Source organism: Desnuesiella massiliensis (assembly GCF_001403615.1).
GTDB classification, from domain to species: domain Bacteria; phylum Bacillota; class Clostridia; order Clostridiales; family Clostridiaceae; genus Desnuesiella; species Desnuesiella massiliensis.
In genome coordinates this window covers 807,403-865,073 of record NZ_LN879455.1, presented here as the reverse complement: position 1 = coordinate 865,073, position 57,671 = coordinate 807,403, and the positions used below count along the sequence as shown (strand labels likewise).

Here is a 57,671-nt window from a genome sequence, read left to right as displayed (position 1 = left end):
ACCATAAATGGAGGATAACTCCTTATAAAAAATATTTTCTACCCCTGGAGATAATATGTCCTTAAAAAAATTCACAAAATCCTGAGCTTTAATTTCCCCTCCATTGCTCCAGAACATATTTTTTCTCAATTTAAAAATATAAGTTAATCCATCCTTACTGACTTCATAGCTTTCAGCTAAAGCTGGAACTATTGTGTTATTACTATTTAACTGCACTAATCCTTCAAAAAATGCGCATAATAAATCTTCATCTCTTTTATTTTCATAATTTAGCATTAATAAGTCTCTAGGCATACTGCTTATACCATAAGTCAAGTCTGAGCTTTTTTCTTTTAAAACCCCATGTTTTTTTTCAATACAGCCTGAAAAACTAATAACAAATATGATTAGCATAAATATAATTATTTTTTTCATATAGATTTACCTCTATCTTACCAATATAATTTTTCAATATATACCTTAAATTATATCCAAGATTATACAATGCTAATCATACTTATTCCTCATCAATTTGGTAAATATTTGTAAAATTGAAGTTCTTTAAACTTTAAGGGTTTTCCCTTATACTTTAACCAAATTTGCTTTTTGAGAAAGTGAAAATTATCTTCTAATATTACCTTTCTTCCCTCAAATTTCTTAGAATGGCTTTTTAAAATTATTTCCTCAAATACGCCTGTAGTAATGTAGATTCCCTTTCTTACTTTACAAGCACGTAGCGTATCAATAAAATTATTGTATTCTCCTATAAATACTATGGGAGTTTTATGAAATTTAAATAGTACCTCTTCCCTTTCACTATATAATCTTACTTCAATTAAATCTTTAGTTTTTATTATAACCTCATACTGTATACCATATTTCCAACAATTTTTAGTAAGCAATTCATATACTATGTTAATATCAATCTTTTTAAATTTTAAAACGGCTTTATCTATTTGTTCTTTTTTTAACATCATGTATAACTTATCTAACAAAAACATATGCGCTCCATATAATATTGATAATAATATATTATATGTACATCAACTTTTATTATTGTAGACATAATTTTTTTTATATTATTTATTCATATTGTGTAATGTTTTCATTTTTTGTTATAATTAATGTATACTGCTTAAAAAATCGGTACTTAAATTATGAAATAGTATAACTATAATTAATATGACAATGTTATTCAATGGAGGTTAATTTCATATGTTACTGTTTGTTCAAATTGTTGGTATAGTTTTTATGGTGTCCTTAGTGGGTATGAGTGTAGCTTTTTTTATCCTGCTAAATAGAATTTTTAATCAATTAAGGTATAAAAATTATATATTAGAGAAATTAACTCAATATATTTATATGATTGCAGCTAAAAAGGATAATTCTGAAAAAAAAGAAAACCCATAATATAATCTGGGTTTTCTTTTTATTACATTTTTAAAACACTACAAATAGCCTAAAGAATAATGCTATGGCTGCTAGAAATAAGCAAATTAATGAATAGGTAATCTTTTTATCATCCTTATCATACAGCCAAAATTTTAGCGCCCAAGAAATCATAGTCAGAAAAATGCCTATTTGAATAGGATAATAGCCAGAAAAATATTTTATATATATAAATTGATATGTAGTCAATAAAGTAAAAATCACTGATACTATTGTAAACACTACAAATATCCATTCAAATATATTCACTATTTTTTTCATTTTTATCCTCCTTGGCTAGAATATCTACCTTAGGCATCTCCAAAAAATAACTAGTCAGTCTACTCGTCTATTTTGCGTAATACTGCGTCCACTATTAATGGAACCTGTGTCCTTGTCTTACGCAAAATATACGACCCATCTTTGACCAGTTATTTTTTTACGATGCCTTACTGTAAAATAGCTTCAAATTCTTCTTCATTTAATATAGGGATATTTAACTCTTTTGCCTTATCATATTTTGACCCAGCCTCTTCACCTACTACAACATAGTCCGTTTTCTTGCTCACGCTACCAGATACTTTTGCTCCTAAGCTTTCCAATTTCTCTTTTATTTCATTTCTGCTATATCCCTTTAAACTTCCAGTAACCACCACGGTCTTGCCTTCAAAGGGATTCTCCTTTATCTCTATCTCTTTATAAGAGGGATTTACGCCTAAACATAATAGTTCATTTATACTACTGATTATTTTTTCTTGGTGAAAAAACTCAATTATACTTTTAGCTACGATATCGCCTATATCCTGCACACTAATTAATTCCTCGAAAGTTGCAGCCTTAATTCTATCTAAATTTTTAAATCTTTTAACTAGATCCTTAGCAGTTTTTATACCAACATTAGGTATTCCTAACGCATAGATAAAAGAAGCTAGCTCACAGTTTTTACTTTTCTCCAAAGAATTCAATAAATTTTGAGCTTTTTTATCTCCAAATTTCTCTAGAGTTAACAGCTGTTCTTTTCTTATTCTATATAAATCAGAAATAGATTTAATCTCTAATTTTTCAAAAAGCTGCTCTGCAGTTTTTTCACTGAAGCCTTCTATATTCATAGCCTCTCTGCTAGCAAAATGAACTATACTCTTAACCATCTGAGGCTTACAAGACAAGGTGTTTTCACAAAAATAATGAACACCTTCTTGGATTAGTTCACTACCACAATAAGGACATTTTTCTGGAGGAAATATTTCCTCACTTACCTTAAGACTCTCTTCTGCTACTCCCATTATTTCAGGTATAACATCGTTAGACCTTCTTACAAATACCTCTGCCCCTAGCCTTACATTTTTTCTTTTTATATCGTCCATATTATTTAAAGTAGCTCTTTTTACAGTGACTCCTGCTAATTCTACTGGCTCTAATATAGCTGTAGGGGTTACTCTTCCACTTCTTCCTACATTCCATTCTACATCTAAAAGCTTAGTGGTAGCCTCCTGTGCTTCAAATTTATAAGCAATAGCCCATTTAGGAAATTTTACGGTATAGCCAAGGATCTCTCGAGTCCTTATGTCATTTATTGCTATTACTATGCCGTCAATATCATAGTCTAAATCAAACCTTATAGATTCTACATATTGGATTTCCTTTTCAATTTCTTCTATGGTACTACATAACTTTATGTATGGGTCTACATAAAAACCTTTTTCCTTTATAAATTGGAGCATCTCCATATAAGTTTGAAAATTTTCACCTTCGTTATAGCCTATATCATAGAAAAATGCTGAAAGATTCCTTTTTGCAGTTTCTTTGACATTGAGATTTCTTAAAGCCCCAGCTGCACCATTTCTTAAATTCTTTAAGGGCACCTCTGAGTTTTTGTTATATTCTTCAAAGGCTTTTTTTGTCATAATAGCTTCACCATGAATCTCTATCACATTATGATGGTCTATCTTTAAAGGTAATGTTTTAATTGTCTTGGCCTGAGCAGTAATGTCTTCTCCAATGATACCTGTGCCTCTAGTAGCTGCTTTAATAAGTACTCCATTTTCATCGTAAGTACAATTTAATGTTAGCCCATCAAACTTTTTTGTAATTACATAGCATGGATTGGGTAACTTTTTATCTGCATTATTATTGTATTCCTCTATAAGTTTTTTATTTCTTTTGTCCCATTCTATTAATTCCTTTAAATTTTGTCCTTTATCCAAACTCCACAAAGGCGCCTTATGGGTATATTTATTAAATTCAGGTAGTATAACATCTCCAACTCTTTGTGTGGGGGAATAAGGTAATACATGCCCTGCTTCTTTCTCCAAATCTAACAATTCATCATACTTTCTATCATATTCCTTATCACTTACAGATGGATTATTTAATACATAATATTCATAAGCATACTTATTTAGCTCTTCTGCTAATTCATGCATTCTTTCTCTTTTATCCATAGGTACACCTCATTTATTATAATAATTCTAAAGGCGCAAGACTTAATAATAATTGTTTTATTCCCATACTATCAAAAGCTATGGTAAGTTTTATATCATCATTTTCTTTAACAGTTTTAACTATGGTTCCTATCCCAAACTTTGGATGCTTTACTTTTCTCCCCATAACAACTTCTTGCTCCGTTAATTTTTTACTTTCTCCACCTAGTATCTTATCTATTTTATTCATCGAGGCTTCCATGGCTGCCTCGCTATAGGCGGTTCTGAGGCTATGAGGATTATTAGAATAACCATAATTTATTGATGAGGCCTGTGAAGCTGTATTACTTGCTTTTTTCATACCTACATGTTCTTTTAATTCCCTTGGAACTTCATTTAAAAAGTCAGAGGTAGCAAAGCTCATAGTTCTTCCAAATACCCTTCTCACCTCTGCTGAGGTCATATATAAGATTTCTTTGGCTCTAGTTATGCCTACATAGCATAATCTTCTGGATTCTTCCATCTCCTTAGGATCATTAAAAGAAGCATTACCAGGAAAAACGCCGTTTTCCATACCTACCATAAATACTACGGGAAATTCTAAGCCTTTGGCACTATGTACTGTCATTAGAACTACAGTATCTGCATCCTCATTAAAATTATCAATATCAGAAACTAAAGTAGTTTTTTCTAAAAATGCTGAAAGAGTCTTTTCCTCAGAAGCTTTTTCAAATTCTACTGCTGCAGACACAAGCTCCTTTAAATTTTCTACTCTGCTTTCATCCTCTGGATTCTTAGAGTTACTTAACTCCTTTAAATAGCCGGTCTTATCTAGGATGTACTCTATGAGCATGGAAATAGGCAGCTGTTCCTTCATAATAATAAAATCATCAATAAGCTCTATGAATTTAACAATAGAGTTTATATTTCTAGCTGTTAATCCTGGTATGCTCTCTACATCCACCATAACATTATACAAGGTATCTTCTATAGAGCTAGCAAATTCCTGAAGCTTTCCTACAGTAGTATCCCCTATATTTCTCTTGGGAACATTTACTATCCTTCTAAGACTTATTTCATCATCTGGGTTATTGATAAATTTTAAATAAGCCATTATATCTTTTATTTCTTTTCTGTCATAGAACTTTAGTCCTCCTATTATTCTATAGGGAATATCTCTTTTCATAAAGCTATCTTCAAATACACGGGATTGAGCATTAGTTCTATACAAAATTGCAAATTCTTTGTAATTCTTATTTTGCTCCATTATTATCTTCTTTATTTCTGAAGCAACAAAGTCACCCTCATCCACATCAGAATAAGCTCTGTAGATTCTAATCTTTTCCCCACTTTCACTGATGGTTCTAAGTACTTTATCTTTTCTCTCGCTATTGTTTTGAATCACATTATTGGCTGCATTTAAAATATTAGCCTTAGATCTGTAATTTTGTTCAAGCTTTACCACCTTAGCCTTAGGATAATCTTTTTCAAAATCCAAAATATTTCTTATATCTGCACCTCTCCACTGATATATGCATTGATCATCATCCCCAACCACGCATATATTCTTATAGCCGGCAGCTAATAATTTTATTAATTCATATTGAGCTTTATTGGTATCCTGATATTCATCCACCATTATGTACTTAAATTTTCTTTGATAAAACTCTAGAACTTCATTATTGGTTTTAAAGAGTTCAATAGTTTTAAAAATTAAATCGTCAAAATCTAGTGCATTATTATTTTTAAGCTTCTTTTGGTATAAAGTGTACACCTCTGCAATTTTATTTTCTCTAAAATTACTTTCATGCTGAAGCTTATATTGAGAAGGCGTAATTAAATTATCCTTGGCTTTACCTATTTTACTTAATATTTCACCTTCAGTAATCTCTTTATCATTAATATTTAATTCTTGCATACATTGCTTTAAAAGTGACTTCTGGTCATAGGTATCATATATCGTAAAATCTTTTTTATATCCTATCTTATCTATTTCTCGCCTTAGTATTCTAACACAACTGGAATGGAAGGTAGATATCCACATATTATAGGCTTCATCACCAATTAACGCCCTTACCCTTTCTCTCATTTCTTCAGCTGCTTTATTGGTAAAGGTTATAGCTAATATTTGAGAAGGATATATGCTTATATCTTGTATCATATGAGCGATTCTATAAGTTAGTACCCTGGTTTTTCCCGAACCAGCTCCAGCTAAAATGAGCACTTGACCGTCAATAGTGGTAGCTGCTTCATACTGTTCTCTGTTTAATAGATTTTTTAAATCCAATTATCCTCACTCCTCAAAATAAAAAAACCTTATATTAAAATATAAAGCTTATTACAGTTTACATCATTTTATTATACCATAAAATACGAATATAATCACAAAATATACCAAACATTTATTCGTATTAATATTACATATAAAGACAAAAGGCACTATAATTAAATTATAGGCCCTATTATTTATCTTTCCAAGAGATTCTTTCAAATACTAAATTATAGCCATCACTTCCGTAATTTAAAGCTCTATTCACTCTACTTATAGTTGCAGTGCTTGCTCCTGTAGTGCTCGCTATATCCAAATAAGTTCTCTTCTGTTTTAGCATCTTGGCTACCTGCATCCTTTGTTCCAAAGCTTTTATTTCATTTATTGTACAAATATCCTCAAAAAATCTATAACATTCTTCCTTATCTTTTAAGCTTAATATTGCCTCAAATAAAAAATCCATGTCCTCACTCTGAAGCTTTGATTTAAAATTTGACATAAAATCACTCCCAATAAATACATTCATATAAATTTTAACATTTATATGAAAATTATTCTACATATATTTATATATACTCTAAGATTTTTATTTTTTAGGGATGTCTTAAAGAGGTTTTTAGATAAAATAAAAACACAACCCTTGGGGATAGGTTGTGTTTACAATAAATAAAAAGGGGGCTATTTGTTCTTTTTATTTATCCTTGCACATATATTATATTAAAATTTGTTCCTCAATGCAACACTTTTTGAAAATTTAATTGTAAATAATCATTTAATATGACTGCTTTTTATTCATATTCTATTAACTTAATCTATATTTTAATTATTTTTAAATTTCTTTCAACATATCTATTTCATCTTTCGACAATTCTCTTATTTCTCCCTCTTCTAGTTCTGCGTCCAAATCCAACGGCCCAAATTTTATTCGCTTTAAAAACGTTACTGTCTTTCCTACGCTATTAAACATTCTTTTAACCTGATGAAATTTTCCTTCTTGTATGGTTAATTCAATTTTGGAGCCAGATTCGTTAGATTCTAAAATATTCAAATGAGCAGACATGCATTTATACCCATCATCTAGCACTACTCCCTCTTCAAAAACTTCTATATCTCTCGCATTCACAGGGCTATCTATTTCAGCATAATAAACTTTATATACATGCCATTTAGGAGAGATCAGCCTATGGTTTAACTCTCCATCGTTAGTGAGTAAAAGCAATCCTACTGTATCTTTATCTAGTCTACCTACAGGAAAAGGATTAAATACAGCATATTCAGGCCCTATTAAGTCCACCACCGTAGTATCATAATTATCATAGGTAGCAGATATTACCCCCTGAGGCTTATTCATCATTAAATATATGTACTTTCTATAAAAAACCTCTTCTCCGTTAATTTCAATATTAACTTTCTCAGGATCTATCTGAATAGCACTATCCTTTATAATATTACCATCAATTTTAACTATGCCTTGCTTTACAATGGCTTTTATCTCTTTTCTACTTCCATATCCTAAATTAGATAATACTTTGTCTAGTCTTTCCAAAATTATCACTCCATTACGTTTTTAATATTTAGAATAAAAATACAGTCCTATTTAGAACTGTATCTCTGATAATATTCCATAACTTTTTTCACATGATTTCTCGTCTCAAAAGGAAGCCTATCTATATCCTCTTTAGTAGTTACACCCCTTTTTTGTAAGGTGCCTGGTCCAGCATTGTAAGCTGCTAAAGCCAGCTCCTTTGAGTTTTTGTACCTCATTAAATATCCCTTTAATTCTCTAGTTCCGGCATCTATGTTTTGATTAATATCATAAGGATTACTAATTCCTGCTTCTTCAACATTCTCAGGCATCAATTGCATGATTCCCATAGCTCCTGCCCAAGACTTAGCATTAGGATTGAAATCAGATTCTTGTTTTATAAGAGCTTTAATTAAATTTTTATCTACACCATATTTATTAGATGCTCTTTCGATAGCTTGCTCTATAGTGGTATTATTTATGCTTATATCTTCCTGTATATAGCTTTTTATATTGTTAGTTAAAGGTTCACCTTTTCCATAGCCTAGTTTATTTAAATCCGCTTCTAGTCCCATAAGGTTTATATTACTATTTTCCTCTGTCATAGCCTTAAAAATACTTTCCATAACCAAATCAAAAGCTGGCGAATTTCCCATAGTTTTCTTTAATATTTGACTCATCAATTGCACCTGAAGCAATTGCTCCGGCTTTTCTATTTTCATTAGCTCACCACCTAAAAATTTAAAGTACATATACATTTTAAGATTTTATAAAGACTCTTGTCAATGTATATCTTTTTCTTCAATATCAAATTCAAATATTGCATAATCTTCATATTCACATTTTTTATAGCTGCTTTTAGTTAATGCTAATAACTTATAATATCCTTTCATAAAAGGAATAAAAGAATAATAATTTTTCTTGCTATAGACCTGTACTCTTCTCCATTCTCCTTGCTCCATCAAATATATTTCATAGCATACATCTTTTCCCCCTTCACTATTTATCGTAAAAGTTACAGGTTTATTTATAGTAATACTCGCTTTATCGCATTTTATTTTTGTATTAGTTACTGGAAAAGATTCATGGACATATACCTTTAACTCTTTTTTATCATCGTACTCTTCCTTGGAATCCTTACTTTTTGCTAGAAGCTGCAATGAATATTTACCGCTACATTTTGGATTGAACATATACTTCTTATTAGCTATAAACTCTGTTTCCTCCGCTAAATGTCCATTAATATGGAGTATATATTTTATCAATGTGTTTTGGGTATTATTAGAAACAATTTCTAAACCAATGTCATCGCCTACCATATAATATTCTTTTGAATTCAAAAGCACATAATCTATGGTGGCGGGAACATACTCTCTTACCTTAAAATGCAAAATCGAATGAACATCATATTCCTTTGAAGAGAGCTTATCTTTAACTCTAACTTCAAAATCATATTCCCCAGCTTCCTCTGGAGTGAAGTTCACCCAGTTACAATCACCATATTCAATTCTTTCTACCTCAGCTCCATTTTTCAAAACTATAAAACAATATTTTAGGCTTAATCCCCCTTCAGATTCTACAGTTACAGTTATTGGCTCATTTTTTACATAGTTTTTATGCTTATTTAAATGTATTTCTTTTATTCTTACTGGGATATAATTTTCCTCATCCACCACATAATCTATAGAGCTTATAACCTCGTACTCTCCTTCATAACTTTCATCCTTTACCAGAGCAGAAATTCTATAACTGCCTGAGTGCTTTGTCTTCCAATTATAAGTACTGTTCCTAATGTAACCAGAATCCTCTCCAAAATTCCCTTCAATTTTATATCTATATAAAAGTCTTCTTCCGCCTTCTGTAATAACCTTTAAAGCTACAGTTCTTCCAATTACCTGAGGAGAGCTTAAATCTGAAGTGAAACTTTTAATTATTATAGGTCTATAGGGTTCTACCTTATATATTATGACAGCTCTATCATCAAAAGGCTTATTTGAATACATATCCTTAGCTAAACAAAGCAATTTATATTCACCGGGTACTTTTTCTACATATCCCACCAATCGCTTAGTGGAATAATCCTGTATACACCGTGTAATTCCCTTACTGTCAATTTTTACAAACTTATATAATACCATTCTGCTGTCTTCATGTTTAGACTCTACTTGGAAGATCAATTCTTCTTCTATCAAAAGTTCATTGGATAAGCACTTAAAATTTATAATTTCTAACTGCTTAAACTCATTTACATTAAATTTAATAGTACCAAAATCATCAAAATTATTTTGTGACTCCAAGTTTTTAACCTCTACTAGAATTTCCTGAGCTCCTATCTCATTAGCTGTGAGGTTAACAGTGTTTTCAGGAGAATAGTCCCTTATTAGTTCCCATCCGTCCTTGCCCTTTATCCAATATTTAAACATTAATGGAATTTTAGTCGTTTCTACAGAAACCTTAAATTTATCCCCCAAAGTAATTTTATTTTTACTTATATTAATAAAAGCTATAAGCTTCTCTTCAATACTTCCTATTATATAGTCTGCTCTAGAAATATAGTCAAAAGCTCTAGAACTATTTTCAGTTTTAGCTTGTACCATTATTATGTATTTCCCGTCTTTTTCTGGTTCCCATAACACCTTAGTTTCTTCAGTAAAATCTTTTAAAGTAGTCCATACCCCGTCCAATCCTACTATGAATTTATAAAGCAACTTTTCATTTATTTCATTTACTATTGAAATTTGTATTTCTTCTTTTTTTTCTTGAGGACTTTCTAAGCTAAACTTTATCAGCACTTCGTTCATGTTTATCTTCTCTCCTCTGTAAAATAATTCCTTTAATCTTTATTATACTATATCCGCCTTCATTCCAACAAGAGTATTTTAAATTTTCTATATATTCATGAAGTAGGATTAGGCATCGTAAAAAAATAACTAGTCAAAGATGGGTCGTATATTTTGCGTAAGACAAGGACACAGGTTCCATTAATAGTGGACGTAGTATTACGCAAAATAGACGAGTAGACTGACTAGTTATTTTTTTGGAGATGCCTTATATAAATGTGTAAATAAGGAAAGAATAATAATAAAGGAGGTGGCACTATGAAGAAAACTAAATTAGAAAATTATATTGAAAATAACTCAGATCCTTTATATCCTAATGCTTCTGATTTATATGTAGGAAGTGTTAATGGTTTTCCCTTTATCGAAAAACTTGATAAAGGAATTATATTTCCTGAAATTCCAAGAGAGGCGCCCCATATAAAAGGTTATAAACCGGGAGATTAATCAAAAATTTAAAGGTCCTTAAGCTTATAGATAAACATTATAGAAACTAAACTTATACATGTTCCAAAATGATGCCTTCAACCCATTATTGAGCATGTATAAGTTAATAGTTAAAGATGTATATCTATACATGAGAAGCTTAAAGCTCTCACCTTGGCTAAAGGGCCTTTTATAATAATCTTTTTATTAATTTAAGCAAGCCTTCTTGTAATCTATTATCATCTTCTAAAGTTCTTTTTTTAGGATTGGTGGTTTTTCCTCCGCCCTTCCTTACTTTCTGAGATATATGTCTTTCAAATAATAACTTATCAATATTATTATCGCTAAAAATATATCCTTTAGGACTTATGGCATAGGCTTTTTTTCCCAAAACCATAGCTGCTACTCCAAAGTCACCGGTTACTACAATATCGCTTTCCTTGCAACTATTAAAAAGCACCATATCCACACTTTGATATCCACTTTCTACTATATGTACTTCTCCATAATCACTTCTAATAACATGATTAAAGTCACAATACATATGAAGTTCAATGCCATATTCCTTAGATAAGTCTTCAATTATATTACGCGAAGGGCATGCATCTGCATCTACTAATATTCTCATACTATTGATTATTAAATTTGCTTTCTAATTCAGCTTTTAACTTTTCAAAGCCTGGTTTTCCAAGTAGTGCAAACATATTCTTTTTATATGCTTCCACTCCAGGTTGATCAAAGGGATTTACTCCTAACAAGTAACCACTAATTCCACAAGCTTTTTCAAAGAAGTAAACCATATAACCAAAGTAATAAGCTGTTAATTCTGGTATATTTAAAATAATGTTTGGAACCATTCCATCATTATGAGCTAATACAGTTCCTTGAAAGGCTTTTTTATTAACAAAATCCATGGTTTTTCCTGCAAGGAAGTTTAATCCATCTACATTTTCTTCACTTTCCTTCAGTACTATTTCTTTTCTTGCCTTATCAACATTAATTACTGTTTCAAATATGTTTCTCATTCCCTCTTGAATATATTGTCCCATGGAGTGAAGATCTGTAGAAAAGTCTACTGCTGCTGGGAATATACCTTTACCATCTTTACCTTCACTTTCTCCATATAATTGCTTCCACCATTCTCCAAAATAATGTAAACAAGGCTCATAATTAACCATTATTTCTGTAGTTTTACCCTTTCTATATAAAGCATTTCTAACCACAGCATATTTATAGCAATCATTATCTTCTAATTCTGAAATCATGAACTTTTCTCTAGCTGCTGCTGCTCCCTGCATCATCTCTTCTATATTTACTCCTGATACAGCTATAGGAAGCAAGCCCACCGCGGTTAGTACTGAGAATCTGCCTCCAACATCATCTGGAATCACAAAGGTTTCATAACCTTCACTATCTGCTAAGGATTTTAAAGCTCCCTTTGATTTATCTGTAGTAGCATAGATCCTTTCCTTAGCTCCCTCTTTCCCATATTTCTTTTCCATATAATCTTTAAAAATTCTAAAGGCTATAGCTGGCTCTGTAGTGGTGCCTGATTTAGATATAACATTTACGGAAATGTCCATGCCTTCTATAGCTTCTAATAAATCGGACATATAGGTTGAGCTTATATTATTTCCAACATAGAATACTGCTGGAGTTTTTCTGCTTTCTTTAGATAAAACATTGTAGAAATTATGGTTTAACATCTCTATAGCTGCTCTAGCACCTAAATAGGAACCCCCAATGCCTATAACTATCAGAGCATCAGAATCAGCTTTTATTTTTTCTGCTGCTTTTTCTATTCTAGCAAATTCCTCTTTATCATAATTAACTGGCAGGTTAACCCATCCTAAAAAATCATTTCCGGCTCCAGTTTTACTATGTAGCATTTCATGAGCAGCAGAAACCATAGGCTGCATATACTCTATTTCATGCTGTGATACATAAGCTGATACCTTGCTTAAATCTAGTGTTATTTTTCTTTCCATTTCTATACCTCCATTAACTAATATTCCTACTATTATAATTTTTCTACTAAATGAAATTTTATTCTATGTAAATTAATAAATCAAGGTATTATATATAATTTGTCATATACCTAAAAATATATCTACAATTTTGTAGGGTAATATAATTTATCCTCTCATCAATACTTTTACAATAATAAATAAAAGCAATCCAAATACTACACAGGCCCCTAACATAATCGGAATCATTATAGCATACTGAGCGATTATCATAGCAAATATATCTTTAAAAGGAATTTTTTCTTTACTACTTTTACTTTTATTGTGTTTAAGTTCTATTTTTTCCTTATCCTCTAATTCATCATCATATCTAAATCTTAAATTTTCTAAATCATTATTTTTCTTATTAAAAAACATTTTTTATCCTCCTAGAGAAGATTTAATATAATAAATATTTTAACATATAAAATTACACATGACTATAAAAGCACCTGAATATTTTAATTCAGGTGCTTCTTATCATTTTATAATCACTTAACTAAATGACAAGCCACAAAATGTTCATTTCCTACATTTTTATATACAGGTATATCTTTAGAACAAATCTCCATAGCATAAGGACACCTAGTATGGAACTTACATCCAGAAGGAGGATTTGCCGGACTTGGTATATCCCCTTTTAATATTATTCTATTCCTCTTTAATTTTGGGTCTGGTAAAGGAACCGCTGAAAGTAGCGCCTTAGTGTATGGATGCAAAGGATTATCATATAATTCATTCTTAGGTGCTAACTCTATAAGGGATCCTAAGTACATTACTCCAACTCTATGGGATATGTGTCTTACAACGCTTAAATCATGAGATATAAACAAATATGAAAAACCAAACTTCTCCTGTGATTCCATTAACAAGTTTATAATTTGTGATTGTATAGAAACATCTAGAGCAGAAACTGGTTCATCAGCTACTATAAACTCAGGATTTAATACAAGTGCTCTAGCTATACCAATTCTTTGTCTTTGCCCTCCTGAAAATTCATGAGGATATCTTCTTATATGATAAGATGCAAGCCCACATATCTTCATTACTTCAATAACCTTATCACTATAGTTCTCTTTAGTAGCTAATCCATGTTGAAGCAAGGCTTCACCTATAATTTCTCCTATAGTCATTCTAGGATTTAGAGAACTATAGGGATCTTGAAATATGATTTGCATTTCAGGTCTAAGCTTTCTAAGCTCTTCTTTTTTTAATGTGTGCAAATCTTTACCTTTGTATATTACTTTTCCTTCAGTTTTCTCTAATAGCCTAAGTATAGTTCTACCTGTGGTACTCTTACCACAACCAGATTCGCCAACCAAGCCTAAGGTCTCACCTTTCTTTATTTCGAAGGATACATCATCCACAGCCTTTACATGTCCAACGGTTTTCTGTAATACTCCTGCCTTTATGGGAAAGTACTTTTTAAGATTCTCTACTTTTAAAATTGCTTCTGACATCTATTTTCCCTCCTCATAAAGCCAACATGCAACTTTATGTCCTGGCTTAATTTCTTTTAACTCTGGTATATTCTTTTTGCATATTTCTATAGATTTTTCGCATCTTTCACAGAAGTAACAATTATCAGGCATACCTATTGGATTGGGTACTTGACCAGGTATTGAATACAATCTCTTATCTTTGGTATTCATACCAGGTTTAGATTTTAATAACCCTATGGTATATGGATGCATAGGATTTTCAAATAATTCTTCTACAGGAGCTTCTTCTACAACCTTCCCTGCATACATAACCACCACATAATCAGCCATCTCTGCTATAACTCCTAAATCATGAGTTATAAGCATTATAGATGTATTTAATTTATCTTTAATATTTCTCATTAAATCTAGTATTTGAGCTTGTATTGTAACGTCAAGAGCAGTAGTAGGTTCATCTGCGATTAAGAGTTTTGGATTACAAGAAAGAGCCATAGCTATCATTACTCTTTGTCTCATACCTCCACTTAATTCATGGGGAAAAGCATCTACTATTTCTTCCGCTCTCGGAATTCCCACTAATTTAAGCATCTCTATAGCTTTTTTTCTTGCTTCCTCTTTACTTAACTTTTGATGAAGAATAACCGCTTCAGATATTTGGCTTCCAACAGTAAATACAGGGTTTAATGAGGTCATAGGCTCTTGAAAAATAACAGATATCTTATTACCTCTTATCTCTCTCATCTCATCTTCTGTTAGAGATATTACGCTTTTTCCTTCGAATAAAATATCTCCATCTACTATTTTTCCTGGCGGATTTGGAATAAGTCTCATAAGAGACATTGAAGTAACAGATTTTCCGCAACCTGATTCTCCAACCACCCCTACTGTTTGTCCTTCTTTTATTTTAAAACTTACATCATTTACTGCTTTAACTATTCCATCTTCAGTATAGAAGTAAGTCTTTAGATTTCTAAATTCAACTAAGTCCTTTGCCATAACAGTACCTCCTTCTTACTTCTTTAACTTAGGATCTATTGCATCTCTCAATCCATCACCAAATAAATTTATAGACATAACCGTTAAGAATATAAGTATTCCTGGTGGCATCCATAACCATGGCCTATATTGAATATTATACAAATCATAAACAGATTGTATCATATTCCCCCAAGATGGTGTTGGTGGCATAACGCCTAGCCCTAAGAAGCTCAAAGTAGATTCTGAAAGTATTGTTCCTCCTAGACTTAGAGTAGCAGATACTATTATAATTGGGACAGTGTTTGGTAAAAGATGTTTAAACATCTTTCTTTTATCGGTTAATCCCAGAGCTTCTGCTGCTTGCATAAATTCTTGTTCCCGTAAAGCCAATACTTGCCCTCTTATCATACGACAGAGCCCTGGCCAGCTTAACAAACCTATTACAAACATAACCACAAATATTCTATATTGTGGAGGAAATTTCATGTCCGATAGCACTGCTGCAAATATTATTAATAGAGGAAGACTTGGTATACTCATAAATACGTCTACTATTCTCATTATGATTGAATCTACAATTCCACCATAATATCCTGCCATTACACCTAGAGTAGTCCCTACTATTACCTGTATTAAAACTGCAGCAACTCCTACAAATATGGATATCCTGCCTGCTAATAATACTCTAGTTAGTACGTCCCTTCCTAGCAAATCCGTACCTAAAAAGTTCTTTGCTGAAGGCGGCATATTAGCATTTACATAATCCATATCAGCATTGGTATACCCTGTTAAAAAGGGTCCTATTATACAAACTAAAATTATTGATAATAATAAAATTAACCCACCAACAGCTAATTTATTCTTTTTTAATCTTTTCCAAATTATTTTAAGAGGTGTCTCTATCTTTTCCTTTTTATCATTCTGTTGAACGTTGACTTTAACTTCCGCCATATTCTTACCCTCCTATTTTAACCTAATCCTTGGATCTACAAATGAATACGTAATGTCCGCTATTAAATTTCCAAGCAATGTTAAAATCGCAAGGAGCATTTCAAATCCCATTAGCAGAGGATAATCTCTTGCCTGAATAGCCTCTAAAGCCACTTTACCTATACCTGGCCATACGAATATTTGTTCTGTGATTATAGCTCCTCCAAATAAGGCTGGTAAGTGCATCCCTAATATAGTTATAACAGGTATAAGACCATTTCTTAAGGCATGTTTATATATAACCACCTTTTCTTTTAATCCCTTGGATCTAGCAGTCCTTATATAGTCCTGTCTTATAACCTCTAACATACTAGTTCTTGTATATCTCATTAATGATGCAACACTACTTAATGTCAATACTATCAAAGGTAAAAACATATGCTTCAAAACATCTAACACATGTGCAAAGCCTGTATACTTAACTCCTGAAGTAATCATACCTGATACAGGAAATAATTTCAAATCTACTGCAAAAATTTTAATTAATACCATTCCAAAGAAAAAGGAAGGTACTGAAATTCCTAAAAGAGCAAATACGGTAAAAAATTTATCAAATCCGGAGTACTGCTTAGTAGCCGACATAACTCCAATGGGTACCGCTATCAATACACTAAGTATAAATGATGTTAAAGATAACATAAAGGAATTCCATACAAAGGAATTTATAACTTGTGAAACTGGTTGAGCGTGTTTTATAGAATTTCCAAAATCAAATTGAACGGCTTTTTTAACCCAATTTATGTACCTTATGTGTATAGGTCCTTCTAATCCATACATTCTTCTTAATTCAGCTTTTCTCTCTGCTGAAACTCTTTCAAGCCCCATGCTATCTATAGCATCTCCTGGAGCCATAGCAAAAACAGTAAATAGCAATATCGATACTCCTATCAAAACGGGTACCATTTGCAAAAGTCTTCTAACTATATATTGCTTCATTAAAATCCCCCATTCCATAATTTATGAACTTGAATTCGGCAAGCGACCTTTAATATATTAAAAGCCCTTGCCGGTAATTTTAAATTATTACAGCAATATTAAATTATTTAAATGCACGCTTGCCGAATTCAAATAAAACTATTATAAACTACATATAGCTAACTATATATTATTTTAATTCAAAGTTATGCATATCAGAGTACCACTCTCTATATGAAGAAGCTTTGTAGTTTTTAACTCTTGAGTTTGCAACCCACATATCTCTTCTGTTATATACATATATATATGGTAGATCTCTATTTAGCTCTTTATATAGATCTTGATATACTTTCTTTCTCTCAGTTGGGTCTATAGTTCTTAAGCCTTTTGCAAGTAATTCATCTACTTTTTTATTAGAGTATACTCCTCTGTTGTCTACCTTACCTGTTCCAAAGATAGTTGTAGAATCTGGTTCAGGAGTTAGTCCCCATGCTGCAAAATACATATCAAATAGCTCAGGTTTATTTTCTTCTTTAGCTTTTCTAGTCTTGTCCATTACTGAGTTGAAGTCCATTTGCTCTGGTACAAATTCAACTCCTAATTGTTTATAGTTTTGTTGAGCTATTGGAATTATAGCATCATTAACCTCATTTGGAGTTGATGCCAAGAAGTTTAATTTAAGTTTAACTCCATCCTTTTCTCTTATTCCATCTGCACCTTTCTTCCAGCCAGCTTCGTCCAATAATTTATTTGCTTTTTCTGTGTTGAATTCATATTTTTCAACATCATCAGTATAAGCCCAAGAAACCTTTGATTGAGGTATATTTATTACATCCGCATAGCCTTTATACACTCTTTGAACTATTGATTTTCTGTCTAATCCATAAGCTAAAGCTTGACGAACTTTTTCATCTTTTAGCTTTGGACTAGCACAGTTAAAGCCTATATATCCATAACCATTGGTTGGATATATAAGTGCACTTAAGAAACCCTTATCCTTTACTTGTTGAACATTTTCTGGAGTAACTGTTAGCGCATTGATATCAACCTCTCCGGTTCCCAACAATTGTAAAGCTGTGTTTTTATTTGTAACTCTATATATTAAATTAGGTATTTTAGCTTTTCCTAAAACATAACTCTCGTTTGCTTCTAATACTACCTGTTGTCCTGGTGTAAACTCTTTAAATTTATATGGACCGGAAGAAATTATAGGTTTTCTATGAAGAGCCTCAACTTTATCAGCCTCTCCCTGTTTATAGTTTTGTCCATAATAATGTTCTGGTATAGGTTTTAAATTTAAATCGTATTTAGCAGAAGCTAATACGTCCTCTAGTGTAAAGGATATAGTTCTCTCATCTATTATCTTTATACCAGATATATTATTAGCTGTACCCTCTCTATATTCCTTAACACCCTTTAATGTAGTAGATTCTACATCTGCTCTACCAGTATATTTTGCATCCGCCATAACCTTATAGCTAAACTCTATATCCTTAGAGGTTATTGGCTTTCCATCACTCCACTTTAAATCTTTCTTTAAAGTATAAGTGTAAGTCTTTCCATCTTGAGATACTTCATATTTTTCTGCTAATACAGGGTCAAGATCTCCATCCTCCTTATAAGCGAATAACGGAGCAAAAATTGAAGATAACACATAATTGTCGTAAGCAGTAGTATAATAAAATGGATTGAATACCCCTTTAGGCTCATCAATACCAATTATTATAGTGTCTTTTCTGTTTTTAACTGTATCTGGTAATTTTTCTGGCGAAGAAGCCTCAATTTTTTCTACGGCAGACTTATTAGACAATTCTCCTTTATTAGGATTGTCTACTGGAGCTGATGGTTTGTTGCCGCAAGCTGTTAATGTAACAGCTAATGTCATTGCACTAGCCGCAAAAGCTAGAAGTTTTTTTCTTTGCATATTATTTTCCCCCTCTTTTTTTATTTTTTGTATATTTGATTAAACATTATATCTAAAGCTCCCCACAATTAAGATTTAGATATAATGAATTTAACTACATCAATATTCCCCAATATGAAAAATAGTATAAATTTATAAAAGATTCTGATAAATATAGTTTCATAATTTTTTTACATATATTTATTAATATTATATGCCATTTTTTAATAATTTGTAAACACCTTTTTTATTATCAAATTATTATTTTATCAATACAAAACTACATCATTTTTAATTTTTCTTAATAACTTCTAAATTTTTTTATAAATCATATATTATCACAAAATTCTTACAGTGTCAATTTCCTTAAAAAACCACATTTATCCAAATAGAGATTTAATTTTTTAATAATTATACTAAACATTTGAATTTTTATTTATATAAAACATAGCTTATCTCTTTCTTCATTGTATATTAATGTGTTATATCATATATTTCTTTTGTTGTAAAGCAATGTTAAACATTATTTTTTAAAAGCACTTTTTTATAGTTTAGTATAATTTCTTGCATTTTTAAGATTATTTAATCTATTTTAAAAATAAAAATAACTTACTTATGAAGGGATAGTATAAAATTTCATTGACTAGTTATTTTTGATAAGATACCTAAAGCGGCACAGGTTTTAGAATATAAAAAAAGCCTCCTCACCTAGGCAGAAATTTTAAGCTTATAAAGAGCTATGCCGCCATGGCTAAAGGACGCTTATATATTAAGACATGGTAAACAAAAGGGATAAGATACTACCATCCCTTCTGTTTTTTCAAGGTTATTTTATTCCCACTCTATGGTTGCTGGTGGCTTTGAGGTTATGTCATAGACTATTCTATTAACATTCTTAACTTCATTCACTATTCTCCTAGAAATCTTATCTAGCACTTCATAAGGAATTTGTGCCCAATCCGAAGTCATTCCATCGGAACTGGTTACAGCTCTTAGTGCTATGGTATGGCAATAAGTTCTCTCGTCTCCCATTACCCCCACGGACTGTATATTAGGTAAGCAAGCAAAATACTGCCATATTTTACCCTCTAAACCTGCCTTAGCTATTTCATCTCTGAAGATAGCGTCTGCTTCCCTGGTTATTTCTAGCTTTTCTTCCGTTACTTCGCCTAATACTCTTATAGCTAATCCTGGGCCAGGGAAAGGTTGTCTCCACACCAAATTATGTGGTATACCTAACTCTTCTCCCACAGCTCTTACCTCATCTTTAAATAGCTCTCTCAAAGGCTCAATTAGCTCAAATTGCATGTTTTCAGGTAATCCCCCTACATTGTGATGGCTCTTAATAACCGCAGAAGTACCTGTTCCACTTTCAACTACATCAGGATATATAGTTCCTTGTACTAGGAAACCTATATCTCCTAACTTATTAGCTTCTTCTTCAAAAACTCTGATAAACTCTTCTCCTATTATCTTTCTTTTCTTCTCAGGATCTGAAACGCCTTTTAGTTTACCTAGAAATCTCTCCTGAGCATTTACTCTTATTAAATTCATCTCAAATTGCTCTTTAAATATCTTCTCTACAGTGTCTCCCTCATCTTTTCTAAGTAAACCATGATCCACAAATATACAAGTTAACTGCTTACCTACAGCCTTATGAACCATAACTGCAGCCACAGAGGAATCCACTCCTCCAGATAGAGCACATATTAGCTTCTTATTTCCTACTCTTTCTCTTATCTCTCTTACCTTTTCTTCTGCAAAAGATGACATAGTCCAATTTTTTTCTACATTACATACATTAAACAAGAAATTTTGCAACATTAATTTACCAAAAGGTGTATGTTCCACTTCTGGATGAAATTGAACTCCATATAAATTTTTACTTCTATTTTCCATAGCAGCTACTGGACATTGTTCCGTAGAGGATACAATAGTAAATCCTTCTGGAACCTCAGATACAAAATCTGTGTGGCTCATCCAGCATTGATTTTTTTCTTGCATGCTTTTAAATATTTCGCAGGAATTATTTAATTTTATGGAAGTTTTACCGTATTCTCTAACCTCTGGTGATTCTACTTTCCCACCTAAAGTATAGGCCATTAGCTGATGTCCATAGCATATTCCCAAGATAGGTAATCCTAAATCAAAAACTTCTTTTGATATCTTAGGAGAGTCTTCGCCATAAACACTATTAGGTCCTCCAGTGAAAATAATACCTTTTGGTTCCTTGTTTTTTATTTGTTCTATACTATAAGTATATGGAATGATTTCGCAATAAACCCCACATTCCCTCACTCTTCTTGCTATAAGCTGATTATACTGTCCACCAAAATCAATTACCAATATTAAATCTTGTTTCATATTTCCTCCTAAAAGTGTTTATTATTGATTTATACTATAATTTGGAGCTTCTTTTGTAATATTTATGTCATGAGGATGACTCTCTCTTAGGCCTGAAGCAGTTTGCACCACGAAGCTACTATTATTATATAAATCCTCTAGAGTTCTAGATCCTAAATATCCCATTCCTGATCTAATGCCTCCAATAAGCTGATATATAGTGTCTGCTACATAGCCCTTATAGGCTAATCTTCCCTCTACCCCTTCAGGTACTAGCTTTTTATTATCTTCTTGGAAATATCTATCCTTACTTCCACAAGCCATAGCCCCTAAGGATCCCATTCCTCTATATACCTTGTAGCTTCTACCTTGGTAAATTTCAACTTCTCCTGGAGCTTCCTCACAGCCTGCAAACATAGAACCCATCATTACCACCTTTGCTCCTGCTGCTAATGACTTTACTATGTCTCCTGAATATTTAATTCCTCCATCTGCAATTACTGGAACACCATATTTTTCTGCTTCCTCTACACAGTCCATCACAGCGGTAAGTTGAGGAACTCCTACTCCTGCCACTACTCTGGTTGTACATATGGACCCTGGACCAATTCCTACCTTTATACAATCTGCTCCAGCTTCGATTAAATCTCTTGTAGCTTCTGCAGTAGCAACATTTCCTGCAATAACCTGTAAATTAGGATAAACTTCTTTTATTTTTTTTACTGCATTGATTACTCCCATAGAATGTCCATGAGCTGTATCTACAGTGATAACATCTACTGAAGCCTTAACTAAAGCCTCTACCCTTTCCATCATATCATAAGTAACTCCCACTGCGGCTCCACAAAGCAATCTTCCTTGTGAATCCTTAGCAGCATTAGGGAATTTTATAGCTTTTTCTATATCCTTTATTGTTATTAGCCCTCTTAAATTGTTATCTTTATCTACCAAAGGTAATTTTTCAATTTTATGAGCCTTTAAAATCTCTTTTGCCTCTTCTATAGTAGTTCCTTCAGGAGCAGTTATTAAGTCCTTCTTAGTCATTACTTCATCTATCTTCTTAGTATAATTCTTTTCAAACACAATATCCCTATTGGTTATAATGCCTACCAACTTACCTTCTGTGGTTATAGGAACTCCAGATATTCTATATTTGCTCATTAGGCTAAGAGCTTCTTCTATAGTGTTATCTGGTGATAAATAGAATGGATCTGCTATAACACCATTTTCTTGTCTTTTTACTCTATCTACTTCGCTAGCTTGCTGTTCTATAGTCATATTCTTGTGAATAATTCCTATACCACCTTCTCTTGCAATAGCGATAGCCATTTTAGATTCCGTTACCGTATCCATACCTGCACTTATAAGAGGTATATTAAGTCTTATCTTTTTAGTTAAATTTGTGCCTAAGCTTACTTCTTTTGGTAAAACCTCTGATTTGTTTGGCACTAATAGTACATCATCAAAGGTATAAGCTGTTTTCCATATTTTAGCCATGATTTCATCTCCCTTTCTATTCAAATAAAAAGTTTTCTACTAGTTTATAAATAGCAAAAAAGCATATTAATCTTTACTATGATAAGTGAAGATTAATATGCTAATAAAAGCAAAATCAATCATCACTCATAGTCGGAAATTTACGGCTTCCGGTAGATACTCCCAACCTTATTATGGGGATATATGAGCATGAATATTCTCATTCATCTTTAATTTAATTTTGAAATAAATATTTCTTTTATAGAATGTTTGTTAGTATTATACTGCATTATCAGAATAAATTCAACATAATTTTTTAGAGATATTTTATTAGTTGTAATCAGAATTTATTACTCAAAGTACTTTTTATGAATACAAAAAGAACTTAATCTATATAACTTGACTATCTAGTTTACTATAGTTACATCAACATCACCAGAAATATTTACTCTTATTTGATATTTATTGGCATTATTAAGATTATCTTCAAGCAGCTTACCATTTTCAAATTTTACACCTTTTTTACTTTGAGGTTCTCTAACATCTCTTAATACCTCATCTATCTTAGTCTTTTCCGTTGCTGTAAATGTGGTACTAGTAACCCCTTCTTTTCCCGATACTATGGTTCCTACTTTATTTACATTATATTCAATAGTTCCATCTGCAACATAAGCTGTTATTATCCTTTTAACCACTTCACAGCTTTGTATGTCAGCCTTTATTTTAGCATTTTCTCTTATTGCCACAAGATTAGGTATAGATATTGAACCTATTATAGCCATCACCGCTAATACTATAATCAACTCTATAAGTGTAAAACCGTATTTTTTATTTTTTTTACTATTATTATTTATTCTTAATCTCCTCCTTACTAAGTTAATCTTTGTGTTTAAATTACTATAGTAATTTAAAATAGGTAAAATATAAGTCAATAATTCTATTTCCCCAAAATATAGAAAGTAATGATGCAGAAGCAATGAATGGTGCAAAGGCCACGTAATCTTGCCTATTTTTAATTTTTGTTACTACTAGCGTTCCTGCTACTAATCCTCCTAATACAAAAGATAAAAGTATAATTAATATTGAAACTTTTACTCCAACAAACATTCCAACCAAAGCAAAAATTTCAATATCGCCTTTTCCCATGCCCTCTGTTAAATACACTATAATGAATATAATTAAAGAAGCTACCAAGGAACCAAAAATATAATTATATATTCCATCTTTGTATATAAGATTTTCAATTATAGCAAAGGCTAAAGCGACAATAATTCCTGGAATAGTAGTAATCATATATATATCAGTAGTTTTTAGGTCAATGAGAGATATCACTATTAGAAAGCTTATAAAAATAATATACTTAAAAAAATAAAAGCTTAACCCAAAGCTGTTATAAATAAAAATAAATATCAAAGGCGTTAATAATTCAACAAATAAATACTGAATGGAAATTTTACTTTTACAATATCTACATCGTCCTCTCAGCCACAGGTAACTTATAATGGGAATTAAATCATACCACTTAATATTTCTTTTACAGTTTATACAATGAGATCTAGGAACTATTATAGACCTTTCATTAGGTATCCTATATATGCATACATTTAAAAAACTTCCTAATATTAAACCATACAAAACTATAATAAAATATCTCATTTTCCCTCCTAACATATTCAATTAAATGAATTATATGTATTTATCTTTTTCTTCAATTATTGCCTCTATTTAATAAATTAATCATAAGTTACTCAAATAAGGAATAACTCTTTTAAACTTTAAAGTTAAACTCATTGCGTTCTAATAAAAATTTTTATGCATTTTGAAACCTATTATAATAAATAAAAAAACTCCTCGAAAATCGAGGAGTTTTTAGCAAACTCTATTTTAGTACATTCCGTCCATTCCCATACCTGGATTTGGCATTGGAGCTGGATTCTTTTCAGGAATATCTGCTACTGCAGCTTCTGTAGTTAAGAAAGTAGATGCAACAGATGCAGCATTTTGAAGAGCCGATCTAGTAACCTTAGTTGGATCAACGATACCAGCTTTTATCATGTTTACATAGTTTCCATTTAAAGCTTCATATCCTATACCAGCTTCACTATTTTTTACTTTTTCAATTATTACTGAGCCTTCTACTCCAGCATTAGTTGCTATTTGTCTCATTGGCTCTTCTAAAGCTCTTACTATTATATTGATACCTACTTGAGTATCCGCATATTGTGAAGTAAGCTTAGCAACTTCACCTATAACATTAACGTAAGCAGTTCCGCCACCAGGCACTATACCTTCTTCTACAGCTGCCTTTGTAGCTGCTAAAGCGTCTTCTATTCTTAGTTTCTTTTCCTTTAGCTCTGTTTCAGTTGCTGCTCCAACTTTTACTACAGCAACTCCGCCAGCTAATTTAGCTAATCTTTCTTGTAATTTTTCTCTATCGAATTCTGAAGTAGTTTCTTCAATTTGCATTCTTATTTGAGACACTCTGTCATGGATTGCTTTCTTATCGCCTTTTCCATTTACTATTGTAGTGTTTTCTTTGGAAATCTTTACGCTTTCAGCTCTTCCTAGCATATCTAAAGTAGCGTCCTTTAGGTCTTTTCCTAATTCCTCAGATATAACTTCTCCACCTGTTAATATAGCTATATCTTGAAGCATTTCTTTTCTTCTATCTCCAAAGCCTGGAGCCTTTACTCCAACACATGTGAAGGTTCCTCTCAATTTATTAACTACTAATGTAGCCATAGCCTCTCCTTCTACATCTTCAGCTATGATTAATAGTTTTCTTCCTTGTTGAACTATTTGTTCTAACACTGGTAATATTTCTTGTATGTTTGATATTTTCTTGTCTGTAATTAATATATATGGATCTTCTAATACAGCTTCCATCTTTTCTGCGTCAGTTACCATGTATGCACTTACATAACCTCTGTCAAATTGCATACCTTCAACTACATCTAATTCTGTTCCCATGGATTTTGATTCTTCTACAGTGATAACACCTTCGTTACCTACTCTCTCCATAGCATCAGCTATTAACTTTCCTATTTCTTCATCTCCAGCAGAGATAGCTGCAACTCTTGCTATATCCTCTTTTCCATCTACTTGCTTTGATATTTTTGCAATTTCCTCTACAGCTTTTTCCACAGCCATTTTTATTCCAGTTCTAACTAGCATTGGATTTGCTCCAGCTGTTACATTCTTTAGCCCTTCTCTTATTATAGCTTGAGCTAATAATGTAGCTGTAGTTGTTCCATCTCCCGCTACGTCATTTGTCTTTGTAGCAACCTCTTTAACTAATTGAGCTCCCATATTTTCATATGGATCTTCTAATTCTATCTCTCTAGCTATAGTTACGCCATCATTAGTGATCAGTGGAGCACCAAATTTTTTATCTAATACTACATTTCTTCCTTTTGGTCCTAAAGTTACTTTTACAGTGTTAGCAAGAATATCAACACCCTTTTGCATAGATCTTCTTGCTTCTTCGCCTAATATTATACTTTTAGCCATTTAATTTACCCTCCTATTTTCTACCTAAATCTAAATACAATTTACTCCACAATTGCTAATATGTCATCTTGTTTTAGAATAGTATACTCTTCTCCGTCTATTTTAACTTCTGTTCCAGCATATTTGGAGAATAATACTTTATCTCCTACTTTAACTTCCATTCTAACTTCTTTTCCATCTACATATCCGCCTGGTCCTACTGCTACAACCTCAGCTTCTTGTGGCTTCTCCTTTGCTGTACCTGTCAATACTATTCCGCTTTTTGTTTTTTCCTCAGCTTCTAATCTTTTAATAACAACTCTGTCTCCAAGTGGCTTAATTCTCATTAAAACCCCTCCTTAAAGTATTTTTATATATTTTTAATTATTCACTTAATCATTTTATTAGCACTCGTTAATGTTGAGTGCTAATACAATTATTATAATAAAGAAAGCTTCAACCAAATTCAAATTTATTCATCTATCTTTAGTATTCAAATTTTGCCGTTTAAATGAAATAACTCTAAATATTTAAATATTACATATATTTTCTCTTGATTATTAAATATTGCTATTTTTATATTTAAATTTTTCATATATAATAGTTTATATGACCTAAAATCACAAATACATATATGATTATTCCCTAAAAATGAGGTGTTTATAATGTTAATGTCAAAAAAATTTTTCAGTTTTGTATGTTCGTTACTAATAGCTCTAACTCTTATTTCACTGTCAGTAAAATTTACTTTAAATTTTAAACAACTATATTATTTTGATATAGATTACCTAAAGATTTCTCAAGAATCAGGTTTTGAAAAGACAGCCATAATTAAAGATTATAATACATTGATAGATTATCTAGATCCCTATAATAAATCTGAGTTAAAATTTAATACCTTCGCTATGTCTAGAGAAGGTAAAATTCACTTTGAGGAGGTAAAGGCTATATTTATTAAATTCAATTACTTGTTTTGGACATGCTTAGTTTTAGGCTTAGCCTCCGGTTTTTACCTATTTAAAAAGAGACAATTTGGATTTTTAAAAATTACAGCCTATTTATTATTAATACTTCCTATAACCTTAGCCCTACCCTTTGTCATAGATTTTGATAAGTCCTTTACTATTTTTCATAAATTATTCTTTAAAAACGACTACTGGCTCTTTGATCCAGTGAAGGATCCTATAATAACAGTACTTCCCCAAGAGTTTTTCTTTCACTGTGCGGTATTAATACTTGTGATGCTATTAATACTATCAATTATATTATTGATTTGTTACAAGAAAACTAAGAAGCAATTTTCTTAATTCATAAAACCTACAATTTATATTTTTTAAAAGTAACTGCGGCTAATCATTAGTCGCAGTTTTTAATTCCACAATTCTTTGTAACATTAGTGGAAAAAAATTTTTCTTTATTGAGTTCTTCGAATCCTGCGTTAGCCATTAAATAAAAGTTACCTGTCCATTATTATTTATGCGTAATCTTTGAAATAATACTCTTCCCTTTTAAGACCCCTACAAGAAATAACGCAGTCATAACCACCGCAATTATAATAAGCATTATCATATTATCCTTAGAAAATTTTGCACCAAAATAAGCAGATATGAATATTCCTGGTATCCTTCCTAAAGTAGAGTATAAAATAAAATCTTTAAAGGTAATTTCTAAAATACCACATATGTACGCTAAAATATCTTTAGGTATTCCAGGAATCAGATATAATACTAGAATCACCTTATTCAACTTATTACCTTCGCTACCCTTTGAATTTAGCTCTTCAAGCTTATGAAGGAGCCATGTATCCTTTTGGGAAATTAACTTTTTAACAAAGGGTTTACCAAATCTATTAGATATAGAATAAGCCATAGCGCTGCCTAAGGTTATCCCCAGTAAAGATATTATAGTTCCCCAAAGAGTACCATAAATATATCCTCCTGCAATTTGTACCAGTTCTCCAGGTATAAAAAATGCTATAACCTGGAGTATTTGAAGAATTATAAAAGCCAAGATGCTATAATTGCCGTAACTCATTATAAATTTCTTAATCCTATGAGGATTTTTAAAGATTTCAGAGTATTTATAATAATACTCATAGGCTATAAACATTAAAAACAATATAAGTATACCAAGAATTATTTGAGCTTTATATTCTTTTAGAAACCTCTTCATAAAGCACTATTCCTCTCTCACCGTAAAATAATAATCTTTATCTAAAGATGATAATCTTTGTAAAAATTTGTACTCTTATAAACATTATAACAAAACAATGTAAAAAAAATAAAGAGAATCATCAGAATTAATGACTTCTCTTTATTCTTTCATTTTAAAAGAAATATATTACAGCCTTTCTAAATTTATTTCATGAAAATCTTCTATTTTTTCATTGGAAAGTACTGTTTTTTTAGTTGAAAGGTTATTAAATTTATTTAATAAGCCTTTAGACTTTAATATAGGTAGCACAGTGGCTGGTCCACCTATACATCCACCTTCGCACATCATTCCTTCTATAAAGTTTCCTTCAAGCTTTCCTACTTTAGCCATGGTCATTGTTCTCTTTATTTCCATACCACCACTTACCTTCACTGGCTTGAAATCCACTGAGGTACCACTTTCTTTAACGTAGTTTTCTATAGCCGCTGTAAGTCCTCCTCCTGCCGCGAATCCTCTTCCATAGGTTGAAGCATCCTCTACCACTGATTCATTACAGTTTTCCGGGTCAATATTAAAGGCATCCATCAAAGCTGCTATCTCTTCAAAGGTCAATACATAATCTACTGCATCCCTTATACTTGTTCTTAAAGCCTCACTCTTTTTAGCAGTACAAGGTCCTACAAATACCACCTTAGCTTCTGGATCATTTTTCTTTATATATCTAGCTGTAGCTACCATAGGGGATACAGTAGTAGATATTCTATCTACCTCACTTGGAAATTTCTTTTCAATAAAGCTTAAAAATCCTGGACAACAGGAGTTTGTCATGTACTTATCTCCATTTTCCATTCTATGAACAAATTCTTTACTTTCATGCACTGTAACCACATCTGCACCGCAAGCAGCTTCTACCATATCCTTAAAACCTAACTGCTTAAATGCTTCTTTAACTTGTCCCATAGTAACTTTATTTCCAAATTGTCCGGCAATAGCTGGCGCTACCACTGCATACATTTTTCTTCCTCTAGATAATCTGCTAGCTACAGATACAATTAAGCTTTTATCTGATATAGCACCAAAAGGGCATGCCGCCATACAGCTTCCACAGTTAATACAATCTGACTCCTTTATCATAGCCCTTCTGTCCTCTGTATTTACATCTAAGGCTCCTGTTGGGCAAGACACCTTACATGGTCTTAGCACCTCTGATATAGCATTATAGGGACATACTTTCTTACACATACCGCATTCTTTGCATAACTCTTGATTTATATAAGCCTTGCCCATGACCTTAGTTACAGCCTTTGCAGGGCAAACTTCCATACATTTATGGGCTATACATCCTCTACAGGCTTCTGTTACAGTATACTTATTAATAGGACATCTATCACAGGCTGCTTCAATAACATATATTATCTGTTCCTCTGGTCTTATATCTACCAGTTCTTCACTTTGTAATCCATCTGGCAAATATCCTGCAGCCAATTTTACTCTTTCATTTACTATAGCTCTTTCTTTATAAACACAGCATCTGTACTGAGGTTTATCTCCTTGTATTATATCATAAGGTACTTTTTCCAGTTCCTCTTTAGTAAGCCTATCTTCCTTAGCTAAAACAGCTACATGCTTTAATACTTCATGCTTTAATTTTTTTAATTGAGTTTCGAAAACAAACATTTTTTTGTCCCCCTCTAAAATTTATAAATATGAAATTCTAAATACAAACTCTCATATTGTATTTTATTTTTTTCTAAAAACAGTAGTACAGTTTCTGAAAGTCCGATAAAAACTAGTTATTATTATTATAACAGAGTAAAGTTAAAAACATAACAAAGTTTTAATTATTAAATTATTTTAAATTTTCTAAATAAATGAGCTTAAAAAAGTATTCATTACTAAATAAAAAGATACTAAAAACCCTGGAGCATCTTCTCCTGATTTTTAGTATCTTAGATGTTATTAATTATTTTGTCTCTGACTCTACATTTATATTATTCTCTCTTGCATAATAAAATAAATATTGCTGAGCAAAGCCGGACAACTCTCCAAATTTATTTCTTCCAAAATCCCTTATCTTTTTTAAGGAAACATCTGGAGCTAAGTAAAAATGCTGCATTGCTCTCTTAACCCATACATCCACCGGAAAAGCAGAATATTTTTGCATGGAAAAAAGCATTATACAATCCGCTACCTTTGGCCCAATACCGGAAAAATCTTGTAATCTGCAGTGACATTCATCATCACTTGATGCCTTAATGCTCTTTAAATCATATTTAATAATTTCTTTCTCCTCTTGGACAGCGTGAGCGTTCTCTTCTATATATTTATTACATTGATATATTTTATCTACTGTATCTTTTATGTACTTTCCTCTAAAACCTACACCACAAGCTTCTAAATCTTCTTGACTAACTTCTTTTAACACTTCAATCTTTGGAAAGCTATAGTAAACCTGACCTTTATATTCCATAGGCTTTCCCCACTTCATGCTTATATTTTTTATAACTCTCTTTATCATAGGTATTCTATTGTTAGCAGATATAATAAAGGATAGAGTTATTTCAAAAGGATCTTGTTTTAATATTCTTATGCCATAGCCAAAATCTACAGATTTGCCTAAGAGCTCATCCTTACTTAGCTCAACCTTTATGTCATTATAGTTTCTGTTTAAATCAAAATACTCAATCCATATATCATAAAAATCTTTTTCACTACAATTATGTAAAATTACATCCTCTCCACTTTTCTCCACTTCAATTACCCTATTAAAAGCTACACCTATATAACTTCCATTCGGTTGCCTATCCCATCTAAAACATTGACCACAATCAAAAACATGAGGTAACTCAAAATTTTTAGCCTCTTTTATAACAACTCTATCCTCAAAAACCTCTATATTTTTAAAATCCATATTATCACCCTTTTCTTATAATAGCATTTATTAACTAATTATTATTTTATTATATTTTTAAATTATAACAATGATTATATACATATACAAGACCCTTAACTCTGATAAAAAACTACAAAAGTCAAAGAATAAATCAAATGGAAAACTACGAAAATGACTTTTTAATTCACGGTTCACAATTCACAATGCACAATTATATTTAATTTTTCTACTCTGCGAAAAATCTATGATTATATTTTTATAAAAGCAAAGCGCGGCTAATCATTAGCCACGCTTTATAAATTCATATTTTTTCGTAATTTTTATTTACTTAAGAACTCATCAATAGCCTTAGCAGCCTTCTTACCAGCACCCATAGCTAAAATAACTGTAGCTGCTCCTGTAACAGCATCTCCTCCAGCATATACCCTTTCTCTAGAGGTTAAACCTGTTTCTTCTTCAGCAATGATACATTTTCTCTTATTTATATCTAGACCCTTTGTAGTTGATGAAATCAATGGATTTGGTGAAGTTCCTAAGGACATGATTACTGTGTCCACATCCATGATAAACTCAGAATTTGGAACTTCTACTGGCTTTCTTCTTCCTGAAGCATCAGGCTCTCCAAGCTCCATTCTTACGCATTTCATTCCGCTAACCCAGCCTTTTTCATCGGTTAATATTTCTGTAGGGTTAGTTAAAAGGTCAAAGATTACTCCTTCTTCCTTAGCATGATGTACTTCTTCTACTCTTGCTGGAAGCTCTGATTCAGATCTTCTATAAACTATGTGAACCTCTGCTCCTAGTCTTAAAGCAGTTCTAGCAGCGTCCATAGCCACATTTCCTCCCCCTACTACAGCTACCTTCTGTCCAACTCTTATAGGAGTGGAGTACTCTTCCTTGAAGGCCTTCATAAGGTTGTTTCTTGTTAAGAATTCGTTAGCAGAAGCTACCCCATTAGCATTTTCACCTGGTATGCCCATAAAGTTTGGAAGTCCTGCTCCAGAGCCTATGAATACTGCCTCAAAGCCTTCTTCCTCCATAAGCTCATCTATAGTTACAGTTCTTCCCACTATAACATTAGTTTCAATTTTTACTCCAAGCTTTTTAACATTCTCTATTTCATGCTTAACTACAGTATCCTTTGGAAGCCTGAACTCCGGAATACCATATACTAAAACTCCACCTGGCTCATGTAGTGCTTCAAATATAGTTACATTATAGCCTTTTTTGGCTAAGTCGCCTGCACAGGTAAGCCCTGCTGGTCCACTTCCTATTACTGCAACCTTTTTATTCTTATTTTCTTCTACTTCACTTAAGTCTACCTTGTTTTCTCTTGACCAGTCCGCTACAAATCTTTCAAGCTTTCCTATAGCTACTGCTTCACCTTTTATGCCAAGGACACATTTTCCTTCACATTGGCTTTCTTGTGGACAGACTCTTCCACAAACTGCTGGCAGTGCACTAGATTTAGCAATAATCTTTGCTGCTTCTTCTATGTTACCACTTTTAACTTGCTCTATAAATTCTGGTATGTTAATAGAAACAGGACAATCCCCAACACATCTTGGGTTTTTGCAATTTAAGCATCTTGATGCTTCCAAAACTGCTTCCTCTAAGGAATATCCTAAACATACTTCTTCAAAATTATTAGCTCTTACTTTTGGATCTTGTTCTTTTATTGGGGTTCTCTTCATTCTATCCATTATTTATCCCTCCTTGTATTCCTTTCGCGCACATAATGATTATTAATCATTATGCCTACCGCAGCCACATCCACCATGATGGTGAGTGTCTCCTTCTTCTGTCTTTAGTACCTTTCTTCCTTCTTCTGATTTATACATAGTTTGTCTTCTCATAGCCTCATCAAAGTTTACTAAGTGTCCATCAAACTCTGGGCCATCAACACAGGCAAACTTAACTTCTCCACCTACAGTTACTCTGCAAGCACCGCACATACCAGTACCATCCACCATTATTGGATTTAAGCTTACTATAGTAGGAATATTTAATTCTTTAGTAAGCATTGCTACGAACTTCATCATTATCATTGGTCCTATAGCTACCACTAAATCATATTTCTTTCCTTGATTTTGTACTAAGTCCTTTAATTGATCTGTAACTAAGCCTTTAAAGCCAGAAGATCCATCATCTGTAGCTATATATAGATTTTCTGCTACAGTTTTCATTTCTTCTTCTAATATAACTATGTCCTTAGTTTTAGCTCCTACTATAACATCTGCTTTGATGCCTTTTTCATGAAGCCATTTAACTTGAGGATATACTGGAGCTGTTCCTACCCCTCCAGCTATGAACATTATCTTCTTAGCTTTTAAGCTCTCTAAATCTTCATGCACCATTTCAGAAGGTTGTCCAAGTGGTCCTACGAAGTCTGCAAAAGCTTCACCTTCTTCATAAGTAGCCATTACTTTAGTGGATTGTCCTAGGGTTTGGAATACAATAGTCACTGTACCCTTTTCTCTGTCATAGTCGCAGATGGTAAGAGGAATTCTTTCTCCTTTTTCATCCATCTTAACTATAACAAATTGACCAGGATAGCAAGACTTAGCCACTCTTGGCGCCTCTATGTCCATGAGATAAATATTTGGTGCTAGTAAGGATTTTTTTACTATTCTGTACATTTTCATTCCTCCATGTATTAATCTGTTCTTTTTTAATATATAGGCAATTTTCTACAAAATTATTTATCATTTTATTTTAAACCGCCTATTTATGCTCTATAAACATAAATATTATAACACATATAAGCATAGTTGTAATATTAAAAAGTTTTGGCCTATTATTAATAGTGATTTAATTTTTATACTTTTTTATTTTTCTTAAAATTTTGATTATTATTTAACATTAAACGAACAAAAAATATTCTAAATTGTCAAATTAATATATGTAAATGTTTAAATTTTATATATTTAATAAAACTCTCTTGACATAAAAATCAAGAGAGTTTCGCTTTTATGGATACTTAATTAGGAGATCTTCACAAATAATCAATTGATCTATGAATATATTGGGCTAGTTATTTTTCAGATGACTAAAAATTAACTTCTTCTCCTGTAAAGGTACAAGTATAGACCTTCTTCATTTCTTCCACAGAAATAGTTCTTGGATTTGAACTTGTACATGCATCTTTCACAGCATTTTCTGATATTCTATCTAAGTTTTTATAGAATTCTTCTTCAGTTATTCCATAAGCTTTCAGAGTTTGAGGGATTCTCATTTTCTTATTTAAATCTTTTATCATATCTGTTAAAGCTTTTATTAATTCTTCTTCACTATTTCCTTCCAAACCTAAATTCTTAGCTATTTGAGCATATCTATCTCCACAGGCCTTTTTATTAAAATCTATTACATAAGGTAAATATATGGCATTAGCACATCCATGTGGTATATGGAACACGGCACCGGTCTTGTGTGCCATACTATGAGTTATTCCTAATAAAGCATTAGTGAAAGCCATCCCTGCTAAGCATTGAGCTATATGCATTTGTTCTCTTGCATTAGCATTCCCTTTATAAGAATCTAATAAATAATCTCTTACCATTTCTATGGCCTGCATAGCTAAAGGATCTGAGAATGGAGAATGTAACGCAGCTACATAAGCTTCTATAGCATGAGTTAAAGCATCCATGCCTGTATGTGCAGTTAGAGTAGCTGGCATAGTTTCTGCAAGCTCTGGATCAACAATAGCCACATCTGGAGTTAGATTATAGTCTGCTAGAGGATATTTTATTTCTGCTTTATAATCAGTTATTACTGAGAAAGCTGTAACTTCAGTAGCAGTACCACTAGTAGATGGTATAGCTATAAACTTAGCCTTATTTCTTAACTCTGGTACTGTGAAAGGATCCTTTACATCGTTAAAAGTAACCTCTGGATGCTCATAGAATATCCACATGGCTTTTGCAGCATCTATAGGTGATCCACCACCAATAGATATTATCCAATCTGGTTCAAATTCTCTCATTAAAGCTGCACCATTCATCACTGTCTCTACTGACGGATCTGGCTCAACACCTTCAATTCTTTTTGTCTCTATACCAGCTGCTTTTAAATAACTCTCTACCTTATCTAAGAATCCAAACTTTTGCATGGAGCTTCCACCGGTTACGATTACCGCTCTCTTACCCTTAATAGTTTTTAAATACTCCATGCTTCCTTTTCCAAAATAAATATCTCTTGGCAATGTAAATCTATTCATTTTTTGACCCTCCTGAGTTTTGAATTTATTTTTACATTTTTAATACATCGCAATATTCATGCCAATTTAGTCATTTATTTAACAATCTTCTTTTAAAAAAGCATTTTACATTGTCTATATCTGATTATTAGCCGATTTTATTTCAAAAATAAAATAAAAAAGGTGATGAAAATATAGTTATTCTCATCACCAAAACATCAATTGTTCGATAATAGTACATATTTTGAAAATACTTTATGTTCTATTTCAGAACATAGTTCCATTTTAGAACATCTATACCAACATATATTATTATTAATTTAACAAAAATAGCACAAAAATCAATATTATTAATATAGGTAAAATACTTTTCTTTTTATAATCCTGCCAATCAACGCTTTTACTCATAGCATATATCTCTATAAAATAGTTAGATATTACAAATATACTTACAGCTATGTAATATTTAATGGAAGGTACTAAGTAAGCATACCTAAAGCCTAAGTACATAAATAATATACCTACAAAAAAGCAAGATATAGGATCTGACTTTATATATTCTTTAAATTCATCACTTTTACTTTCATAAATCCTCTCTCTATCTGCATTTATAACATTTTGTATCTTAATATAATAATCCTTATTATACTGGTATAATATCCCTTGTATAATATAAAATAGTCCTAATATTATCAAAGTAAACTTAACTCCGATAATAAATGAAGAAAGGCAAAGCAATACTGCCATAACTACAGAAGTAATAAATCCTTTTAAACTCATGTTAATCCTCCTCATAATATTTAACCTTCAAAATCTATATTATACTTTTTAATTTTAGAATACAATGTATTTCTTCCTATATTTAATGTAGTAGCTACTTTAGAAATATTACCATCATACTTTTTATAACAAGCTAATATGGCCCTTCTTTCTAGCTCCTCCAAGGATTTCACATAGCACTCCTCATACTCCTTGGTATCCTCACTACATACTATTTCTTTAAATTTCTCATAATTTAGTCTATTATTGTTCATATGCTCTATATCTACTTCTCCACCAAGAATTATAAATTTTTCAATAAAATTCTCTAGCTCTCTTACATTTCCCTTCCAATTATAACCTAATATTTTATAATATTGCTCTTCAGTTATTGGCGGGATAGGTTTGTTAAGCTTTTTAGATTTAACTTGAAGAAAGTGCTTTATTAATAAAGGAATATCCTCTTTACGTTCTCTTAAAGGCGGTATAGTTATAGGAATAACACTGAGCCTATAATAAAGGTCCTGCCTGAAGTTTCCCTTAGCAACCTCCTTTCTTAAATCCTTATTGGTGGCTGCCATAACCCTCACATCAATGGGGACATATTTATTTCCTCCCACTCTTGTTACTACCCCCTCCTGTAGCACTCTTAAAAGATTTACCTGCATATCTATAGGCATCTCTCCTATCTCATCTAAAAAAAGGGTTCCTCCATTAGCTAATTCAAATTTACCAGGATGGCCGCCTTTTTTTGCACCGGTGAAAGCTCCTTCATCATAGCCGAAAAGCTCACTTTCAATTAAATTTTTTGATATAGCACCACAATTTATAGCTACAAATCCAAGATCTCTTCTATTGCTATAGTTATGAATAGCCTGAGCTAACACTTCTTTACCAGTACCGCTTTCACCTTCAATCAATATGGTAGATGGGCTATCCGCTACATTCTTTGCGTATTCTTTTATCCTCTTAACCTCTAAGCCTTCTCCTATGAAATCTTCAAAGCTATATTTCGCTCTCATACCAGTATATTTATTTACTAGGTTGATAACATTTTGCATATCCTTTAATAGTATAACAGTGCCTACTACTCCATTTTCTGAGTGAATAGGATAGGCATCCATGGTATATCTTTCTCTAAGTCCTCGAAGTTTAAAATGTAATTCTTCGTCTCTTATATTCTTCCCTTCTTTAAACTCTGTTAAAAAGTGTGCTAAATTACTATCTATAATGTCTATAGTCTTATTAATTATCTCTTTTCTTTCTAATCTTATGATTTTGCAAGCAGTATCATTTATGCTATTTATTATGCCATCCTTGTCTATAGCTAAGATACCATAAGAAATAGAATTCATTATAGTATTCATATACAAATAGGCCTCTTGAAGCTTCTTTTGAGTACTTTCCATTTTCATTTGATTTTCTATGGATCTAACTGCAGCTACCACCAATCCCAGGCTATGAGGATTAACTAGATGACTTCTGCCTGTTAAATTTAAGGTTCCGATGATATTCCCCTGAATATCATGAATAGGCGCCGCGGAACAAGTCCACCTATGATATGCAGTAATAAAATGTTCTTTTGCTGAAACCTGTATTGGTGAATCTTCTTTTATAGCAGTACCCATAGCATTAGTACCTATACTTCCTTCATCCATATAAGCCCCTATGACCATATTCAATTCCTTAGCAGCGTTAACTATGTCCTTATCTCCTATTAAATTTAAAATACAGCCTTCTCTATCCGTTAAAATTATTATAAAACCAGAACCTATTACAAAATCGTATAGTATCTTTACAAAAGGTGCTGCTACGGTTATTAATCTTTTGTTATTTCTTATAGTATCTGAAACTTCCTTACCTTTTAGTATCTTTTTAGAAACGATCCTCTCTTTTTCAATGCCATACTCTTTAGATCTTTCATGGGATTCTTTTATAATTTCATCGTGGCTTTTTTTATTATACATTCACTTCAGCTCCTATAAAATTTGATGCAATGTATATACTAACTTCTGCTAAAAATTCTTTAATTACTACTCATCTTTAACATAAGTTAATATACAGTTTTACGCAACATTCAACGCACCTGTAAAAGTAACCAGCCATCCATTATTTTTTTACAATACTTAAAAGGGGTTGTATCACTTTGAGACAACCCCTTTTTTAATTTACAATTTTTATTTTGAATAGTCAAAGAATCCTCTTCCAGTTTTTCTTCCAAGATAGCCTGCTCTTACATATTTCTTTAATAATGGGCAAGCTCTGTATTTAGGATCTCCCGTTTCTTTATATAAAACATCCATAATAGCTAGTACTATATCATTTCCTATAAAGTCTGATAGTGTAAGAGGTCCCATTGGATGATTTGCTCCAAGCATCATGGATTTATCGATATCTGCCGCAGAAGCAGTACCTTCTGATAAAACACAGATAGCTTCATTGATCATTGGAATTAATATTCTATTAACTACAAATCCTGGAGCTTCAGCAACTTCTACTGGATCTTTTCCTATAGCTAAAGATAATTCTTTTACTTTATCATAGCATTCTTGAGAAGTCGCTATTCCTCTTATGATTTCAACTAGTTTCATAACTGGAGCTGGATTGAAGAAATGCATACCTATAACCTTATCTGGTCTTTTTGTAGCTGAACCTATTTCTGTAATGGATAAAGAAGATGTATTTGAAGCAAGTATAGCTTCAGGCTTACATATTCTATCCAATTCACCAAATATTTGTCTCTTTATTTCCATATTTTCTACTGCTGCTTCTATTATAAGATCGCAATCTGCTGCAGCATTCATATCTACTGTACCATGCACTCTAGCCATGATTTCGTCCTTAGCTTCTGCTGTCATCTTACCTTTTTCAACTAATTTTGAAAGGCTTTTGTTTATTCCAGCCACGCCTCTTTGAACAAATTCATCTTTAATATCTCTTAATACCACTTCATACCCTTTAACTGCGAAAGCTTGAGCTATACCTGAGCCCATTGTACCTGCACCAAGAACAAATATTTTTTCCATTTTCTAGACCTCCCAACAAAAATATGTATTCAAACCTTTTTATGCTTATATTATACTATACTTCAGCCTATTACGGCTGAAGTATATAAAAAAATATTATTGATTTTCTTTTCTAGCTTTAACTTGAGCTATAAGTTCTGGTATTACTTTATTTAAGTCACCAACTATAGCAAGGTCAGCTGCCTTCATGATTGGAGCCGTAGCGTCTTTATTGATAGCTATGATATAATCTGAATCCTGCATACCAGCTAAATGCTGTATAGCTCCCGATATTCCGCAGGCTATATATATATTAGGTCTTACTGTCTTACCAGTCTGTCCAACTTGGTAATCTCTTTCCAACCAGCCATTTTCTACTGCAGCTCTAGATGCTGCAACGGTTCCGCCCATTACTTCCGCTAGGTCTTGAAGAAGTTTGAAAGTTTCTTTGTTTCCAACTCCTCTACCACCAGATATAAGTATATTAGCTTCGCTTATATCTACAATATCTTTATGTTCTTTAACTACTTTAACTACTTTAGTTCTTACATCATTTTCGCTTAATTCAAAGCTAACTTTTTCTATGTTAGCTACCTTACTCTCATCTTTAGCTAACTTTTCAAACACTCCTGGTCTAACTGTAGCCATTTGTGGTCTGTGATCAGCACAAGCTATAGTAGCCATTAAGTTTCCACCAAAAGCTGGTCTTGTTGCTAATAAATATCTTCCTTCTTCATCTATATCTAAAGAAGTACAATCAGCTGTTAACCCTGTGGATAATCTAGCCGCTACTCTTGGGCCTAAGTCTCTACCAATGAAAGTAGCTCCAATAAAAAATATGTCAGGTTTTTTCTCATTTGCTAAATCGCAAATTACCTTTGTATAAGCATCAGTAGTATAATTCTTTAATAAAGGATCTTCTGCAACTAAAACCTCATCTGCTCCATAAGCTACTAAATTTTTCGCTAATCCTTCTATTTTATCACCTAATAATAGTGCAGTTAACTTAACTCCTAATTTATCTGCAATTTTTCTTCCTTCGCCTAATAATTCTAAGGAAACCTTTTGAAGTTCTCCGTCTCTTTGCTCAGCAAAAACCCAAACGCCTTTGTAATCCGCTATGTTCATTTTAAATACCTCCTTCAATACTAGAAAATACTAGATGTAGTGTCTTTCTTTCATTTTTTGTATAACATATGCTGCTGCTTCTGCTGCTGGCTTATCAACTATTTCTCCCTGACCCTTAGCTTCCTTAGTCATAGATTTTTTAACCTTTGTTGGAGAACCTGCAAGTCCAAGTTCTGACTTTTCTACATCTATATCATTAGCTGACCATATCTTTATTTCTTTATTAGCAGAATCAAATATATATCTAGCATTCATGTATCTTGGCTCATTTAATTCTTTTATAGCTGTTAAAAGCACTGGTGCTTTAACTTCAATAATTTCATATCCATCCTCTAATGCTCTATTTATATATAATGTTTCTCCTTCAACCTTTACGTCTTGAACGTATGTAACTTGAGGTATATCTAAATGTTCAGCTATTTCTGGTCCTACTTGAGCGGTATCTCCGTCTATAGCTTGTCTTCCTGCGAATACTATATCATATTCAAGTTTTCTTAAAGCTCCTGCTAAAGCTTTTGAAGTAGCTAGAGTATCTGCTCCTGCAAAGGCTCTGTCAGTTATTAATATGGCTTCATCAGCTCCCATGCAAAGAGCTTCTCTTAATGCGTTTTGTGCTTGAGGTGGTCCCATACTTATAATAGTTACCTTTGCACCATACTGATCTTTTAATCTTAGAGCCTCTTCTAAAGCATGTTTATCTTCTGGATTGATAATTGATGGAACTCCTTCTCTTATAAGTGTTCCTGTTTTTGGATCAATTCTTACTGCTGTTGTATCAGGTACTTGCTTTAAACAAACCACTATATTCATTTATTTATCCTCCTTACTTTATTACACTTCCAGCTATAACCATCTTCTGAACTTGTGAAGTTCCTTCATAGATTTCAGTTATCTTAGCGTCTCTCATCATTCTTTCTACTGGGTACTCCTTAGTATATCCGTATCCACCAAAGATTTGAACTGCCTTAGTAGTTACTTCCATTGCTACATCTGCTGCAAATAGTTTTGCTCTAGCTGCATCTAAAGAATATGGTAGACCATTGTCCTTTAACCAAGCTGATTTATAAACTAATTGTCTTGCAGCTTCTACTTTAACGTCCATTTCAGCTATCATCCATTGTAATCCTTGGAATGCGCTTAATGGTTTTCCAAATTGTTTTCTATCTTTCATGTAGTTTATAGATTCTTCTAAAGCACCTTCTGCTATACCTAAAGCTTGAGCTGCTATACCTATTCTTCCTCCATCTAGAGTCTTCATAGCTATACCAAAACCCTTTCCTTCTTGTCCTATTAGGTTTTCCTTTGGAACTATGCAGTTTTCCATTATAAGCTCAGTAGTTGAAGAAGCTCTGATACCCATTTTGTTTTCTAATTTTCCAATAGAGAAACCTGGGAAGTTCTTTTCAACTATAAATGCTGATATGCCTTTAACACCCTTGCTTCTATCTGTCATAGCAAATACGATAAATACATCTGCCACTCCACCGTTAGTTATAAATATCTTAGAGCCATTTAATACATAATGATCTCCCTCTAACACAGCTATAGTTTGTTGTCCAGATGCATCTGTACCCGCATTAGGCTCAGTTAGTCCAAAAGCACCAATTTTTTCACCTTTAGCTAATGGTATTAAGTATTTTTGTTTTTGATCCTCTGTTCCAAATTGTTGAATTAAAGATGCACAAAGGGAAACGTGAGCTGAAAGTATAACCCCTGTAGTTCCACAAACCTTTGATAATTCTTCCACTGCTAATATATAGGATAGAGTATCTCCGCCTGCTCCACCATATTGAACTGGGAAAGGCAATCCCATCATTCCATACTTAGCCATTAACTCCACGTTTTCCATAGGAAATCTTTCTGTTTCATCTATTTCTGCTGCTATTGGTTTTACTTTATCATTTGCAAACTCTCTTACCATTTGTCTAACTAATTCTTGTTCCTTTGATAGTGCAAAATTCATTTACTTATACCTCCTTATTTTTTAACTGCATACTTAAGGCTAGAGACCAGATTTCTGATCTCTAGTATAATTTTTTATGTTAATGATAATTATTTATTTTGGAAGCTCTTTTCTCTCTTCTCTACAAAAGCTGTCATGCCTTCCTTTTGGTCTAACGTTGAAAAACATTCTCCAAAAGCTTCTGCTTCATACATTAAAGCTGTATCTATATCACATTGCATTCCTCTGTTTATAGCAACCTTGCATAGCTTAACTGCTATTGGAGCATTAGAAGCTATTTGATTTGCCATAGCTTTGGCTTCTTCCATTAATTTATCTGCTTCTACAACTTTATTAACTAATCCTATATTTAAAGCTTCGTCAGCCTTCATTATTCTTCCTGTGTAAATTAATTCTTTAGCTTTTCCTAAGCCAACTATTCTAGCTAATCTTTGAGTTCCACCAAAGCCTGGAGTGATTCCTAAACCTACTTCAGGTTGTCCAAATTTAGCCTTATCTGTAGCAATTCTTATATCACAAGCCATCGCAAGCTCACAGCCTCCACCAAGAGCAAAGCCTGGTATAGCTGCAATTACAGGTTTTTCTAAATTTTCAAGTCTCCTAAACACTTTATTGCCTAATATAGAAAATCTTCTTCCTTCCATAGTATTTAAGTCCTTCATTTCTGTTATATCAGCTCCTGCTACAAATGCTTTATCTCCTGCACCTGTAATTATAACTGCATAAACCTCGTCATCGTTTTCAAGATTTTCAATTAAAATGTCTAACTCTTTTAAAGTTTCTGAATTTAAAGCATTTAATGCTTTTGGTCTGTTGATTGTTACAATAGCTACTTTATTTTCTTTTTCAAGGATAACATTTTTTAACTCCATGGTAATCCTCCCTTGTTATTTTATTTCACTTCTATATTATTAAGAAGCAAAATTCATGCCAAAATAGTATGTTTGTTAATTATCTAACAAATAAAGATAAAAATAATTGAAGTATTTCACTTCAATTATCATTATATACCTATTAAAGAATTTTTTCAATAATAATCCAATGTTTTTTGAATTAAATTATTCTTCGTGTTCATTAAGTAGATAGGTAAGCGTCAATAAGCTTTCACTTAGATGTACATTTTCTACTATAACCTCTTCTGAAACTGCTAAATCTACTGGAGCGAAATTCCATATACCTTTAACTCCATTGTTTACAAGCATATCCGCAACCTTTTGAGCGTTAACTCTAGGAACGCATATTATTCCGATATCTATGTGATTTTCTCTTAAAAATTTAGGCATATCATCAATGTCTTCAATTTCAATATCTCTTATTTTAATACCTACAAGCTTTGGATTAGCATCAAAGATACCTTCTAACTTAAAGCCTAATTTATCGAAGCTAGTATAGTTTGCAATAGCTTGACCTATGTTCCCCGCACCTATTATGATGCATTTATAATCTTTAGTGATACCAAGTATATTGCTGATTTGACTATATAGTTCTTTTACATTATAGCCATAGCCTTGCTGGCCAAAATCACCAAAACAGTTTAAATCCTGTCTTATCTGTGAAGCAGTAAATCCAATTTTTTCGCTTAACTCCTTTGAAGATATCCTATCTACATCATTCCTTAAAAGCTCTAACAAATACCTATGATATTTAGGTAATCTTTTTATTACAGCCATTGATATATTTTTTTTCTTATCCATACTATTTTACACCTCTTCTAACAATCTATTAAAGAAATTTAAAGTAAGATTAATGTTTATATCAAATATTTTTATTTTAATATAAATATGTGAAACTTAGTGACTAAAATCTTTCTTTACTATTATACTAAGAAAATCATATTAAAAACAAGTATTTAGCCATTTTCTTACTAAAAGTATTTTATTTTTTTTTATTTTTATTAATCTTTTAGCTTAATTGTTGACTATAATTAATTTTTTTATGCTTTTTTATTTAATTTTATCAACTAATAACTTTGTCAATTTTATAACTAAGTTTATTAATATATTACTATAAATTTTAGCTAAAATCAAAAAAAATGCATGATAATTAGAAATAGCCGCCAATTATGGCGGCTATTTACATAACTATAATTCTTTATATTCAATATCAATTATTATTTTTTCCTTTTGAAAAGCTTCTTTATATGCTGGATCCTCTACTATATCATATTTATAGTTCTTTTTACTTTTAGAAAGATTTAAGCCATAATAGAAATCTTTAGCTTTAATCCATAAAAAACCTGCTAATTTATATATACCATATATTACTCCTAGTATCAATAATACATTTATTATCACATAAGCTGAACTGAATAGTAAAAGTACTATACAGGCTACTATTATTAGATTCCATAAGCCTTTAAAAGTATTTTTATTTATGTAATCCATATTCATCCCTCTAATCTTTATATATTATATGAACTTATATTAGCACAAAGTTTATTAAATAGTATTAAGTAACTCTTAATAATGTATTAATGATTTGTTAATTTTAAAGTTGTCTATATTAACTTTTAATGGTTATAATAAAGATAAGAAATTTATGGATGCTATGTCATGCTTTTGGGGGAACTTTATGGATAAACGAAGTGAACGATTAATATCAATAATATTATATATTTCAATAATTTTCACCTTTGTTCTTTCAATCACCTTTTCTTCTAATAACAAGGTGATTCTTGGAATATTATCCTCAATACTTATTGTATCTACTAGTATAAGGCTTTCTATACTATATATTAATAAAAAGTACAGATATTTGGGAAAGTTTTTATTGATGTCAGATCTAGCTGTAATTTATTGGTTAATGCTCATAGATAGGTCAGGTGTCTCAGTTTTGTACATTCTAGTAATACTAATTGATGCTATTTTATTCTATAGTACCAGATTTAGTTTATTCATTATATTTATGGCCTATTTATCTTTTTGTTTTAATAATATACTAACCATTGATTTATTAGAAAACTATAGATACTTATTCTTTTCTATATTCATAGCCTCTGGTCTTTTTGCCTTTATTTCAAGCATTCTATATTTAACTAAATATCAAATTATACAAAGGCAAAAGGTTATATTAGCTATGCATGAAGTAGAAGAAAAAACCATAAAATTAGAAGCTGCCTATTCAAAATTAAAGGAGCATTCTGAAGCTCTAGAAGAGATGACTTTATTGCAAGAAAGAAATAGAATAGCTAGGGAAATTCATGACACTGTAGGTCACACTTTAACCACTGTGCTCATAGAAATGGAGGCAGGTAAGAGACTTTTAATGAAAGATGAAAAACCAAGGGCTATAGAAAAAATAGATTTAGCTCAAGATCAGGTTAGAAAGGGATTAAATGACATAAGAAGATCTGTAAGAATGCTAAAAAACGGTGGTCAAATCCTTGAATTCCTACCTTCCTTAAAGCTTTTAATAAGTGATACTATAAAGCATGCTGAAGTAGAAATAGATTATGAAATCAAGGTAGAGACCCCACTTCCTAAAGAAATAGAAAAAACTATTTATAATGCCTTAATGGAAGGTTTAACTAATGGTATAAAACATGGTAACTCTAAAAAATTCAATTTTACTCTTTTTAATCATGGTGATGAACTCGTCTTTAGCTTAGAAGATTATGGTGTAGGTTGTAAAAATATTATACCCGGCTTTGGATTAACTGTTATGAAAGAACAGATAGAAAATCTGAAGGGAATATTTTTTATTGGTCCTTCTGAAAAAGGAGGATGTATTTTAAGTATAAAACTCCCCATAGAAAGGTTGGATAATTTTGATAAAAATATTAATAGCTGATGATCAAACCCTTATGAGAGATGGATTAAAGACTATTTTAGATTTGGAAGATGATATGGAGGTAATTGCCACCTGTGAAAATGGTCAGATTGCATACGAGAAAGCAAAGGAGCTAAAACCTGATGTAATTCTTATGGATATAAGAATGCCTATAATGAATGGTGTAGAAAGTGTAAAACTAATAAAGAAGGAAATACCTAGTATTACCATAATAATGCTTACTACCTTCGATGATGATGAATATATCATAGAGGCTTTGTCTAATGGAGCTAATGGTTATTTATTAAAAGATATTCCTGGTGATAAGCTTCTTCAAGCTATCAGAGATGGTTTCCACGGAAATCTATTAATTCCTGGAAATATAGCTGCTAAAATCGTTTCAAAGCTTTCAAGCACTTCAAAGGAGAAGAATAATTACTCTTCTGATTATGAGCTATTAGAAGAATTATCTGAAAGAGAAGTTGAGATTGCAAAGCTATTAGTAAAGGGCTATACAAACAAACAAATAGCTGCTTCTTTGTTTATATCAGAGGGCACAGTGAAAAACTATATAAGTAATATATATAGCAAGCTTGGAATTAGCGATAGAACACAAGCTGCTCTATTTTTAAAGGAAAAGCTAAATATTAATTAGAGGTGATCTAATGCTTAAAAGAAATTCTATTTTTGCCTTAATACTTATAACCATCGGATTTTTAATGTTTTTTAAAAATACTGGATTTATAGACATAGATTTATCTTTCTTTTTAATAAGCTTTGCTTTTTTAGGAGTATATATTTTTTTAGGGGGAAGGAAAAGATATAAGAACATAATAGTTCTAACTCCTTCTTTAATAATATTTACTTTAGGACTTTTTTCATCCTTAGATGATAACAAGGTGGTGGAGAACTCTGAAAGTGCCCATTTGTTTTTTATGTTAGCTATTGCTTTTATGTTAATATTCTTTATCCATAACTTTAGATATAAAAATTTAAGCTTTGGAATAAAATACTGGCCTATATTTACAGCTATAATTTTATTCCTATTTAGCTCATTGATATATTTATTAAGCTTATATAATTGGATGTATAGTTCTCTTATATTAAAGAACTTATGGCCAGTATTACTATTGCTCATGGGTGTATTTATAACACTTTCTAGTGCAATTAATGAAAAAAGAAAAAAGTCTTAAGGAGATGAGTTTATGAAAAAAAGCCTAAACATAGCTCACAGGGGCTTCAGCGGTTATTACCCTGAAAATACCATGCTTGCATTTAAAAAAGCAGTAGAGGCTGGATGCCATGGTATTGAGACAGATGTTCAATTAACCAAAGACGGAGTAGCGGTAATCTGTCATGATGAGACCCTTGAAAGAACAACTACAGGATCAGGCTATATTAAAGATTTTACTTATAAGGAACTAATGGAATTTGACGCAGGAATCAAATTTCACGAAAAATTTAAAGGAGAAAAAATACCTACCCTAGAAGAGTTTTTAGATTATGTTAAGGATAAAAATCTTTACATAAATTTAGAACTAAAAAACACACTAGTATTATATGAGAACATTGAAGAAAAGGTAATAAGTAAGCTGCATGAATACAAATTAGGAAAAAGCTCTATTTTGTCTTCCTTTAATCATTATTCTATGGTTAAATGTAAATCCATTGACTCCTCTATAAAAACTGGCTTATTATACGGAGATGGCTTATATAAGCCTGAAAACTATTTAGCTTATGTAGGAGCCGATGCATTGCATCCTCATTATTTTGTGCTGCTGCATGAAGAAATATTAGCTGGGATAAAATCAAAAAATATAGAGATCAATACTTATACGGTAAATGATGAGCGAACTATGAAAAAGCTAATAGAGCTAGGTATTCATGGCATTATTACAAACTTCCCTGATAAGCTAGGCAAATTATTAGAATAATGTCATAAATTCTGCATAGCATTGATAATTATGCCTATATTGGATATAATAAAAATATATCATTTAATTAAAAGGAGGATATAAAATGATTAGCGAAAGATTAATGAAGGCTTTGAATGATCAGGTTAACTACGAATTTTATTCGTCTTATTCTTATTTAGCTATGGCTGCCTATGCTGAAGCTGAGGATTTAAATGGTTTTGCTAACTTTTTTAGAGTTCAAGCACAGGAAGAGTTATTTCACGCAATGAAATTTTATGATTACATAAATCAAATGGATGGAAGAGTAATTCTACAACAAATAGATAAACCTCAAATAGAATTTGATAGCGTTCTTCATTTATTTGAAGCTGGCTATGAGCATGAGAAAACTGTAACTCAAAGAATTTACAACTTAACTGATATAGCTACCGAAGAAAGAGAGCATGCCACTATTAGTCTTCTAAAATGGTTTATTGATGAACAAGTGGAGGAAGAAAGCAGCTTCAAGTCTATCATAACTAAGCTTAAGAGATCGGAGTCCAATCCTGCTGCACTTTACATGTTAGATGATGAATTAGCTACTAGAACCTTTACTCCACCTGTAGATGCTCAAGCATAAAAAAGACGACGCAAAGTTTCTACTGTTGCATTAAAGAAATAATTTTATATTGACACATTTTAATTGGTAGAAATTTAATAATGAAAGAGAAAACCTCCTTGTGGTTAAATGGAAGTGACAAGCAACCATTCACAAGGAGGTTTATTTATGTTATCTAATAAAAATAATAAACTAGTTTTTCATAAATTAATAGCGGAAATCGGTGGAAGTTTTGTTAAGCATACTATAAAAAAATACAATGGTGATTATAGAAGCCAGCATTTTGATACACGCTCTCATATAAACTCAATGATTTATTTAAATATACGTGGTTGCAAAAGTCTTAGAGAAGCTGAAAGTGAGATTTCTTCAAATAAAAAGCTTAAAAATCTTATTAATGTACCAAGTGTCTCCCAGTTTTCCAGGAAAAATTCTGCGAGAGATTATAGAATTTTTGAAGATATATTTTATCATTTGGTAGATAAGGCTAAAAGAAGACGCGGAGCCGTTAGGCTTATGAAGGACATTCCTCCTATCAAAATTATTGATTCATCAGTAATCTTAGTTGCTCTAAAGCTTGCTCCACATTTCCAAATGGACAATAGTAGAGCGGGTATAAAGATAAGCACTTTATTCAATGGTGAATTTCCAGAGAAAATTAACATAGTTAAAGGTAAGGTAAATGATAGAAAATGTATTGATGGCCTCTTTGAGCATAACAGCTGCATCTATGTTTTTGATAGAGGTTATTACGACTATAAATGGTACGATGAGCTTAGTAAGAAAGAAATAAAATTTGTTACAAGAGCTACTAAGCATTCCATAGTCATGGAGGAACGAATGATATCATCAGATCTTTCTAAAGATATATATGATACTGAAGTTATTATGGGTACAAGCTATTCTAAGAATCTTACTACTAAAAGTTATAGAGAAATCATGACTTTTAATGAAGAAGGAGAGGCAGTGACCTTTATAACTAATATTTTTGATTTACCAGCTTCAGACATAATAAAGATCTATAAGCATAGATGGGAAATAGAATTATTCTTCAAATGGATTAAGCAAAACCTTAAAATAAAAAAACTCATTGGCTACAATGAAAATGCTATAAAAATACAAGTATTTTCAGCACTCATTTCTTATATGCTTATATACTTATGCTGTGATACTACTGCTCTTAAGTACTCGATGCTTACCTTAACGCGTATTATAAGATCAAACTTACTCGAAGATTTTGATGAATATACAGTAGTATATTTCCGTACAGGTTAACGCTTAAAAAAATTCTTCTTTGGGGAGGGGGAATCTATATGCGTATATCTTGGTTGATTTTTCAATATAAACCACATATCATAATTAAAAAACAAAGGATGGAAAAATAACTTTCCATCCTTTGCTAATAAGCTGCTATCATGTTTTCAAAAATTGTCTTAATGCAACATTTAAAACGCAAAGTCGTCTTTTTTATTGTATTAACTTCATTACAAGCTGCGTTAGCTCTAAATGCTCAGCTAATATTTTAAACCCAATAAACAATAATATTACGCCCCCAACTATCTCCGCCTTCTTTTGAAAAACCTCTCCACACCACTTTCCTAAAAATACCCCAGCAAAGCATATGAAAAAGGTAATACAGGCAATAATAGCTGAAGCTTTTAATATAGATACGCTTAAAAACGCAAAGCTTATACCAACAGCTAAGGCATCTATGCTAGTAGCAATAGCTAAAACTACTAATACTTTAAAGGTTAAGCAATTTACTTTCTCTTCCTCAGCTTCCTTTATAGCTTCATAAATCATTTTTCCGCCAATTACAGCTAACAAAATAAAAGCTACCCAATGGTCTATTTGAGTTATGTAATCCTTAAATCTGCTTCCGATAAACCATCCAATTAAAGGCATTAATCCTTGAAACAATCCAAAATAAAAAGCGATTTTAAAAGCATTTTTTACTTTAGCCTCCTTTACTCCTATTCCGCTAGTAACAGACACTGCAAAAGCATCCATAGATAGTCCAAAGGCTATAAGTACAATAGATAATAAATTCATATACTCCGCACCCCTTCATCTTTTATATATTACATTAAAGAAAACAGTAAATTTAATACTGTTATCCTTAAAAACAAAAAGAAAAGAGACTTATGTATAACCTACCCATCAACGGTTATACATAAGTCTCACTTTTTAATACAAAGCCAGATGAAAAACATCAGTATGTTGACTCTGCAACAGGATAAACTATCCTGCAAGCTACTCCCTTATGCCTGAAAGTATTCTCTAAACATAGACTAGTATAGATAAAACATAAATTTTTGTCAATATCTTTTTCGTTTTTTATGCTTTTTGCATTTTATTTTGTTATATAAGGTAAAATCATAATTTAAATGCTAGAAATTTGTCATTTTATCTTATCTGATATTTGTTTAAACACATTTTCTGTTTCCTGCTTTTGCTTAAAATTAATTATAATATAATTATAGTCCTTACTCTTAGGTTTTATATATATAAATGGCCCCTTAGAGGAATATACAAATAATTTTAATTTCTCAGAATCCATGCTTTTAAATTTGCCGATATAAATACTTCCCAAATTAATACCATTACTTCTTATAAGATTTTTGGGCAATTCCTCTTGCAATTTAACTTCTTCTATGTCACTATATTTTAAATCAACACCATACATACCTGAATTTTTAATTCCCTCATCTGTAACCTTAAGTTTTGAAAAGAATACAGTAGAACCTACTAAAACTATTACTAATAGTATTATAACCAAACTTATAAGTCTTTTTTTATCTTGGTTCATTAATCTTTCCTCAATCTTTCTCTAATCTTTAAACAAATATCTTTTTTATTTCTTCATACTTCTCATGAGTTAACAAAGCATCCCTATCTGTATTTTTAAACTTAACTATATAAGTCCATCTTCCATAGGGAAAAATCTTGCTTATCATGGATAAATTTATTATATAGGATTTGTGGCTTCTAAAAAACTGACTTTTATCTAATCTTTCTTCAATATCACTTAAGCCTTCTGAGGTAATGTAATGTCCTTCTAAGGTATATATGGCTGTGGCCCTATCCTCTCTTTGTATGAGCACTATATCCATTGTATCTATAAAACTTATACCTTCTTTATTTTTTATAACGATTTTATCCAAACCTTTTTCATGCTTTATTATTTTATCTATGCCATGAGAACTTTTATTATTACTTAATTCTTTTATTTTTAATAGAGTTTTATTTACTCTTTCAATGTTGAAGGGCTTTACCAAGTAGTCAAAGGCATATAGCTCAAAGGCTTCTGTCATGTATTCAGTATGAGCCGTCGCAAAAATAATTATAGTTTTAGGCTCTATATCCACTATTTTTTTTGCGCATTCCACTCCAGTAGTTCCTTCCATCTCCACATCTAGAAACACTACCTCTGGTTTATTGATCTCAAAGTGCTCCAAAGCTTCTTCTGCGTTTTTTGCCTCTGCTAAAACCTCAAAGCCCTCCACCTTTCCAATAACTTTCTTTAATATTGTTCTCATGGCTTTTTCATCATCTACTACTAATACCCTTAATCCCAAGACCTTTACCTCCTGAATCTTCCCTTCCTCTTGCTCCTTGGCAATCCCAATATTTCACTATATATAACTGCCTTAACTAGTTCTTCTTCATTTAATTCGAGGTTTATTCCAGAGGCTTTAGCTTTATCTCCAACCTCTTTATATTCTTCTTTAGAACATTGCTTGCACTGAGAATTCTCCTCTTGTGATTCAGTGCCAGCCTCAGAATTTTCCTCTTTGTTAATTATAAATTCTTCTATTATAGGCTTATTTTTATTAATGGGTTTATAATATTTACCCCAACTATCGCTATTGAAACTACCCATGAAAGAATTTAATAGGCTTTTAATCATACTCATTATACATCACCTAAATTCTACATCTATTATTTATCTTCATCTATATTTTTTATTCCCATACCTTTTTTCCCTGTAGCAGATATGGAATTTCTCATCTTAGTATCAGCCACTATATTTTGCATGTCATAATAATCCATAATACCAAGCTTCCCTTCCCTTAAAGCCTGAGCCATAGCTCTAGGTACCTCAGCCTCAGCTTGAACCACTGCCGCTCTCATTTCCTGTTCTTGTGCTACAGCCATAGCTCTTCTTTCCTCAGCCTTAGCCTGAGCAATGTTTTTGTCTGCCTCTGCTTGTAAGGTCTGTAACTGTGCTCCTATATTTCTTCCTACATCTACGTCAGCTATATCTATGGATAATATTTCAAAGGCTGTTCCTGCATCTAAGCCCTTACTTAAAACTACTTTTGATATTTTATCTGGATTCTCTAAAACTTCCTTATGAGATTCTGAGCTACCTACGGTAGTTACAATTCCCTCTCCAACTCTAGCTAATACTGTAGCCTCTCCTGCTCCACCTACTAGCCTTTCAAGATTAGCTCTTACAGTTACCCTAGCTTTTACTAGTAATTCTATACCATCCTTTGAAACTGCTGATACATTTGGGGTCTCTATAACCTTAGGATTAACACTCATCTTAACTGCTTCTAGTACATCTCTTCCTGCTAGGTCAATAGCAGCAGCTTTTTCAAATAGCAATTCTATATTAGCTCTATGAGCTCCTATTAAAGCATCTACCACCTTATCCACATTTCCGCCAGCAAGATAGTGGGCTTCCAACTGATTTACATTAACATTCATACCCGCTTTTGTAGATTTAATCAAAGGAATTATTATTCTACTTGGTACAACTCTTCTCAATCTCATACCTATTAAATTAAATATGCTCACCTTAACATCTGCCGCAGCTGCTGAAATCCATAGTCCAATAGGTACAAAACTAAAGAATAATATTAAGAATACTACTACTATAATACCTATTATTAGAATACTTAAAACTCTTGTATCCATAAAATCCTCTCCTTTTTATTATAAAACTATTTTATTTCCCTAACTAATATTTTTCTTCCCTGCACTTTTATTATTTTTACCGCACAACCTTTTTCAATATATTCTCCTTCCGATACTACATCCATCTTTACTCCATCAAAATCTGCAGTACCAGAAGGCCTTAGCACAGTATTAGTAATTCCCTCTTTTCCTAGAAAATAATTTAAATCCTCTGTGCCTATATATCCCTGTTCTTTCTTTTGACTTTCAAAAAGTACCATGGTTTTTGAAAGCTTTCCTTTAGCAAAGGATTGTAACACTATGGCCAAGGCCACCCCTAGGATAGCTAGTACAACAATAAGCAGTATCACAGCCTCAATTAGGTTTTGCGCAGTAAAGATTATGCCCAGAAATAAGAGAATACCTCCTAAAATTCCTGGAGCTCCAAAGCCTGGATGAAACATTTCAACTATGACAAAGATGAACCCAAGAATAAAGAAAATTATAGAAATTATATTTAAGTTGTTTATAATATTTACTAGCTCCAATAAAATCACCCCTTTTGTTTATTTCTATAAGTATATACTAATACTTATGGCTTTTCTCAAAAATACATAAGCTATAAAAAATACATTATGAAGTACTACATGTCACTTTTTATGTTTAATCATTTTCCTTATTCTAATAATAATCTACTCCTCTTTAGCCTTATATATAGCGCCTTCAAAACTAGTTTCCATATCAGTGCTTTTCACTTCTATACTTCCACCATAGCTATTTAAAATTTCCTTCACTATTGAAAGTCCCACACCCTCACCTTTATCTCCTTTTGTAGAAAATCCTGGAGTAAAAATCTTATCTATGATTCCCGATTCTATTTTAGGTCCGTTATTAATAATATTAAATTTATAGCTTTTTATGTCTTCAAATAATTCTATAGTTAATACTTTTTCTTTTTTATTAGAGGTATTTAATGCAAAGATAGCATTATCTATTATATTTCCTAAAACCCTGCAAAACTCCCAAGCAGGTATAGGCATATGCTTAAGATCAGTATATACATATAAATTTACTTCTATAAAATTTTGCTCAGCATATATAGTTTTAGCTTGCAATAAAGCGTTTACCGCAGCATTAGAGGTTTTCATAGCCCTATTTACCTTAACCACGTCTTTATATATTTTTTCTATATAGCTTTTGCCTTCATCATATTCTTCTAGTTCTAACAGGTTGTAGATCACTTGAAGATGATTAACAAAATCATGTCTTTGAGATCTTAAGGTTTTATTTAGTTCAGTTAAATGCTGCAGACTTTCAATCAAGCCCTGCTTTTCCCCTTTACTAAATATCATTAAATACATATTTTTTATTATAATAAAGCTATTCACTATTATAGTTAATATGATTATATACAATAATCCATTAGCATTTATATTCCCAATTTTTAACACACCATAAAAACTTATCCATAGAATAATTAATAATTGCACTACATTAATGATAATGGATGTTATGATTACCTTTTGAATATGGAGATTTTTATTGCTTTTCATAACCGCTGCTCCTTATTAGAAATTTAAGTTAATACAGCAATATTATACTATATAAAGAGTATTAAAATCAAAAGCATGCATCAGCTTTAGGGCCTTTGCATGCTTTTATACGTTTTTTATAATTTAAACTGTTTTGTTATATCCTTTAATATCTCAGCACTAGCCAAATTGTCTTCTGCTGAATTTTTTATCTCTTGTATTCCTTCTACTATACTTATAGTTTTAGAGGATATATTGGTTACTCCACTAGCTCCGTCATTTATAGTGCCTGCCATTTCACTTATAGCCTTAACTATACCCGTTATAGAAGCATTTAATTCCTCAGACAGTGCACTGAAGTCTATCATAAACTTATTTACATCTTCTGCATCTATATTATATTTATCTCCTACAGCAATGAATTTATTATAATCTATAGCTACTTCCTCATCTATATAGCTTAACATCTGTGATGAGCTATTAGTAAGATTATCTACTGAACCTCTAACATTTTTAACCACATTTTGAATATTTCCTACTATGGTAGCAGATTCTTCAGCTAATTTTCTTACTTCCTCAGCTACTACTGCAAAGCCCTTGCCAGATTCTCCTGCTCTTGCAGCTTCAATAGCTGCATTTAATGCTAGTAAATTTGTCTGACTGCTTATTTCTAATATAGATTCAGATAGTATATCTATCTCCTTTACAGCCTTTGACCCTTCAATGGCCTTTTCTAATTCCTTCTTAACTTTATGATATATTTCTTGAGAGTGCTGCTTAGAAGCTACGGCACCTTTCTTTAACTCATTAGCTCTTTCAGATATCTCTTCAGTTCTTAGAGATCCCTCATTAGCTTTCTCTGCCATATTGGATACTGCATTTTCCATTTCTCCTGAAGAGGCTGAAATCTCTTCTATGGTGGCCGCACTTTCTTCCATACCAGCAGATAACTGCTCTGTTTCTTCTGCAGTATTATCAGCCTGAATCTTTAATGTTTCTGTTAAATCCTTAACCGATTTAGCATTGTTATTTATGTTTTCCGAAGCTTCGTTGAGCTTCTCTACCATTTCTCTTAACACCTTTCTCATATTACCTATAGCTGTAGCAATAATTGCAATCTCATCTTTGCGCTTCGTATATCTTTCATAATCCTTCTTATATGTTAAGTCTAGCTTTGCGGTACTATCCACCAATTTACTTATATCTAAAATAGGTTTTGAAATTTTTGAAGCTACAATAAATCCAATAATTATTGATAATATTACTATAATAATATTAGATCCCATCAGCCATTGAGTTAGCTTAAATACAGGACTCATATATTCCTTAACATCCGCACTAATAACTAATATCCAGTTGGTATTATGTACCACCTCATAAGCGGCTATCTTATCTGCACCTTTATATAAATAATTAACTATTCTTTCTTTACCTTCTACATCCTTATAACTTTTTCCCACCAAAGCTTTAATCTGATCATTTTCTACGAGCTTTCCTATTTTTTCTTTAGTAGGATGATATATAATATTCCCTTTTTCATCTACTAGGTAAGCATAGCTTGACTCACTATTTGATATCTTTATATCTTTCAAATACTGATTTAAGGTCTCCCCCTTAACAGCTGCCGCTGCATATCCTATAACTTTATCAATTACGACTATTGGTGATGTGAAGACTATTATAGGAGCCCCTGTAGATTTAGAAATTAAAGTTTCACTAATTACCTGCTTTCCCTGTCCCTCTAAAGTCCTCTTATTATAATCTCTATCGTTTAAATTCTTACCTACTAAGCTTTCATCACTATCTGCAATTATTGTTCCACTATTATCTACTATAAAGGAATGTTCTAAGTTTCCTTGTGTAGAATCATACTCCTTAAGCATTTTATTCATAGACGCAATTAAACTTTTATACTGTCCACTATCTTTATTTCCTGTGTAATTAAAAATTTCGTGCACAGCTTTATGATTTGACACTCTAGCTATGTTTGACTTTTCTTTTTCTATGACTAATTCTATAGAAGCCCTTACGCTAGAGGCTAAAGCAGACATATCCTTCTTAGCCACCCTATCTATAGCTGTACTAGTGAAAATATAAGTTATAATACTTACAAATAGTATAGCTATAAAAACTATAGAAGCTGTAAGTAAAGATATTTTTTTCTTTATAGACATATAGTATCCTCCCAAATCATTTAATTCAATTAAACATAATTATACAATTATAAATATTTTAATCTAATTATGTCATATTTACTTATAAACTTCAATAATAATAATTTTATGTAAAAAAATTCATATATTTTTAGATATATTTCGACTTTTACACATCAAATAGGCTTATTTACTCGTTGGGAACCATATTCCCCTATAAGCAAATAAGCCTTTATATGTTTAATCACTTTAGCCACTTTATAAGTCTTTTATTTC

The 57,671-nt window shown here is 31.7% G+C and carries 55 protein-coding genes and 1 riboswitch (1 of these 56 running past the window's edge); of the genes, 9 read left to right on the top strand and 46 right to left on the bottom strand.

Translation table 11 applies throughout. The annotated features are described in order from the left end of the window. Together BN2665_RS10650 and BN2665_RS10645 are read right to left on the bottom strand one after the other, a co-directional pair. Nucleotides 1–414 carry the beginning of a peptide ABC transporter substrate-binding protein gene (locus BN2665_RS10650; RefSeq protein ID WP_055667083.1) on the bottom strand. It extends 1,203 nt beyond the left edge of the window, so the window shows 414 of its 1,617 coding nt (coding positions 1–414); the start codon lies at nt 412–414; its stop codon lies beyond the left edge, outside the window. A 92-nt stretch (nt 415–506) separates the two neighbouring features. Beyond that, nucleotides 507–974, bottom strand: a complete 468-nt coding sequence (locus tag BN2665_RS10645; protein ID WP_154674915.1) for a hypothetical protein — start codon at nt 972–974, stop codon at nt 507–509. Between the two features lie 220 nt (nt 975–1,194). Between BN2665_RS10645 and BN2665_RS10640 the strand changes: the two genes are divergently transcribed. Further along, a complete protein-coding gene (locus BN2665_RS10640; protein ID WP_055667081.1) occupies nt 1,195–1,389 on the top strand; it encodes a hypothetical protein in 195 nt (64 codons plus the stop codon). Between the two features lie 30 nt (nt 1,390–1,419). Here BN2665_RS10640 and BN2665_RS10635 read toward each other — a convergent pair whose 3' ends face one another. The 7 genes from BN2665_RS10635 to BN2665_RS10605 all read right to left on the bottom strand — a co-directional run bounded on the left by BN2665_RS10635 (nt 1,420) and on the right by BN2665_RS10605 (nt 10,422). Next, entirely contained in the window at nt 1,420–1,689 is a 270-nt protein-coding gene (locus tag BN2665_RS10635; protein WP_055667080.1) for a hypothetical protein, read from the bottom strand. Nucleotides 1,690–1,856: 167 nt separating this feature from the next. Continuing rightward, entirely contained in the window at nt 1,857–3,848 is a 1,992-nt protein-coding gene (gene ligA / locus BN2665_RS10630; protein ID WP_055667079.1) for an NAD-dependent DNA ligase LigA, read from the bottom strand. A 16-nt stretch (nt 3,849–3,864) separates the two neighbouring features. Continuing rightward, a complete protein-coding gene (gene pcrA / locus BN2665_RS10625) occupies nt 3,865–6,114 on the bottom strand; it encodes a DNA helicase PcrA (RefSeq protein ID WP_055667078.1) in 2,250 nt (749 codons plus the stop codon). A 175-nt stretch (nt 6,115–6,289) separates the two neighbouring features. Then, complete coding sequence (locus tag BN2665_RS10620; RefSeq protein WP_055667077.1) at nt 6,290–6,595, bottom strand: YerC/YecD family TrpR-related protein; 306 nt, start codon at nt 6,593–6,595, stop codon at nt 6,290–6,292. Nucleotides 6,596–6,925: 330 nt separating this feature from the next. Further along, on the bottom strand, nt 6,926–7,642 hold the full coding sequence (locus tag BN2665_RS10615) for a pseudouridine synthase (RefSeq protein WP_055667076.1): 717 nt from the start codon (nt 7,640–7,642) through the stop codon (nt 6,926–6,928). A 47-nt stretch (nt 7,643–7,689) separates the two neighbouring features. Continuing rightward, complete coding sequence (locus BN2665_RS10610) at nt 7,690–8,343, bottom strand: lytic transglycosylase domain-containing protein (RefSeq protein ID WP_055667075.1); 654 nt, start codon at nt 8,341–8,343, stop codon at nt 7,690–7,692. Between the two features lie 60 nt (nt 8,344–8,403). Next, entirely contained in the window at nt 8,404–10,422 is a 2,019-nt protein-coding gene (locus BN2665_RS10605; RefSeq protein WP_055667074.1) for a triple tyrosine motif-containing protein, read from the bottom strand. 297 nt (nt 10,423–10,719) lie between these two features. On the opposite strand from BN2665_RS10605, the gene BN2665_RS10600 reads away from it, so the two are divergent. Further along, a complete protein-coding gene (locus BN2665_RS10600) occupies nt 10,720–10,905 on the top strand; it encodes a hypothetical protein (RefSeq protein ID WP_055667073.1) in 186 nt (61 codons plus the stop codon). A 169-nt stretch (nt 10,906–11,074) separates the two neighbouring features. On the opposite strand, the gene BN2665_RS10595 is transcribed toward BN2665_RS10600, so the two are convergent. The 14 genes from BN2665_RS10595 to groES all read right to left on the bottom strand — a co-directional run bounded on the left by BN2665_RS10595 (nt 11,075) and on the right by groES (nt 26,773). After that, nucleotides 11,075–11,512: a YaiI/YqxD family protein gene (locus BN2665_RS10595; RefSeq protein ID WP_055667072.1), complete on the bottom strand. Its 438-nt coding sequence runs from the start codon at nt 11,510–11,512 to the stop codon at nt 11,075–11,077. A 1-nt stretch (nt 11,513) separates the two neighbouring features. After that, nucleotides 11,514–12,872 (bottom strand): glucose-6-phosphate isomerase, encoded by a 1,359-nt coding sequence (locus BN2665_RS10590; RefSeq protein WP_055667071.1) that lies wholly within the window; start codon nt 12,870–12,872, stop codon nt 11,514–11,516. Between the two features lie 147 nt (nt 12,873–13,019). Then, a complete protein-coding gene (locus tag BN2665_RS10585; RefSeq protein WP_055667070.1) occupies nt 13,020–13,268 on the bottom strand; it encodes a hypothetical protein in 249 nt (82 codons plus the stop codon). Between the two features lie 113 nt (nt 13,269–13,381). Then, a complete protein-coding gene (locus BN2665_RS10580) occupies nt 13,382–14,350 on the bottom strand; it encodes an ABC transporter ATP-binding protein (protein ID WP_055667069.1) in 969 nt (322 codons plus the stop codon). Beyond that, a complete protein-coding gene (locus BN2665_RS10575) occupies nt 14,351–15,328 on the bottom strand; it encodes an ABC transporter ATP-binding protein (protein ID WP_055667068.1) in 978 nt (325 codons plus the stop codon). Nucleotides 15,329–15,343: 15 nt separating this feature from the next. Further along, on the bottom strand, nt 15,344–16,261 hold the full coding sequence (gene opp4C / locus BN2665_RS10570) for an oligopeptide ABC transporter permease (RefSeq protein WP_055667067.1): 918 nt from the start codon (nt 16,259–16,261) through the stop codon (nt 15,344–15,346). Nucleotides 16,262–16,273: 12 nt separating this feature from the next. Further along, entirely contained in the window at nt 16,274–17,236 is a 963-nt protein-coding gene (locus BN2665_RS10565) for an ABC transporter permease (protein WP_055667066.1), read from the bottom strand. Nucleotides 17,237–17,405: 169 nt separating this feature from the next. Then, a complete protein-coding gene (locus tag BN2665_RS10560) occupies nt 17,406–19,139 on the bottom strand; it encodes an ABC transporter substrate-binding protein (protein ID WP_055667065.1) in 1,734 nt (577 codons plus the stop codon). Between the two features lie 810 nt (nt 19,140–19,949). Further along, complete coding sequence (gene guaA, locus BN2665_RS10555) at nt 19,950–21,482, bottom strand: glutamine-hydrolyzing GMP synthase (protein WP_055667064.1); 1,533 nt, start codon at nt 21,480–21,482, stop codon at nt 19,950–19,952. 21 nt (nt 21,483–21,503) lie between these two features. Beyond that, nucleotides 21,504–22,958 carry an IMP dehydrogenase gene (guaB, locus tag BN2665_RS10550; RefSeq protein ID WP_055667063.1) on the bottom strand — a complete coding sequence of 485 codons (1,455 nt, stop codon included), beginning with the start codon at nt 22,956–22,958 and terminating at the stop codon, nt 21,504–21,506. 109 nt (nt 22,959–23,067) lie between these two features. After that, a riboswitch (purine riboswitch) is annotated at nt 23,068–23,165 on the bottom strand. Between the two features lie 179 nt (nt 23,166–23,344). Then, a complete protein-coding gene (locus BN2665_RS10545) occupies nt 23,345–23,869 on the bottom strand; it encodes a type II secretion system protein (RefSeq protein WP_055667062.1) in 525 nt (174 codons plus the stop codon). Then, complete coding sequence (locus BN2665_RS10540; protein WP_154674914.1) at nt 23,835–24,593, bottom strand: prepilin peptidase; 759 nt, start codon at nt 24,591–24,593, stop codon at nt 23,835–23,837. Before BN2665_RS10540 ends, BN2665_RS10545 begins: the two co-directional genes overlap by 35 nt. 228 nt (nt 24,594–24,821) lie before the next feature. After that, a complete protein-coding gene (gene groL, locus BN2665_RS10535; protein WP_055667060.1) occupies nt 24,822–26,447 on the bottom strand; it encodes a chaperonin GroEL in 1,626 nt (541 codons plus the stop codon). 41 nt (nt 26,448–26,488) lie between these two features. After that, nucleotides 26,489–26,773, bottom strand: coding sequence for a co-chaperone GroES (gene groES, locus BN2665_RS10530; RefSeq protein ID WP_055667059.1), 285 nt, complete (start codon nt 26,771–26,773; stop codon nt 26,489–26,491). A gap of 318 nt (nt 26,774–27,091) precedes the next feature. Between groES and BN2665_RS10525 the strand changes: the two genes are divergently transcribed. Continuing rightward, the gene (locus tag BN2665_RS10525; RefSeq protein ID WP_055667058.1) at nt 27,092–27,733 is read left to right on the top strand and encodes a TIGR01906 family membrane protein; all 642 of its coding nucleotides are present in this window, start codon (nt 27,092–27,094) and stop codon (nt 27,731–27,733) included. 163 nt (nt 27,734–27,896) lie between these two features. Here BN2665_RS10525 and BN2665_RS10520 read toward each other — a convergent pair whose 3' ends face one another. The 15 genes from BN2665_RS10520 to BN2665_RS10450 form a co-directional block, all read right to left on the bottom strand. Continuing rightward, a complete protein-coding gene (locus BN2665_RS10520; protein WP_055667057.1) occupies nt 27,897–28,598 on the bottom strand; it encodes a TVP38/TMEM64 family protein in 702 nt (233 codons plus the stop codon). Between the two features lie 168 nt (nt 28,599–28,766). Then, nucleotides 28,767–30,257 (bottom strand): 4Fe-4S dicluster domain-containing protein, encoded by a 1,491-nt coding sequence (locus BN2665_RS10515; protein WP_055667056.1) that lies wholly within the window; start codon nt 30,255–30,257, stop codon nt 28,767–28,769. A gap of 286 nt (nt 30,258–30,543) precedes the next feature. Continuing rightward, complete coding sequence (locus BN2665_RS10510; protein WP_055667055.1) at nt 30,544–31,491, bottom strand: DNA-3-methyladenine glycosylase family protein; 948 nt, start codon at nt 31,489–31,491, stop codon at nt 30,544–30,546. Between the two features lie 302 nt (nt 31,492–31,793). Then, entirely contained in the window at nt 31,794–33,176 is a 1,383-nt protein-coding gene (gene gltA / locus BN2665_RS10505) for an NADPH-dependent glutamate synthase (RefSeq protein ID WP_055667054.1), read from the bottom strand. A 42-nt stretch (nt 33,177–33,218) separates the two neighbouring features. Continuing rightward, complete coding sequence (locus tag BN2665_RS10500) at nt 33,219–34,112, bottom strand: sulfide/dihydroorotate dehydrogenase-like FAD/NAD-binding protein (protein WP_055667053.1); 894 nt, start codon at nt 34,110–34,112, stop codon at nt 33,219–33,221. 410 nt (nt 34,113–34,522) lie between these two features. Beyond that, nucleotides 34,523–35,689, bottom strand: a complete 1,167-nt coding sequence (locus tag BN2665_RS10495; protein WP_055667052.1) for an iron-containing alcohol dehydrogenase — start codon at nt 35,687–35,689, stop codon at nt 34,523–34,525. A gap of 294 nt (nt 35,690–35,983) precedes the next feature. Then, a complete protein-coding gene (locus tag BN2665_RS10490) occupies nt 35,984–36,448 on the bottom strand; it encodes a hypothetical protein (protein WP_055667051.1) in 465 nt (154 codons plus the stop codon). A gap of 20 nt (nt 36,449–36,468) precedes the next feature. After that, a complete protein-coding gene (locus tag BN2665_RS10485; RefSeq protein WP_055667050.1) occupies nt 36,469–38,394 on the bottom strand; it encodes a sigma-54-dependent Fis family transcriptional regulator in 1,926 nt (641 codons plus the stop codon). Nucleotides 38,395–38,604: 210 nt separating this feature from the next. Next, nucleotides 38,605–39,453, bottom strand: a complete 849-nt coding sequence (locus BN2665_RS10480; RefSeq protein ID WP_055667049.1) for a 3-hydroxybutyryl-CoA dehydrogenase — start codon at nt 39,451–39,453, stop codon at nt 38,605–38,607. 96 nt (nt 39,454–39,549) lie between these two features. Then, a complete protein-coding gene (locus BN2665_RS10475; protein WP_055667048.1) occupies nt 39,550–40,560 on the bottom strand; it encodes an electron transfer flavoprotein subunit alpha/FixB family protein in 1,011 nt (336 codons plus the stop codon). A 30-nt stretch (nt 40,561–40,590) separates the two neighbouring features. Beyond that, nucleotides 40,591–41,370 carry an electron transfer flavoprotein subunit beta/FixA family protein gene (locus BN2665_RS10470; RefSeq protein WP_055667047.1) on the bottom strand — a complete coding sequence of 260 codons (780 nt, stop codon included), beginning with the start codon at nt 41,368–41,370 and terminating at the stop codon, nt 40,591–40,593. 13 nt (nt 41,371–41,383) lie between these two features. Next, a complete protein-coding gene (locus BN2665_RS10465; protein ID WP_055667046.1) occupies nt 41,384–42,523 on the bottom strand; it encodes an acyl-CoA dehydrogenase in 1,140 nt (379 codons plus the stop codon). Between the two features lie 89 nt (nt 42,524–42,612). Continuing rightward, nucleotides 42,613–43,395 carry a short-chain-enoyl-CoA hydratase gene (locus tag BN2665_RS10460; RefSeq protein ID WP_055667045.1) on the bottom strand — a complete coding sequence of 261 codons (783 nt, stop codon included), beginning with the start codon at nt 43,393–43,395 and terminating at the stop codon, nt 42,613–42,615. A 186-nt stretch (nt 43,396–43,581) separates the two neighbouring features. Beyond that, nucleotides 43,582–44,217 carry a redox-sensing transcriptional repressor Rex gene (locus tag BN2665_RS10455; RefSeq protein ID WP_055667044.1) on the bottom strand — a complete coding sequence of 212 codons (636 nt, stop codon included), beginning with the start codon at nt 44,215–44,217 and terminating at the stop codon, nt 43,582–43,584. A gap of 387 nt (nt 44,218–44,604) precedes the next feature. After that, nucleotides 44,605–44,907: a hypothetical protein gene (locus BN2665_RS10450; protein WP_055667043.1), complete on the bottom strand. Its 303-nt coding sequence runs from the start codon at nt 44,905–44,907 to the stop codon at nt 44,605–44,607. Between the two features lie 187 nt (nt 44,908–45,094). On the opposite strand from BN2665_RS10450, the gene BN2665_RS10445 reads away from it, so the two are divergent. The 6 genes from BN2665_RS10445 (at nt 45,095) to BN2665_RS10420 (ending at nt 50,080) form a co-directional block, all read left to right on the top strand. Further along, on the top strand, nt 45,095–46,312 hold the full coding sequence (locus BN2665_RS10445) for a sensor histidine kinase (RefSeq protein WP_055667042.1): 1,218 nt from the start codon (nt 45,095–45,097) through the stop codon (nt 46,310–46,312). Continuing rightward, nucleotides 46,290–46,946, top strand: a complete 657-nt coding sequence (locus BN2665_RS10440; protein WP_341452624.1) for a response regulator transcription factor — start codon at nt 46,290–46,292, stop codon at nt 46,944–46,946. The genes BN2665_RS10445 and BN2665_RS10440 overlap by 23 nt, the downstream gene beginning before the upstream one ends. Nucleotides 46,947–46,956: 10 nt before the next feature. Continuing rightward, nucleotides 46,957–47,484 (top strand): hypothetical protein, encoded by a 528-nt coding sequence (locus BN2665_RS27320; protein WP_055667041.1) that lies wholly within the window; start codon nt 46,957–46,959, stop codon nt 47,482–47,484. Between the two features lie 12 nt (nt 47,485–47,496). Next, a complete protein-coding gene (locus BN2665_RS10430) occupies nt 47,497–48,225 on the top strand; it encodes a glycerophosphodiester phosphodiesterase (RefSeq protein ID WP_055667040.1) in 729 nt (242 codons plus the stop codon). 85 nt (nt 48,226–48,310) lie between these two features. Then, the gene (locus BN2665_RS10425; protein ID WP_055667039.1) at nt 48,311–48,826 is read left to right on the top strand and encodes a ferritin; all 516 of its coding nucleotides are present in this window, start codon (nt 48,311–48,313) and stop codon (nt 48,824–48,826) included. A 147-nt stretch (nt 48,827–48,973) separates the two neighbouring features. After that, nucleotides 48,974–50,080 carry an IS4 family transposase gene (locus BN2665_RS10420; RefSeq protein WP_055667038.1) on the top strand — a complete coding sequence of 369 codons (1,107 nt, stop codon included), beginning with the start codon at nt 48,974–48,976 and terminating at the stop codon, nt 50,078–50,080. A gap of 192 nt (nt 50,081–50,272) precedes the next feature. On the opposite strand, the gene BN2665_RS10415 is transcribed toward BN2665_RS10420, so the two are convergent. From BN2665_RS10415 to BN2665_RS10380, 8 genes are all read right to left on the bottom strand, one after another. After that, the gene (locus tag BN2665_RS10415; RefSeq protein ID WP_055667037.1) at nt 50,273–50,857 is read right to left on the bottom strand and encodes a manganese efflux pump MntP; all 585 of its coding nucleotides are present in this window, start codon (nt 50,855–50,857) and stop codon (nt 50,273–50,275) included. 349 nt (nt 50,858–51,206) lie between these two features. Beyond that, nucleotides 51,207–51,614 carry a PH domain-containing protein gene (locus tag BN2665_RS10410; protein WP_055667036.1) on the bottom strand — a complete coding sequence of 136 codons (408 nt, stop codon included), beginning with the start codon at nt 51,612–51,614 and terminating at the stop codon, nt 51,207–51,209. Between the two features lie 28 nt (nt 51,615–51,642). Beyond that, nucleotides 51,643–52,383, bottom strand: a complete 741-nt coding sequence (locus BN2665_RS10405) for a LytR/AlgR family response regulator transcription factor (protein ID WP_055667035.1) — start codon at nt 52,381–52,383, stop codon at nt 51,643–51,645. Between the two features lie 5 nt (nt 52,384–52,388). After that, nucleotides 52,389–52,721 carry a hypothetical protein gene (locus tag BN2665_RS10400; protein ID WP_055667034.1) on the bottom strand — a complete coding sequence of 111 codons (333 nt, stop codon included), beginning with the start codon at nt 52,719–52,721 and terminating at the stop codon, nt 52,389–52,391. 26 nt (nt 52,722–52,747) lie between these two features. Further along, the gene (gene floA / locus BN2665_RS10395) at nt 52,748–53,731 is read right to left on the bottom strand and encodes a flotillin-like protein FloA (protein ID WP_055667033.1); all 984 of its coding nucleotides are present in this window, start codon (nt 53,729–53,731) and stop codon (nt 52,748–52,750) included. Nucleotides 53,732–53,757: 26 nt separating this feature from the next. Next, nucleotides 53,758–54,258 (bottom strand): NfeD family protein, encoded by a 501-nt coding sequence (locus BN2665_RS10390; RefSeq protein ID WP_055667032.1) that lies wholly within the window; start codon nt 54,256–54,258, stop codon nt 53,758–53,760. Between the two features lie 144 nt (nt 54,259–54,402). After that, nucleotides 54,403–55,263, bottom strand: a complete 861-nt coding sequence (locus BN2665_RS10385) for a sensor histidine kinase (RefSeq protein ID WP_055667031.1) — start codon at nt 55,261–55,263, stop codon at nt 54,403–54,405. Between the two features lie 116 nt (nt 55,264–55,379). Continuing rightward, nucleotides 55,380–57,416, bottom strand: a complete 2,037-nt coding sequence (locus BN2665_RS10380) for a methyl-accepting chemotaxis protein (RefSeq protein WP_055667030.1) — start codon at nt 57,414–57,416, stop codon at nt 55,380–55,382. Nucleotides 57,417–57,671 lie beyond the last annotated feature (255 nt).

Bases quoted from the DNA above. Each gene is read 5' to 3' on its own strand.
- BN2665_RS10640 (WP_055667081.1), top strand. From the start codon at position 1,195: ATGTTACTGTTTGTTCAAATTGTTGGTATAGTTTTTATGGTGTCCTTA.
- BN2665_RS10635 (WP_055667080.1), bottom strand. From the start codon at position 1,689: ATGAAAAAAATAGTGAATATATTTGAATGGATATTTGTAGTGTTTACA.
- ligA (WP_055667079.1), bottom strand. From the start codon at position 3,848: ATGGATAAAAGAGAAAGAATGCATGAATTAGCAGAAGAGCTAAATAAG.
- BN2665_RS10620 (WP_055667077.1), bottom strand. From the start codon at position 6,595: ATGTCAAATTTTAAATCAAAGCTTCAGAGTGAGGACATGGATTTTTTA.
- BN2665_RS10610 (WP_055667075.1), bottom strand. From the start codon at position 8,343: ATGAAAATAGAAAAGCCGGAGCAATTGCTTCAGGTGCAATTGATGAGT.
- BN2665_RS10605 (WP_055667074.1), bottom strand. From the start codon at position 10,422: ATGAACGAAGTGCTGATAAAGTTTAGCTTAGAAAGTCCTCAAGAAAAA.
- BN2665_RS10600 (WP_055667073.1), top strand. From the start codon at position 10,720: ATGAAGAAAACTAAATTAGAAAATTATATTGAAAATAACTCAGATCCT.
- BN2665_RS10595 (WP_055667072.1), bottom strand. From the start codon at position 11,512: ATGAGAATATTAGTAGATGCAGATGCATGCCCTTCGCGTAATATAATT.
- BN2665_RS10590 (WP_055667071.1), bottom strand. From the start codon at position 12,872: ATGGAAAGAAAAATAACACTAGATTTAAGCAAGGTATCAGCTTATGTA.
- BN2665_RS10585 (WP_055667070.1), bottom strand. From the start codon at position 13,268: ATGTTTTTTAATAAGAAAAATAATGATTTAGAAAATTTAAGATTTAGA.
- BN2665_RS10580 (WP_055667069.1), bottom strand. From the start codon at position 14,350: ATGTCAGAAGCAATTTTAAAAGTAGAGAATCTTAAAAAGTACTTTCCC.
- BN2665_RS10575 (WP_055667068.1), bottom strand. From the start codon at position 15,328: ATGGCAAAGGACTTAGTTGAATTTAGAAATCTAAAGACTTACTTCTAT.
- opp4C (WP_055667067.1), bottom strand. From the start codon at position 16,261: ATGGCGGAAGTTAAAGTCAACGTTCAACAGAATGATAAAAAGGAAAAG.
- BN2665_RS10565 (WP_055667066.1), bottom strand. From the start codon at position 17,236: ATGAAGCAATATATAGTTAGAAGACTTTTGCAAATGGTACCCGTTTTG.
- BN2665_RS10560 (WP_055667065.1), bottom strand. From the start codon at position 19,139: ATGCAAAGAAAAAAACTTCTAGCTTTTGCGGCTAGTGCAATGACATTA.
- guaA (WP_055667064.1), bottom strand. From the start codon at position 21,482: ATGAAACAAGATTTAATATTGGTAATTGATTTTGGTGGACAGTATAAT.
- guaB (WP_055667063.1), bottom strand. From the start codon at position 22,958: ATGGCTAAAATATGGAAAACAGCTTATACCTTTGATGATGTACTATTA.
- BN2665_RS10540 (WP_154674914.1), bottom strand. From the start codon at position 24,593: ATGAGATATTTTATTATAGTTTTGTATGGTTTAATATTAGGAAGTTTT.
- groL (WP_055667060.1), bottom strand. From the start codon at position 26,447: ATGGCTAAAAGTATAATATTAGGCGAAGAAGCAAGAAGATCTATGCAA.
- groES (WP_055667059.1), bottom strand. From the start codon at position 26,773: ATGAGAATTAAGCCACTTGGAGACAGAGTTGTTATTAAAAGATTAGAA.
- BN2665_RS10525 (WP_055667058.1), top strand. From the start codon at position 27,092: ATGTTAATGTCAAAAAAATTTTTCAGTTTTGTATGTTCGTTACTAATA.
- BN2665_RS10520 (WP_055667057.1), bottom strand. From the start codon at position 28,598: ATGAAGAGGTTTCTAAAAGAATATAAAGCTCAAATAATTCTTGGTATA.
- BN2665_RS10515 (WP_055667056.1), bottom strand. From the start codon at position 30,257: ATGTTTGTTTTCGAAACTCAATTAAAAAAATTAAAGCATGAAGTATTA.
- BN2665_RS10510 (WP_055667055.1), bottom strand. From the start codon at position 31,491: ATGGATTTTAAAAATATAGAGGTTTTTGAGGATAGAGTTGTTATAAAA.
- gltA (WP_055667054.1), bottom strand. From the start codon at position 33,176: ATGGATAGAATGAAGAGAACCCCAATAAAAGAACAAGATCCAAAAGTA.
- BN2665_RS10500 (WP_055667053.1), bottom strand. From the start codon at position 34,112: ATGTACAGAATAGTAAAAAAATCCTTACTAGCACCAAATATTTATCTC.
- BN2665_RS10495 (WP_055667052.1), bottom strand. From the start codon at position 35,689: ATGAATAGATTTACATTGCCAAGAGATATTTATTTTGGAAAAGGAAGC.
- BN2665_RS10490 (WP_055667051.1), bottom strand. From the start codon at position 36,448: ATGAGTTTAAAAGGATTTATTACTTCTGTAGTTATGGCAGTATTGCTT.
- BN2665_RS10485 (WP_055667050.1), bottom strand. From the start codon at position 38,394: ATGTATAATAAAAAAAGCCACGATGAAATTATAAAAGAATCCCATGAA.
- BN2665_RS10480 (WP_055667049.1), bottom strand. From the start codon at position 39,453: ATGGAAAAAATATTTGTTCTTGGTGCAGGTACAATGGGCTCAGGTATA.
- BN2665_RS10475 (WP_055667048.1), bottom strand. From the start codon at position 40,560: ATGAACATAGCGGATTACAAAGGCGTTTGGGTTTTTGCTGAGCAAAGA.
- BN2665_RS10470 (WP_055667047.1), bottom strand. From the start codon at position 41,370: ATGAATATAGTGGTTTGTTTAAAGCAAGTACCTGATACAACAGCAGTA.
- BN2665_RS10465 (WP_055667046.1), bottom strand. From the start codon at position 42,523: ATGAATTTTGCACTATCAAAGGAACAAGAATTAGTTAGACAAATGGTA.
- BN2665_RS10460 (WP_055667045.1), bottom strand. From the start codon at position 43,395: ATGGAGTTAAAAAATGTTATCCTTGAAAAAGAAAATAAAGTAGCTATT.
- BN2665_RS10455 (WP_055667044.1), bottom strand. From the start codon at position 44,217: ATGGATAAGAAAAAAAATATATCAATGGCTGTAATAAAAAGATTACCT.
- BN2665_RS10450 (WP_055667043.1), bottom strand. From the start codon at position 44,907: ATGGATTACATAAATAAAAATACTTTTAAAGGCTTATGGAATCTAATA.
- BN2665_RS10445 (WP_055667042.1), top strand. From the start codon at position 45,095: ATGGATAAACGAAGTGAACGATTAATATCAATAATATTATATATTTCA.
- BN2665_RS27320 (WP_055667041.1), top strand. From the start codon at position 46,957: ATGCTTAAAAGAAATTCTATTTTTGCCTTAATACTTATAACCATCGGA.
- BN2665_RS10430 (WP_055667040.1), top strand. From the start codon at position 47,497: ATGAAAAAAAGCCTAAACATAGCTCACAGGGGCTTCAGCGGTTATTAC.
- BN2665_RS10425 (WP_055667039.1), top strand. From the start codon at position 48,311: ATGATTAGCGAAAGATTAATGAAGGCTTTGAATGATCAGGTTAACTAC.
- BN2665_RS10420 (WP_055667038.1), top strand. From the start codon at position 48,974: ATGTTATCTAATAAAAATAATAAACTAGTTTTTCATAAATTAATAGCG.
- BN2665_RS10415 (WP_055667037.1), bottom strand. From the start codon at position 50,857: ATGAATTTATTATCTATTGTACTTATAGCCTTTGGACTATCTATGGAT.
- BN2665_RS10410 (WP_055667036.1), bottom strand. From the start codon at position 51,614: ATGAACCAAGATAAAAAAAGACTTATAAGTTTGGTTATAATACTATTA.
- BN2665_RS10400 (WP_055667034.1), bottom strand. From the start codon at position 52,721: ATGAGTATGATTAAAAGCCTATTAAATTCTTTCATGGGTAGTTTCAAT.
- floA (WP_055667033.1), bottom strand. From the start codon at position 53,731: ATGGATACAAGAGTTTTAAGTATTCTAATAATAGGTATTATAGTAGTA.
- BN2665_RS10385 (WP_055667031.1), bottom strand. From the start codon at position 55,263: ATGAAAAGCAATAAAAATCTCCATATTCAAAAGGTAATCATAACATCC.
- BN2665_RS10380 (WP_055667030.1), bottom strand. From the start codon at position 57,416: ATGTCTATAAAGAAAAAAATATCTTTACTTACAGCTTCTATAGTTTTT.